General features: G+C 64.2%; 57 protein-coding genes, 1 tRNA gene, 1 pseudogene and 1 riboswitch (2 of these 60 cut by a window edge). Of the genes and pseudogenes, 28 read left to right on the top strand and 31 right to left on the bottom strand.

Going from position 1 to position 53,422, the window contains the following annotated elements; all coding sequences use genetic code 11:
- Positions 1-259: the final stretch of a dipeptidase gene (locus tag Q1A36_RS04260; RefSeq protein ID WP_299840221.1), read on the top strand. The gene continues 1,127 nt to the left of window position 1, outside the view; the window shows 259 of its 1,386 coding nt (coding positions 1,128-1,386); the start codon falls outside the window, past its left edge; it ends in the stop codon at positions 257-259.
- Between the two features lie 21 nt (positions 260-280).
- Here the strand turns inward: Q1A36_RS04260 and queF are convergent, their stop codons facing one another.
- Positions 281-742: a preQ(1) synthase gene (queF, locus tag Q1A36_RS04265; protein WP_299840223.1), complete on the bottom strand. Its 462-nt coding sequence runs from the start codon at positions 740-742 to the stop codon at positions 281-283.
- A gap of 125 nt (positions 743-867) precedes the next feature.
- Positions 868-1,611, bottom strand: a complete 744-nt coding sequence (locus tag Q1A36_RS04270) for a YebC/PmpR family DNA-binding transcriptional regulator (RefSeq protein ID WP_299840225.1) — start codon at positions 1,609-1,611, stop codon at positions 868-870.
- A 150-nt stretch (positions 1,612-1,761) separates the two neighbouring features.
- On the opposite strand from Q1A36_RS04270, the gene Q1A36_RS04275 reads away from it, so the two are divergent.
- Positions 1,762-3,546, top strand: a complete 1,785-nt coding sequence (locus Q1A36_RS04275; RefSeq protein WP_299840227.1) for an SLC13 family permease — start codon at positions 1,762-1,764, stop codon at positions 3,544-3,546.
- A 75-nt stretch (positions 3,547-3,621) separates the two neighbouring features.
- Here Q1A36_RS04275 and Q1A36_RS04280 read toward each other — a convergent pair whose 3' ends face one another.
- From Q1A36_RS04280 to Q1A36_RS04290, 3 genes are all read right to left on the bottom strand, one after another.
- Complete coding sequence (locus Q1A36_RS04280; RefSeq protein WP_299840229.1) at positions 3,622-3,858, bottom strand: DUF1127 domain-containing protein; 237 nt, start codon at positions 3,856-3,858, stop codon at positions 3,622-3,624.
- Positions 3,859-4,011: 153 nt separating this feature from the next.
- Complete coding sequence (locus Q1A36_RS04285; protein ID WP_299840231.1) at positions 4,012-5,793, bottom strand: SLC13 family permease; 1,782 nt, start codon at positions 5,791-5,793, stop codon at positions 4,012-4,014.
- Between the two features lie 93 nt (positions 5,794-5,886).
- Entirely contained in the window at positions 5,887-6,708 is an 822-nt protein-coding gene (locus tag Q1A36_RS04290) for a TIGR00282 family metallophosphoesterase (protein WP_101752019.1), read from the bottom strand.
- 171 nt (positions 6,709-6,879) lie between these two features.
- Here Q1A36_RS04290 and Q1A36_RS04295 point away from each other — a divergent pair, with 171 nt between their 5' ends.
- Positions 6,880-7,374 carry a CAP domain-containing protein gene (locus tag Q1A36_RS04295; protein WP_299840497.1) on the top strand — a complete coding sequence of 165 codons (495 nt, stop codon included), beginning with the start codon at positions 6,880-6,882 and terminating at the stop codon, positions 7,372-7,374.
- Positions 7,375-7,383: 9 nt separating this feature from the next.
- Here Q1A36_RS04295 and Q1A36_RS04300 read toward each other — a convergent pair whose 3' ends face one another.
- From Q1A36_RS04300 to Q1A36_RS04320, 5 genes are all read right to left on the bottom strand, one after another.
- Positions 7,384-8,472 carry a DUF1513 domain-containing protein gene (locus tag Q1A36_RS04300; protein WP_299840236.1) on the bottom strand — a complete coding sequence of 363 codons (1,089 nt, stop codon included), beginning with the start codon at positions 8,470-8,472 and terminating at the stop codon, positions 7,384-7,386.
- Positions 8,462-9,454: an imelysin family protein gene (locus Q1A36_RS04305; protein ID WP_299840238.1), complete on the bottom strand. Its 993-nt coding sequence runs from the start codon at positions 9,452-9,454 to the stop codon at positions 8,462-8,464. Before Q1A36_RS04305 ends, Q1A36_RS04300 begins: the two co-directional genes overlap by 11 nt.
- On the bottom strand, positions 9,454-11,016 hold the full coding sequence (locus Q1A36_RS04310; RefSeq protein WP_299840241.1) for a di-heme oxidoredictase family protein: 1,563 nt from the start codon (positions 11,014-11,016) through the stop codon (positions 9,454-9,456). Before Q1A36_RS04310 ends, Q1A36_RS04305 begins: the two co-directional genes overlap by 1 nt.
- 10 nt (positions 11,017-11,026) lie before the next feature.
- Positions 11,027-12,304: an imelysin family protein gene (locus tag Q1A36_RS04315; RefSeq protein WP_299840244.1), complete on the bottom strand. Its 1,278-nt coding sequence runs from the start codon at positions 12,302-12,304 to the stop codon at positions 11,027-11,029.
- Positions 12,305-12,421: 117 nt separating this feature from the next.
- Positions 12,422-12,667, bottom strand: a complete 246-nt coding sequence (locus tag Q1A36_RS04320; protein ID WP_101752025.1) for a DUF2312 domain-containing protein — start codon at positions 12,665-12,667, stop codon at positions 12,422-12,424.
- Positions 12,668-12,773: 106 nt separating this feature from the next.
- Between Q1A36_RS04320 and Q1A36_RS04325 the strand changes: the two genes are divergently transcribed.
- Genes Q1A36_RS04325 through dtd form a run of 4 tightly spaced genes read left to right on the top strand, consistent with a single transcriptional unit; the run spans position 12,774 to position 14,340 of the window.
- On the top strand, positions 12,774-13,001 hold the full coding sequence (locus tag Q1A36_RS04325; protein WP_299840249.1) for a hypothetical protein: 228 nt from the start codon (positions 12,774-12,776) through the stop codon (positions 12,999-13,001).
- Between the two features lie 54 nt (positions 13,002-13,055).
- Complete coding sequence (locus Q1A36_RS04330) at positions 13,056-13,481, top strand: YeeE/YedE thiosulfate transporter family protein (RefSeq protein WP_299840252.1); 426 nt, start codon at positions 13,056-13,058, stop codon at positions 13,479-13,481.
- Complete coding sequence (locus tag Q1A36_RS04335; protein WP_299840500.1) at positions 13,478-13,894, top strand: DUF6691 family protein; 417 nt, start codon at positions 13,478-13,480, stop codon at positions 13,892-13,894. The genes Q1A36_RS04330 and Q1A36_RS04335 overlap by 4 nt, the downstream gene beginning before the upstream one ends.
- Complete coding sequence (dtd, locus tag Q1A36_RS04340) at positions 13,891-14,340, top strand: D-aminoacyl-tRNA deacylase (RefSeq protein ID WP_299840255.1); 450 nt, start codon at positions 13,891-13,893, stop codon at positions 14,338-14,340. Before Q1A36_RS04335 ends, dtd begins: the two co-directional genes overlap by 4 nt.
- Before the next feature lie 3 nt (positions 14,341-14,343).
- Here dtd and Q1A36_RS04345 read toward each other — a convergent pair whose 3' ends face one another.
- Entirely contained in the window at positions 14,344-15,216 is an 873-nt protein-coding gene (locus Q1A36_RS04345; protein ID WP_299840257.1) for a LysR family transcriptional regulator, read from the bottom strand.
- A 141-nt stretch (positions 15,217-15,357) separates the two neighbouring features.
- Here Q1A36_RS04345 and Q1A36_RS04350 point away from each other — a divergent pair, with 141 nt between their 5' ends.
- Together Q1A36_RS04350 and Q1A36_RS04355 are read left to right on the top strand one after the other, a co-directional pair.
- Positions 15,358-15,591, top strand: coding sequence for a DUF1127 domain-containing protein (locus Q1A36_RS04350; RefSeq protein WP_299840260.1), 234 nt, complete (start codon positions 15,358-15,360; stop codon positions 15,589-15,591).
- A 55-nt stretch (positions 15,592-15,646) separates the two neighbouring features.
- A riboswitch (FMN riboswitch) is annotated at positions 15,647-15,797 on the top strand.
- A 74-nt stretch (positions 15,798-15,871) separates the two neighbouring features.
- Complete coding sequence (locus Q1A36_RS04355; RefSeq protein ID WP_299840263.1) at positions 15,872-16,765, top strand: DMT family transporter; 894 nt, start codon at positions 15,872-15,874, stop codon at positions 16,763-16,765.
- Between the two features lie 188 nt (positions 16,766-16,953).
- Here the strand turns inward: Q1A36_RS04355 and Q1A36_RS04360 are convergent, their stop codons facing one another.
- The 3 genes from Q1A36_RS04360 to hisD are packed head-to-tail and all read right to left on the bottom strand — an operon-like array spanning position 16,954 to position 19,209.
- A complete protein-coding gene (locus Q1A36_RS04360) occupies positions 16,954-17,412 on the bottom strand; it encodes a low molecular weight phosphatase family protein (protein ID WP_101752032.1) in 459 nt (152 codons plus the stop codon).
- Positions 17,413-17,416: 4 nt separating this feature from the next.
- Positions 17,417-17,899 carry a UPF0262 family protein gene (locus Q1A36_RS04365; RefSeq protein WP_101752033.1) on the bottom strand — a complete coding sequence of 161 codons (483 nt, stop codon included), beginning with the start codon at positions 17,897-17,899 and terminating at the stop codon, positions 17,417-17,419.
- On the bottom strand, positions 17,896-19,209 hold the full coding sequence (gene hisD / locus Q1A36_RS04370; protein ID WP_299840268.1) for a histidinol dehydrogenase: 1,314 nt from the start codon (positions 19,207-19,209) through the stop codon (positions 17,896-17,898). Before hisD ends, Q1A36_RS04365 begins: the two co-directional genes overlap by 4 nt.
- Before the next feature lie 640 nt (positions 19,210-19,849).
- On the opposite strand from hisD, the gene Q1A36_RS04375 reads away from it, so the two are divergent.
- Together Q1A36_RS04375 and Q1A36_RS04380 are read left to right on the top strand one after the other, a co-directional pair.
- Positions 19,850-21,205, top strand: a complete 1,356-nt coding sequence (locus tag Q1A36_RS04375) for an IS1380-like element ISPme1 family transposase (protein ID WP_171380759.1) — start codon at positions 19,850-19,852, stop codon at positions 21,203-21,205.
- 121 nt (positions 21,206-21,326) lie between these two features.
- Positions 21,327-22,406 carry a sulfotransferase domain-containing protein gene (locus Q1A36_RS04380; protein WP_299840277.1) on the top strand — a complete coding sequence of 360 codons (1,080 nt, stop codon included), beginning with the start codon at positions 21,327-21,329 and terminating at the stop codon, positions 22,404-22,406.
- A 39-nt stretch (positions 22,407-22,445) separates the two neighbouring features.
- Here Q1A36_RS04380 and Q1A36_RS21445 read toward each other — a convergent pair.
- Both Q1A36_RS21445 and Q1A36_RS04385 read right to left on the bottom strand, forming a co-directional pair.
- Positions 22,446-22,967 (bottom strand): annotated as a pseudogene (locus tag Q1A36_RS21445) (hypothetical protein); the annotation flags it as partial.
- On the bottom strand, positions 22,967-24,781 hold the full coding sequence (locus Q1A36_RS04385) for an RNA-directed DNA polymerase (RefSeq protein ID WP_299840280.1): 1,815 nt from the start codon (positions 24,779-24,781) through the stop codon (positions 22,967-22,969). The pseudogene Q1A36_RS21445 and the gene Q1A36_RS04385, both read right to left, overlap by 1 nt.
- Before the next feature lie 146 nt (positions 24,782-24,927).
- Between Q1A36_RS04385 and Q1A36_RS04390 the strand changes: the two genes are divergently transcribed.
- From Q1A36_RS04390 to Q1A36_RS04400, 3 genes are all read left to right on the top strand, one after another.
- Positions 24,928-25,245 carry a hypothetical protein gene (locus Q1A36_RS04390; protein ID WP_299840283.1) on the top strand — a complete coding sequence of 106 codons (318 nt, stop codon included), beginning with the start codon at positions 24,928-24,930 and terminating at the stop codon, positions 25,243-25,245.
- 167 nt (positions 25,246-25,412) lie between these two features.
- The gene (locus Q1A36_RS04395) at positions 25,413-25,958 is read left to right on the top strand and encodes a ribonuclease H (protein ID WP_299840286.1); all 546 of its coding nucleotides are present in this window, start codon (positions 25,413-25,415) and stop codon (positions 25,956-25,958) included.
- Positions 25,959-27,217: 1,259 nt separating this feature from the next.
- Entirely contained in the window at positions 27,218-27,853 is a 636-nt protein-coding gene (locus Q1A36_RS04400) for a recombinase family protein (protein ID WP_299840288.1), read from the top strand.
- 38 nt (positions 27,854-27,891) lie between these two features.
- Here the strand turns inward: Q1A36_RS04400 and Q1A36_RS04405 are convergent, their stop codons facing one another.
- Both Q1A36_RS04405 and Q1A36_RS04410 read right to left on the bottom strand, forming a co-directional pair.
- On the bottom strand, positions 27,892-29,403 hold the full coding sequence (locus Q1A36_RS04405) for a DUF6538 domain-containing protein (protein ID WP_299840291.1): 1,512 nt from the start codon (positions 29,401-29,403) through the stop codon (positions 27,892-27,894).
- Between the two features lie 92 nt (positions 29,404-29,495).
- Positions 29,496-29,570: transfer RNA gene (locus Q1A36_RS04410), tRNA-Thr, on the bottom strand.
- 162 nt (positions 29,571-29,732) lie between these two features.
- Here Q1A36_RS04410 and Q1A36_RS04415 point away from each other — a divergent pair.
- The 5 genes from Q1A36_RS04415 to Q1A36_RS04435 are packed head-to-tail and all read left to right on the top strand — an operon-like array spanning position 29,733 to position 32,794.
- Positions 29,733-29,933, top strand: a complete 201-nt coding sequence (locus tag Q1A36_RS04415; RefSeq protein ID WP_299840293.1) for a hypothetical protein — start codon at positions 29,733-29,735, stop codon at positions 29,931-29,933.
- A complete protein-coding gene (gene murA / locus Q1A36_RS04420) occupies positions 29,934-31,220 on the top strand; it encodes a UDP-N-acetylglucosamine 1-carboxyvinyltransferase (RefSeq protein WP_299840296.1) in 1,287 nt (428 codons plus the stop codon).
- The gene (locus tag Q1A36_RS04425) at positions 31,213-31,689 is read left to right on the top strand and encodes a DUF2948 family protein (RefSeq protein WP_299840299.1); all 477 of its coding nucleotides are present in this window, start codon (positions 31,213-31,215) and stop codon (positions 31,687-31,689) included. Before murA ends, Q1A36_RS04425 begins: the two co-directional genes overlap by 8 nt.
- Positions 31,686-32,171, top strand: a complete 486-nt coding sequence (locus tag Q1A36_RS04430; RefSeq protein WP_299840302.1) for a GNAT family N-acetyltransferase — start codon at positions 31,686-31,688, stop codon at positions 32,169-32,171. The genes Q1A36_RS04425 and Q1A36_RS04430 overlap by 4 nt, the downstream gene beginning before the upstream one ends.
- Complete coding sequence (locus tag Q1A36_RS04435) at positions 32,168-32,794, top strand: HAD-IA family hydrolase (RefSeq protein ID WP_299840305.1); 627 nt, start codon at positions 32,168-32,170, stop codon at positions 32,792-32,794. Before Q1A36_RS04430 ends, Q1A36_RS04435 begins: the two co-directional genes overlap by 4 nt.
- Here Q1A36_RS04435 and Q1A36_RS04440 read toward each other — a convergent pair.
- The 4 genes from Q1A36_RS04440 to hppD all read right to left on the bottom strand — a co-directional run bounded on the left by Q1A36_RS04440 (position 32,791) and on the right by hppD (position 35,466).
- Positions 32,791-33,075: a putative quinol monooxygenase gene (locus tag Q1A36_RS04440; RefSeq protein WP_299840309.1), complete on the bottom strand. Its 285-nt coding sequence runs from the start codon at positions 33,073-33,075 to the stop codon at positions 32,791-32,793. The two genes, Q1A36_RS04435 and Q1A36_RS04440, sit on opposite strands and share 4 nt — an antisense overlap.
- Entirely contained in the window at positions 33,072-33,845 is a 774-nt protein-coding gene (locus tag Q1A36_RS04445; RefSeq protein WP_299840312.1) for an SDR family oxidoreductase, read from the bottom strand. Before Q1A36_RS04445 ends, Q1A36_RS04440 begins: the two co-directional genes overlap by 4 nt.
- A 76-nt stretch (positions 33,846-33,921) precedes the next feature.
- Entirely contained in the window at positions 33,922-34,284 is a 363-nt protein-coding gene (locus Q1A36_RS04450; protein ID WP_299840315.1) for a Rieske 2Fe-2S domain-containing protein, read from the bottom strand.
- A gap of 69 nt (positions 34,285-34,353) precedes the next feature.
- Positions 34,354-35,466: a 4-hydroxyphenylpyruvate dioxygenase gene (gene hppD / locus Q1A36_RS04455; RefSeq protein ID WP_299840318.1), complete on the bottom strand. Its 1,113-nt coding sequence runs from the start codon at positions 35,464-35,466 to the stop codon at positions 34,354-34,356.
- Between the two features lie 116 nt (positions 35,467-35,582).
- On the opposite strand from hppD, the gene Q1A36_RS04460 reads away from it, so the two are divergent.
- Positions 35,583-36,059 (top strand): Lrp/AsnC family transcriptional regulator, encoded by a 477-nt coding sequence (locus tag Q1A36_RS04460; protein ID WP_299840321.1) that lies wholly within the window; start codon positions 35,583-35,585, stop codon positions 36,057-36,059.
- Here the strand turns inward: Q1A36_RS04460 and Q1A36_RS04465 are convergent.
- Positions 36,050-36,709 carry a helix-turn-helix domain-containing protein gene (locus Q1A36_RS04465; protein ID WP_299840324.1) on the bottom strand — a complete coding sequence of 220 codons (660 nt, stop codon included), beginning with the start codon at positions 36,707-36,709 and terminating at the stop codon, positions 36,050-36,052. The two genes, Q1A36_RS04460 and Q1A36_RS04465, sit on opposite strands and share 10 nt — an antisense overlap.
- A gap of 88 nt (positions 36,710-36,797) precedes the next feature.
- Between Q1A36_RS04465 and Q1A36_RS04470 the strand changes: the two genes are divergently transcribed.
- From Q1A36_RS04470 to Q1A36_RS04495, 6 genes are read left to right on the top strand one after another with little or no spacing between them, the layout of a single operon-like run.
- On the top strand, positions 36,798-37,520 hold the full coding sequence (locus tag Q1A36_RS04470) for a DUF1428 domain-containing protein (RefSeq protein WP_299840327.1): 723 nt from the start codon (positions 36,798-36,800) through the stop codon (positions 37,518-37,520).
- A 46-nt stretch (positions 37,521-37,566) separates the two neighbouring features.
- Positions 37,567-38,361 carry a VOC family protein gene (locus Q1A36_RS04475; RefSeq protein WP_299840330.1) on the top strand — a complete coding sequence of 265 codons (795 nt, stop codon included), beginning with the start codon at positions 37,567-37,569 and terminating at the stop codon, positions 38,359-38,361.
- Entirely contained in the window at positions 38,358-39,020 is a 663-nt protein-coding gene (locus Q1A36_RS04480; protein ID WP_299840333.1) for a glutathione S-transferase family protein, read from the top strand. Before Q1A36_RS04475 ends, Q1A36_RS04480 begins: the two co-directional genes overlap by 4 nt.
- Positions 39,017-39,484 carry a VOC family protein gene (locus Q1A36_RS04485; RefSeq protein WP_299840336.1) on the top strand — a complete coding sequence of 156 codons (468 nt, stop codon included), beginning with the start codon at positions 39,017-39,019 and terminating at the stop codon, positions 39,482-39,484. The genes Q1A36_RS04480 and Q1A36_RS04485 overlap by 4 nt, the downstream gene beginning before the upstream one ends.
- A gap of 11 nt (positions 39,485-39,495) precedes the next feature.
- Positions 39,496-40,179 (top strand): YceI family protein, encoded by a 684-nt coding sequence (locus Q1A36_RS04490; RefSeq protein WP_299840339.1) that lies wholly within the window; start codon positions 39,496-39,498, stop codon positions 40,177-40,179.
- The gene (locus Q1A36_RS04495; RefSeq protein ID WP_299840342.1) at positions 40,176-40,844 is read left to right on the top strand and encodes a glutathione S-transferase family protein; all 669 of its coding nucleotides are present in this window, start codon (positions 40,176-40,178) and stop codon (positions 40,842-40,844) included. The genes Q1A36_RS04490 and Q1A36_RS04495 overlap by 4 nt, the downstream gene beginning before the upstream one ends.
- A gap of 182 nt (positions 40,845-41,026) precedes the next feature.
- Here the strand turns inward: Q1A36_RS04495 and Q1A36_RS04500 are convergent, their stop codons facing one another.
- From Q1A36_RS04500 to Q1A36_RS04515, 4 genes are all read right to left on the bottom strand, one after another.
- Positions 41,027-41,512 (bottom strand): DUF2087 domain-containing protein, encoded by a 486-nt coding sequence (locus tag Q1A36_RS04500; RefSeq protein WP_299840345.1) that lies wholly within the window; start codon positions 41,510-41,512, stop codon positions 41,027-41,029.
- Positions 41,513-41,700: 188 nt separating this feature from the next.
- On the bottom strand, positions 41,701-43,089 hold the full coding sequence (locus Q1A36_RS04505) for a TRAP transporter large permease subunit (RefSeq protein WP_299840348.1): 1,389 nt from the start codon (positions 43,087-43,089) through the stop codon (positions 41,701-41,703).
- 3 nt (positions 43,090-43,092) lie between these two features.
- A complete protein-coding gene (locus tag Q1A36_RS04510; RefSeq protein ID WP_299840351.1) occupies positions 43,093-43,773 on the bottom strand; it encodes a TRAP transporter small permease in 681 nt (226 codons plus the stop codon).
- 72 nt (positions 43,774-43,845) lie between these two features.
- Positions 43,846-44,850: a DctP family TRAP transporter solute-binding subunit gene (locus tag Q1A36_RS04515; RefSeq protein ID WP_299840354.1), complete on the bottom strand. Its 1,005-nt coding sequence runs from the start codon at positions 44,848-44,850 to the stop codon at positions 43,846-43,848.
- Positions 44,851-45,047: 197 nt separating this feature from the next.
- Here Q1A36_RS04515 and Q1A36_RS04520 point away from each other — a divergent pair, with 197 nt between their 5' ends.
- Entirely contained in the window at positions 45,048-48,137 is a 3,090-nt protein-coding gene (locus tag Q1A36_RS04520) for a valine--tRNA ligase (RefSeq protein ID WP_299840357.1), read from the top strand.
- Between the two features lie 76 nt (positions 48,138-48,213).
- On the opposite strand, the gene Q1A36_RS04525 is transcribed toward Q1A36_RS04520, so the two are convergent.
- On the bottom strand, positions 48,214-49,314 hold the full coding sequence (locus tag Q1A36_RS04525; RefSeq protein WP_299840360.1) for a pyridoxal phosphate-dependent aminotransferase: 1,101 nt from the start codon (positions 49,312-49,314) through the stop codon (positions 48,214-48,216).
- A gap of 247 nt (positions 49,315-49,561) precedes the next feature.
- On the opposite strand from Q1A36_RS04525, the gene Q1A36_RS04530 reads away from it, so the two are divergent.
- Complete coding sequence (locus tag Q1A36_RS04530; protein WP_299840363.1) at positions 49,562-50,680, top strand: porin; 1,119 nt, start codon at positions 49,562-49,564, stop codon at positions 50,678-50,680.
- A gap of 48 nt (positions 50,681-50,728) precedes the next feature.
- On the opposite strand, the gene cydX is transcribed toward Q1A36_RS04530, so the two are convergent.
- The 3 genes in view from cydX to Q1A36_RS04545 are tightly spaced (at most 15 nt apart) and all read right to left on the bottom strand, a layout consistent with a single transcriptional unit that may run on beyond the window.
- The gene (cydX, locus tag Q1A36_RS04535; RefSeq protein WP_299840366.1) at positions 50,729-50,866 is read right to left on the bottom strand and encodes a cytochrome bd-I oxidase subunit CydX; all 138 of its coding nucleotides are present in this window, start codon (positions 50,864-50,866) and stop codon (positions 50,729-50,731) included.
- Between the two features lie 15 nt (positions 50,867-50,881).
- Positions 50,882-52,048: a cytochrome d ubiquinol oxidase subunit II gene (cydB, locus tag Q1A36_RS04540; RefSeq protein ID WP_299840369.1), complete on the bottom strand. Its 1,167-nt coding sequence runs from the start codon at positions 52,046-52,048 to the stop codon at positions 50,882-50,884.
- A 5-nt stretch (positions 52,049-52,053) separates the two neighbouring features.
- A protein-coding gene (locus tag Q1A36_RS04545; protein ID WP_299840372.1) for a cytochrome ubiquinol oxidase subunit I crosses the window boundary here: on the bottom strand, positions 52,054-53,422 show its 3' portion. 212 nt of this gene lie beyond the right edge of the window; the window shows 1,369 of its 1,581 coding nt (coding positions 213-1,581); the start codon falls outside the window, past its right edge; its stop codon occupies positions 52,054-52,056.

The raw sequence follows: 53,422 nt of genomic DNA on the forward strand, positions 1-53,422 counted from the left end.
CATGGACACCTCGGACCCGGCCTTCGCGGCGGCGAAGGCGGCGCTTTCCGAGGAATGGGGGCGCGAAGCGGCCTATATCGGCGCCGGCGGATCGATTCCCATTGCCGGCGATTTCCAGCAGATCCTCGGCATGGATTCGATGCTGATCGGCTTTGGCCGCGACGATGACCGCATCCATTCGCCGAACGAGAAATATGACGTCGAGAGCTTCAGCAAGGGCGCGCGCTCTTGGGCGCGGATTCTGGCGACGCTGCAATAGCGTGCGGCACGGGCGCGGCGGTCAGCCGCGTCCGCGATAGCCGGGCACGCCCTGGTCGGGGATCCAGATCCCCTCGGGCGCGCTTCCGGTCTGCCAGAACACATCGATGGGCATGCCGCCACGCGGATACCAGTAGCCGCCGATCCGCAGCCAGCGCGGGGACAGAAGATCGACCAGCCGCCGCCCGATCGAGACGGTGCAATCCTCGTGGAAGGCGCCGTGATTGCGGAAGCTGCCAAGGAACAGCTTCAGCGATTTCGACTCGACCAGCCAGTCGCCCGGCACATAGTCGATCACCAGATGGGCGAAATCGGGCTGGCCGGTCAGCGGGCAGAGGCTGGTGAATTCGGGCTGGGTAAAGCGCACCACGTAGCCCGTATCGGCCTGCGGATTGGGCACCCGTTCCATTACCGCCTCCTCCGGGCTTTGCGGCAGGCGGGTCGGCTGGCCCAGCTGGGTCAGCGCGTCGGTGTAATGGCTCATGCAAGGCTCCTGTTTTGACCGGGTGGGCTGCGACCGGATCGGCGCGGATCAAGAACCCGTGCCGCATTCATCTTGGATCAAATATCCTCGGGGGGTCCGGGGGGCGAAGCGCCCCCAGCTTCCCGTCAAAGCTGCGCCGCGACCTCTTCCGACAGGTCGAAATTGCCGGTGACGGTCTGCACGTCGTCATCGTCTTCCAGCGTGTCGATCAGCTTCATCAGCTTCTGCGCGGTTTCCAGATCGGTGATCTCGGTCGGCGCCTGCGCCTTCCAGATCAGCTTCGCCGTTTCCGATTCGCCCAGAGCCGCTTCCAGCGCCGCCGTCACGTCGTTGAGATCGGTATCGGCGCAATAGATCCAGTGACCCTCGTCATCGGTATCGACATCACTGGCGCCGGCCTCGATCGCGGCCATCATCACCGTGTCGGCATCGCCCACGCTGAGCGGATACATGATCTCGCCCACGCGGTCGAACATGAAGGCAACCGAGCCGGTCTGGCCCATGTCGCCGCCCGACTTGGTGAAATAGCTGCGCACGTTCGAGGCGGTGCGGTTGCGGTTGTCGGTCATCGCCTCGACCATGATGGCGATGCCGTTCGGGCCGTAACCCTCGTAGCGGATCTCGTCATAATTCTCGGCATCGCCGCCGATGGCCTTCTTGATGGCCCGGTCGATCACGTCCTTGGGAACCGAGTTCGACTTGGCCTCTTTCACCGCCAGACGCAGGCGCGGGTTCTTGTCGGGATCAGGGTCGCCCATCTTGGCGGCGACGGTGATCTCCTTCGACAGTTTCGAGAACAGCTTTGCGCGGATCCCGTCCTGCCGGCCCTTGCGGTGCTGGATATTCGCCCATTTGGAATGGCCTGCCATGATCTCTGGTCCTATGCGGTCATCGGAAGTGTTCAATCGTGGCGCTTTTAGTCCAGCCTGCACCCGGATCGCAAGACCGGCAGCGCCGGCAGATTGCGCATTCGCGCGGCGTCGCTATCCTTCGACCGTGACGAGTGCGAGGCTGCGGACATGACATATAGCCAGATCACCCTCTTCGCGATCTTCGCCGCCGTCATGGTGCTGATGTTCACCGGCCGCTGGCGGCATGACCTGGTAGCCTTTGCCGGGCTGATGGCGGCGGTTCTGCTGGGCGTGGTGCCCTCGGCCGAGGCCTTCGCCGGCTTCGGGCACCCGGCGACCATGGTGGTGGCGCTGATCCTTGTCGTCACCGCCGGGCTGCGCCGCTCGGGGGCCGAGGCGATGCTCACGCGGATCATCGAGGCGCGCGAACGCTCGGTCAGCCTGCATATCGCGGTGATGGGCGGGATCGGCGGGCTGATGTCGGGCTTCATGAACAATATCGCGGCGCTGGCGATCCTGATGCCGATCGACATGCAGGTGGCGCGCAAGGCCGGGCGGGCCGCAGGGCTGACGCTGATGCCGCTGGCCTTTGCCACCATCCTTGGCGGGATGCTGACGCTGATCGGCACGCCGCCGAACCTGATCGTCTCGGGCTTCCGGCAGGAGGTGCTGGGCGAGCCCTATCGCATGTTCGATTTCCTGCCCGTCGGCGGCGCGGTGGCGCTGGCGGGCATCGCCTTCATCGCCCTGGTCGGCTGGCGGCTGATCCCGATCCACGGCAATGGCGCCTCGGAAGAGACCGGCCATGCCGCGCTGCGCGACTATCGCACGCAACTGGTCGTGACCGAGGACAGCAACATTCTGGGCAGCGCCATCGGCGATCTGCAGGACGAGGCCGAGAAGGCCGAGATCCGCATCCTCTCGGTCAGCCGCCACGGCCACCCGGTCGAGGCGGATCTGCACGAGATCGTGCTGGAAGCCGGCGATGTCCTCGCGCTGCGCAGCACCCCCGATGCGCTGGATGATTTCCGCTCGGCCCGGAAACTCGCCTTTCCCGATGGCAGGCTGGAACCCCGCGCCCGCCGCCGCGAGGAGAACCAGCGACTGATCGAATGCCTGGTGCCGGTCGGCTCTCCGATTGTCGGGCGCACGGCGCAGTCGATCGGGATGGTGAACCGCTATGACACCGTGCTCTTGGGCCTGCGCCGGAGGGGCCGGATCATCGCCCGCGGCCTGTCGCGCCAGACCATCGAGCCGGGCGACCTGATGCTGCTCCTGATCCCGGAAAGCCGGGTGGACGAGGTGCCGGCGGCGTTGGGCGGGCTTCGGCTCGACGGTGCCTCGCGCCCGGTCATGCGCGAAGCGCAGATGTGGCAGACCATCGGGCTTTTCGCGCTGGCGGTGGGCCTGACCAGCCTCGGCCTTGTCACCATGCCCATCGCGCTTGGCTGCGTGCTGGTGGCCTATGTGCTCTTCGGGGTGCTGTCGATCAGCGAGGTCTATGACCATATCGACTGGCCGGTGGTGGTGCTTCTGGGCTCGATGATCCCGCTTGGCGTGGCGCTGGACGCGACCGGCGGCACCGCGCTGATCGCCAGCGGCATCGTCGCGGCCACGCAGGGCGCGCCGGCCTGGGTGGCGCTGGTGCTGTTGATGGCAACGACGATGTTCCTGTCGGATGTGCTGAACAACAATGCCACCACCATCGTCGCCGCCCCGGTCGGCATCAGGCTGGCCGAGCAGCTTGGCGTCGATGCCGATGCCTTCCTGATGGGCGTGGCGGTCTCGGCGGCCTGCGCCTTCCTGACGCCGATCGGGCATCAGAACAACACCCTGATCCTCGGCCCGGGCGATTACCATTTCAGCGATTACTGGCGCATGGGCCTGCCGCTCGAGGTGATCGTGATGCTGGTTTCGGTGCCGATGCTGCTGATCGTCTGGCCTCTGGGGTGAGGCTCTGTGCCTAACGAAAAAGCCGCGCGGACCCGTCAGGTCCGGCGCGGCGCACTCGTCACGATGTTCAGAAAATCAGATGTAGAGACCCGGACCGAAGATGCGGCGGACCTCGTCGGCGCGGGTGGTGCCGCGCGCGGCCAGCTGGGCGTCGGTCTGCTGGCTCAGGCGGCGCAGCGCGGCGGCGCGGGGGCCGGCCTCGGCCAGCGCGATCAAGCCGCGACCGATGGCGCGGAAGGGCGCGGTCAGGGTGTTGGCGATACTGGCAACGGGATTGGCGGTTTTCGGGGCGGCGCTGGTGATGTCAGCCATGATGGCCTCCTTGTCGTCTCAATTGCGTCTTCCTCCCGCCGGAACATGTGGGACAGGGGACAGCCCGAGACAAGGACCGATGCCGCAAAGCTGCGTTGCATCAGGGACATGGCAGGGAATACTTGACGTCGCGTCACGAACCGGCGGACCGGATCAGAGGTCCCAGAAGATCGGGATGACCAGCGAGGCGACGATCGCCATCAGGATGTTCAGCGGCAGACCGACCCGGATGAAGTCGGCAAAGCGATAGCCGCCGGGACCATAGACCAGCGTGTTGGTCTGGTAGCCGATCGGCGTGGCGAAACTGGCCGAGGCCCCCATCATCACCGCCACGACCAGCGGGCGCGGATCGACGCCCAACTGCCCGGCCAGCGAGATCGCCACCGGCGTCACGATCACCGCGACCGCATTGTTCGTCACCGTTTCGGTCAGGAACATGGCGACCAGGTAGACCGCCAGCACCAGCCCCCAGCTGGGCACCTCGGCCAGCCAGGGCGCGATGCGCGTCACCACCAGTTCCACCGCGCCCGAGCTTTCCAGCCCCGCGCCCACCGCCAGCATGGCAAAGATCAGCGCCATCAGCTGGCCGTCGACAAAGCTCAGCGCCTCGTCGGCATCGATGCAGCGGGTGATCAGCACCACGCAGACGCCGATGAAGGCCAGAACCAGAATGGGTGCGATGTTGAGGGCCGAGAGCGCGACCACGGCGACCAGCACGGCCACCACGATCGGCGCCTTCTTGCGGCGATAGGCGCGGTCCGAGGGGGCGTTGACCTCGACCATCTCCATGTCGCTCGACAGCCGCTGGATATCCCCCGGCGCCCCTTCCAAGAGCAGCGTATCGCCCACGCGCACCACCAGGTCGTCCAGCTGGCGGCCGATATTCTGGTTCTTGCGATGGGCCGCCAGCACATAGACGCCGTAACGGCGGCGCAGTCGCATCGAGCCGAGCGAGCGTCCGACCATGTGGCAGCCCGGCGTGATCAGCACCTCGACGGTCGAGGTCTGCACCGAGGAAAGCTTGTCGGCCAGCCGCAGGTTCTTGTTGTTCTGCAGGCCAAGCACCTCGGACATGGGCGTTCGCAGCACCACCCGGTCGCCGGCTTCCAGCCGCACCGCCGCCAGATCGCGGCGCAGCGAATCGTCGCCGCGCAGCACGTCGATCACCCGGGCGGTGTCGCGGGTGAAGATATCCACCTCGTCCAGCGCCTTGCCGATCAGCGCCGAATCCTCGGGGATCGCGACCTCGGTGAAGAATTTCATCTTCGAGCGGCCACTGCCCATCAGCTGCGACATGGAATCGCGCTCGGGCAGCAACTTCGGTGCCACCAAGAGCAGGTAGAGAATGCCCACCACCGCCATCGGCAGGCCGACCGGGGTGATCTCGAAGATCGAGAAGGGTTCCAGCCCGGCGCTGCGCGCCACGCCATCGACCAGAAGGTTGGTCGAGGTGCCGATCATCGTGACCGTGCCGCCGAGAATCGACAGGTAGGACAGCGGGATCAGCAGCTTCGAGGGCGACATCTGCATCTCTTTCGCCAGCTGCATGAAAATCGGCATCATCACCACGACCAGCGGCGTGTTGTTGACGAAGGCCGACATGGCGCAGACCACGCAGGAGATCAGCCCCAGCGTCATCATCGGATGGTCGCCCGCATGGCGCGCGGCCTTCTGGCCGATCCAGTCCAGCGCCCCGGTTCGGACCAGCCCGCCGACGATGATGAACATGAAGGCGATGGTCCAGGGCGCCGGGTTGGACAGCACCCCGGCGATGTGATCGACCTTGAGGATGCCGAGGAACAGAAGCACCGTCGCGCCGAGGATGGCAGTCACCTCGGGCGGATAGACCTCGCGGACGAACAGAGTCAGCATCCCGGCAATGATGACAATCGTGGCGATTGCCGATGCCGTCCCGGTCAGCTCAAGTCCGAACATTCAAACCTCATGGCTGCGATCTGCCGTGATCTGCCGGCATGTTTCCCCGATTCCCGCAGGCGCTGCAAGGACCGTGCTGCTCAGGGTCCGCGATCAAGCGCCGGTCCCGGGCGAGGGCTGCAGCCGCGGCCCCTGCCGGATCGGCAGGATCGAGGTGGCAAGCCCGGTGCGGTCATCGGTCTCGACGAAGACACCGCAGAGCGTCGCCTCTTCATTGGCGGGGGTAAAGCGGTCGCGGGCCATGCCGGTCAGGAAACGGCGCAGCGGCTCGGCCTTCTCCATGCCGATGATGCTGTCATAGTCGCCGCACATGCCGGCATCGCTGAGATAGGCGGTGCCGCGATTGAGGATCTGCGCATCCGCCGTCGGCACATGGGTATGGGTGCCCACGACCAGACTGGCGCGGCCGTCGCAGAAATGCCCGGCCGCCATCTTCTCGCTGGTGGCCTCGGCATGGAAATCGATCAGCGCCGCCTGCACCATCCCGCCCGGCGGATGGGCGCGCAAAACCGCATCGAGGGCCGAGAAGGGATCGTCGAAGGGCCGTTTCATGAACACCTGCCCCAGCGCCTGCGCCACCAGGATCTTGCGGCCGCGCTGGTCCTGGAACACCCGTGCGCCCCGGCCCGGCGCCTCGCGGGCGAAATTCAGAGGCCGGATGATCCGCGGCTCGCTGTCGATGAAGCCCAGCATGTCCTTCTGGTCAAAGGCATGGTCGCCAAGGGTCAGGCAATCAGCCCCGGCCTCCAGCAGCGTCTTGGCATGGGCGGCGGTCAGCCCCATGCCGCCACTGGCATTCTCGCCGTTCACCACGACGAAATCGGCACGCAATTGCTGCCGCAGGGGGGCCAGACGCTCGGTGATGGCGCGGCGGCCCGCCTTGCCCATCACATCGCCGAGAAACAGGATCCGCATGATATCTGCCTAAGCCAAGCGCCGGGGCGCGGCAAGGGATCGCGACCGGCGGATTATTGCTATACTTTGAGTTGTTAGTTTTTCATTCATACCACTGCCGGTAGAACCACCCTGAAACGAACGGTTCAGGGTCGGTCTATGCGGCATATCGCGATATCTCTTCTGTTGGCAATGCTTGCTGCCCCTGCCCTCGCGTCAGAGGGCGGTTGCAGCGGCAGCAGCGGGCTGGCTCCGGCGGTCTCGGCGCTGGCCCAGCAGACCAATGCCACGCGGGCCGCGCGCGGACAGGCGCAGTTGCGGGTCGATGCAAAGCTGAGCCAGGTGGCGCAGCGCCATGCCTGCGATCTGGCCCGCCGTCAGGTGGTCAGCCATCGCGACAGCAAAGGCCGCAAGCCGATGGCACGGGTGAAAGGCGCAGGCTTCCGGGCCTGTTTCTCGGCCGAGAACGTCGCGCAGGGCACCAAATCGGCAGGCGGCACGGTGAAGGCCTGGCAGGGTTCCTCCGGCCATGCCCGGAACCAGCAGGACCCGCGGGCGAAATCCATGGGCTTCGGCGTGGCGCAGGGTGCGGATGGGCGGCTTTACTGGGTCGGGCTCTATGCCGCGCGTTGCGCGGTGCAGGAGGCCAGGGCCGCCGCCGGCAAGGTCAGGCCCTTCCGCTGGTAATCCAGACCCTCAGGCGCTCAACGCGATGACGTGATTGTCCCAGTTGCGCGGGCTGCGCGCCAGTGGCCTGACGGCCTCGCCCTCGCTCCTCAGCACGCCGCCGCTGCCATCGGTCATCAGGAAGCCTTGCGCCAGCCCGGCCAGACCGCAGACATCGGCCCGCGTGACCGCGCCAAGGAAATTGCCCGCCGCATCGAAGCGATGCAACCGACCGCCGCGCGGCGAGGTGATCGCCACCTCGGCCCCCGCCCGGTCAAAGGCGATGCTGCCCGCATAGCCCTGCAAGACGCGCTGCTCGGCCTCGGGCGCCGAGGCCAGCACCGGCGCCGCATCCCGGCGATGCAGCCCCAAAAGCGGGACGAGCATCTCGGGATCGCCTTCCCATTGCATCGCAAAGCCCACCACCCCGCCGGGCCCCACGGCCAGATGCCGGATCGAGTTGAACTGCAGATCATCCGCCAGTTCGACCATCTCCAGCAGATCGCCCTCGGGCGAGAGATAGGCGAGGTTCGGCCGCATGGTCGGGATGTTCAGCTTGGTCCGGTCGGTCGGGTCGGTGGCAATGCCGCCATTGCCGACGACCAGCGTGTCATCCGCCAACCGCACCACCTCATGCGGGCCGATGCCGCCGGTGGGCCGCTCGCCGATCCGGCGATAGTTGTCCGTCACCGACCAGAGGCCCAGATAGCCCGCGCTGTCACTGGCCCGCTGCTCGGTCGTGACCAGCAGATCGCCACCCTCGATGAACACACCGTGACCGTTGAACTGTCGGCCCTCGGGCGGGGTCAGGCGGTGCCGCACCTCGCCTCCGGCGCAGTCGATGACCAGCGCATAGGCACCGGGCCGGCGGGCAAAGACCACCGCTTCGGGCCGGGTCGGATGGCCGGCCCCGGCATGGCCGCGCGCCGGCAGCGGCACCCGGAAGGTATCCACGCCGCCCTCGGTCAGCCCGTAAAGCGCGTAGCTCTCATCCGCCTCGCGCGCGCAGGCGAGGAAGGCCGGGCTGCCAGCATCGGCCCAGCTGAGCCGGGGCACCGCCGAGGCAGCCAGCAGGGCGGCAAGGAAGCTGCGCCGGTTGGTCCGCATCTCAGTCACCATCCGCCGAGTTGAAGCCGGCGGCAACGCCCAGCTGCGCGCCCAGTTCCGTCTCGACCGCCTGCCGGATCGCCTGCACCCGCTGGCGCAGCACATCGGCGCGGAACCAGGCCTGCGCATCGGCAATGTCCTGAAAACCCGGATCGACCACGACACTGGCCGCGGCATCTGCCGCGTCGAATGCGGCCTCGGTGAGCGGGATCGGGCCATCGGCCAGCGCCAGTGCCAGCGCCCGCTGCGCCTTCAGCGAGGCGCGGATATTCGGCAGCGACCGGGCCGAGCGCCAGGCTTCGGCCCGCTTGGGATGGGGCTTGTCGAAACTGTCCAGGGGCCGGGCAAGGCGCTGATCCTCGGTAAACTCGAGCCCGGCGAGAAGCTGGGTATAAAGCGCCTGCACCGCCTCCTCAGGGGCCAGATAGGTGCTGTTCCCCGGCTCGCCCGCCGTGGTCAGAGTGGCTGCAAAGCCCTCGCGCCAGCCCTGATCCAGCGCCTTCGCCTGCGCCGCCAGATCGGCGGCAACGGTCGCCGTCAGGGCGCAGCGATAGGCGGGATCGCCGGCGGGCTCCGGGTCAAAGACCAGCGTATCGAGCGCAAAGAACCCCCGCGCCGCCGCCGAGACCTGCGCGTAACCCGCCGGATCGGTGCCAAGCGGGTCCTGATCGGCTATCATCCGGTTCAACGCGCGCGGTGTCGCAGACCGGCTGTCGGGCCAGAAGGCAATGGTGATCGCCGCCAGTTCGCCCGGACCAAGGCGCAGATGACCGACCTGCATCCAGGCATCGAAAGCCGCGTCATAGGCGGGCCGGATCGCCGCCGGATCGCAGCTTGCCGCCGTCGCCTCGGCCAGCGCCTCAGTGGTCGTGGCAAGCGCCGCATAGCCGGGCAGTATCTGCGTGTCGACCGCACGGGCCAGATCGGCATGAACGGGCGCGGCAAGTGCAAGGGCCAGACCCGCCGCGAGAACGAGGAACTTGGTGTCAGGCATCAGAGACTTCCCAGAAAACGGATCAGCGCGGCGCGATCCTTGGCCGACAGGGTGACGAAACGCTCGCGTGCCGCCTCGGCCTCGCCGCCATGCCACAGCACCGCCTCGGTCAGATTACGCGCGCGGCCGTCGTGAAGAAAGCGGGTATGACCGCTGACCTGCTTGGTCAGCCCGACACCCCAGAGCGGCGGTGTGCGCCATTCCTGCCCGGTCGCCCGGCCCTCGGGGCGGTTGTCGGCCAGACCCTCGCCCATGTCATGCAGCAGGAAGTCGGAATAGGGCCAGATCAGCTGAAAGCTCTGCTCGGGCCGGTCGCTCATCCGGCTGGTGACGAATTTAGGCCGGTGGCAGGCGATGCAGCCCGTGTCATAGAACAGCTTCTTGCCGGCCAGAACCTCGGGATCGTCGACATCGCGGCGGGCGGGCACGGCGAGGTTGCGGGCATAGAAGGCAACGAGGTCCAGCCCCTCCTCGTCGATCTCGGTGCCGCGCGCGTCCTTGTCGCCATGCGGTCCCGCGCGGCATTCGGCCTCGGCCACGCTGCATTCGCCCCAAGGGTCGGGGAAAAGCGGCGTCGAGATGCCGACATCGCCGGAAAAGGCGGCGGCGGATTGTTCGCGGATGGTGGCGGCCCCGGCCTTCAGGCCAAAGCGGCCCAGCATCAGCCGGTCATATTCGGGGCTTTTCACCACCGCCGCCCGACCCGAAACGCCATCGCCATCGGCATCCTCGGGGTCCTCGTTCGCAAGGATGTCCGCCGCCGGGATCGCCTCGACCAACCCCAGCCCGATCATCTGCGGCGCGATCCGGGGGCTGATCATCACCCCCTCGCCAAGCGGACCGTATTGCGGGTCTTCGATACGCCAGTCGGGGCGCAGGAGGCTGGCGGTCTCGCCATCGGGAAAGGTGAAGGGTTCCTCGGTCCAGGACACCGCCACCTGCCCCTCGGGGGCCTTGCCCGGCGTCGCCAGGGGCTGCAACTGGTTGCCATAGGCCGGATGCGGAGCGGCGGGTTCCGGCGGCGTGCCATCGCGGCTGGCGAGGTAATCGGCCACGTCGCCAATGGCGGCCTCGGCGGGAACGGACAGGCGCAGCAACATCGAATGCGCCCCCGCTTCGTCGGGCAAGGGCGGCTGGCCGCGCCCGTCCTTCAGGTGGCAGGATTGGCAGCCGCGCGAATTGTAAAGCGGCCCCAGCCCGTCCGAGGCCAGCGTTGACGAGGGCGAGGACACCCAGAGCTTGCGGAAAAGCCCGTTGCCCAGCTTGAAGCGCAGCTCGTCCTCGAAGCTGAGATTGGCCGAGAATTGCGAGAAGGCATCAGCGGTGGGCAGCACCCGAACCGTGCCGCCGCCGCCGGGATTGGATTCGAATTTCTCGGGGGCCGAGAAATCCGTGGTCGGCGCGGTCACGCGGGCGATGCGCTCGGCCTCGGCTGCCGTGCGCGGCAGCGCCTGCAGGTGCGGATCGGCGGCCAGCAGGTCGACGCCCGCCACCGACTCCGCGCCAAGCGGCAGGCTCAGCGCGGCGAGACAGGCAAAGGCTAATCCAGAGGTCAGACGCATGATGCGCGGTTTACTGGAACACGGCCTCGGGATTGTCGAGGCTGTCCGAGCCTTCCAGCGACAGATCGGCCAGACCCAGCGCCGTCACCGCGCGCTCGATCGAGCGGGTCTGGGTGATCAGGCTGTCCACCGCCGCCATGATCAGCTTCTCGCCCTCGGCATTGCCGGGCGCCAGCATCTGGTCATAGGCCATGCCGCCCTTGGCGGCCTCGCGCAGCCCGTCCAGCGCCGCAACGCTGGCATCAAGCTCGGTCTTCAGCTGCGTGTCCACGGCCGGATCGGCGGCGGCGACCAGTTCCGACAGCGAGGGGCCGCTGACCGTGCTGCCATCGACGCGCTGATACTGGCCCAGATAGACGTTCCGGATGCCCAGCCCGTCATAGTAATGGCTGTTCACGGTGTTGTCCGAGAAGCAGTCATGCTCTTCCTCGGGGTCGTTCAGCATCAGGCCAAGCCGGATGCGCTCGCCGGCCAGCTCGCCATAGGAGAGGCTGCCCATGCCGGTGAGGATGGTGGCCAGACCGGCCTGCGGATCGGCGGTGACGGCCGTCCGCGCCGCGCCCCCTTCCGCCCATTGCTTTGCCATCCAGTCGAGATCCGAGATCAGAAGATCGGTCGCGGCAACCAGATATTGCCCGCGCCGGTCGCAATGGCCGTTGGTGCAGGCCTCGCCCGCAGCGTAATCGGTGAAGGGGCGGTTGCCCGCACCCGGGCCGGTGCCGTTCAGATCCTGCCCCCAGAGCAGGAATTCGATGGCGTGATAGCCAGTGGCGACATTGGCCTCGACCGAGGCCGCCTCGTGCAGCTTGTCCTGCAGCAGCTCGGGCGTGATGGTGGTGGCGTCGATCTCTTCGCCCGACAGTTCGAACGTGGGCGAGGCGATGACGTTCAGCACCGCATAGTCGTTTTCATCCGTCGCCCCGCCATAGGCGGCATCGACATAGTCGATCAGCCCCTCGTCCAGCGGCCAGGCATTCACCTTGCCCTCCCAGTCATCGACGATCGGGTTGCCAAAGCGGAAGGCCTCGGTCTGCTGGTAGGGCACGCGGGCGGCAAGCCAGGCCTCGCGCGCCGCCGCCAGCGTCTCCTCGGACGGGGCTTCGACCAGCGCTCCCACCGCACCGCGCAGCGCCTGCGCCGTGGTCAGACTGTCGCCATAGCCAGCCTCGGCGATGTCGGCATAGGTCGCCAGAACGTCGGCAGGTTCTGCGGACCAGGCAGCCCCGCCCAGCATCAGCGCGGGGGCAATGGCCAGCAGCAGCGGGCGGGAGAAACGGGTGCGGGACATGAGCTTTCCTTCCGAAGGACTCGGGCCAATCGGCGAAAACCTGAGCGAAGGCCTCAGATTTGTCAATCGGATAGACCGAGAGAAACAATCGGAAACTGTCGCACCTCCCGCGCCGGGTCAGACCATGCCAAGCGCCTGCTTGTAAAGCTCGAGGATCGCATCCTCTTCCTGCCGCTCGTCGGCCGATTTCTTCCGCAGCGTCACCAGCTTGCGGATCGCCTTGCTGTCATAGCCGCGGCCCTTCAGCTCGGCATAGACTTCCTTGACCTGCTCGCCGATGTCCTTCTTTTCCGCTTCCAGATGCTCGATGCGTTCGATGAACTGGCGCAGCTCGTCGGCGGTCACGTTATAGGGGTCGGTCATGTTTTTCTGCACTCCGGTTCAGTTGCTGCCTCATCGCGGGGCAGGCATAGGCGGTCTTGCCGCGCCGTGCAATCGGGGCTAGGGCCAAGGCGCAAGGGGGCGCGGAATGACGATATTCGATTGGCTGATCTGGGGCGGTGCGGCGCTGACCATGCTGGGCGTGGTGCTGCTGATGTGGTGCATCGCGACAGTGGCGCGGGCGCGCAAGGCGGGGCTGGACGATGCCGCGCTGAAGGACAAGATGCGCCGCGTGCTGATGGTCAACATGGCCGCGCTTGGCGCCTCGACCATCGGGCTGATGTCGGTGGTGCTGGGGATTTTTCTCGGCAGTTGAAATCCCGGTGAATTCCAGTGACGCTGTCACCCGAACGCTTTGCGCGAGGTGCAGATGGACCCTGACTGGATTGCCGGGCTGATCGGCGGGCTGATGATCGGCCTTGCGGCGGCCATGTTCCTGTTGCTGAACGGCCGGATAATGGGAGCGAGCGGGCTGCTGGGCGGGCTGATCGATGGATCGGGCCGGGCGAATGCGCCCGAGCGCGCGGTCTTCATCGCCGCGCTGATCGGTGTTCCCGCCCTTTTGTCACGCGCCGGCATCGGCGGTCCGGCCCTGCCGGTGGCCGGGCTGGGCGTGATGGTGCTGGCGGGACTGCTGGTCGGCTTTGGCACGCGGATGGCCAATGGCTGCACCTCGGGCCACGGGGTCTGCGGCATCTCGCGCCTGTCGCTGCGGGGCATCGTCGCCACGCTGATCTATCTCGTCACCGGGGGCCTCGCGGTGCTGATCGCCCGCGCGCTCGGGTGGGCACCGTGATGCGGCTGGTCTTTGCCGCGCTGGCGGGCGGGCTGTTCGGGGCGGGCCTTCTGGTCTCGGGCATGACCGAGCCGGAAAAGGTGCGGGGCTGGCTGGATGTCTTTGGCGCTTGGGACCCGACACTTGGCTTCGTGTTGACGGGCGCGATCATCCCCATGGCAATCGCCTGGCGAATCGCGGCGCGCCGAAGCCTCTCGGTCAGTGGTCAGCCGTTCCCCGAAGCCCCTGCCCCGCGCATCGACAGAAAGCTGGTCCTCGGCTCGGCGCTGTTCGGGCTGGGCTGGGGGCTTTCGGGCCTCTGCCCCGGTCCATCGATGGCCACGCTTGGCATTGGCGGGTTGCCCTTCTGGGCCTTCTTCGCCGCCATGGCCGCGGCCATGATGATCTATGGATATGGGAGAGGCCGCGCATGAGAGCCTTGTTGCAACGGGTCAGCCGCGCCTCGGTCACGGTGGACGACACGATCATCGGCCAGACCGGACCGGGGCTGATGATCCTCGCCTGCGCCATGCGCGGCGATGACGAGGCAACGGCGGAAAAGCTGGCGGCGCGGATCGCGAAGCTGCGCATCTTCCGCGACGACGCGGGCAAGATGAATCGCTCGGTGTCGGATGTGGGCGGCGGCTGCCTGGTGGTCAGCCAGTTCACGCTGGCCGCCGACAATTCCAGCGGCAACCGCCCCGGCTTTTCCGCAGCCGCCGCGCCCGAAGACGGCAAGCGGCTTTACGAGCATTTCGCACAGGCGCTGCGCGACCTGGGCCTGCCGGTCGAGACCGGCGAGTTCGGCGCCGACATGGCGGTCGAGCTGGTCAATGACGGGCCGGTGACGATCTGGCTGGATACCGAAGCGCCGCGATAGGGCTTACGCCGCCTCCTGCTCCAGCTTTTCCTCCTGCACGGCGCGGCGCAGATAGCGGCCAAATTCGCTGGCCAGCGCCGAGACCGGGCCGCAGGTCAGATACATGTTCAGGCTGCTGCGCGGCAAGGGCGGCAGGGCGCCGCCATGGTCGATCGGCTCCAGCCCCTCGCGCGGGATCTGGCGCAGGAAGGTGTTCACCCCCTGATCGGCCGCCGACAGCATCAGGTTCCGCTCGCAGCTGCCGACGCCCGAGGCATGTTCCCAGGCAATCCCCGCCGCCTCGAGCCGGGCGATCGCGCCCTTGAGGAAGGCACAGTTCAGCGAATTTGTCAGCTTCAGTGGCCGTTCCCGCCAGGCCTTGCCGCCCACCGCGCCCATCCAGACCAGATCGATCTCGTAAAGCTGGATGCCGCCTGCACCGCAATCGAGCTCGGTGGTCAGGATCACGTCCAGCTCGTCGCGCTCGAACTGCTTGCGCAATTCGATGCTGACGCCGTCCGACAGCACCACCTCGACCTCGGGATGGGCCTTGCGAAACTCGCGCACGGCCTGGGTGAAATGCAGCATCGGCCAGTCGGTGGTCAGCCCGACCCTGAGCCGGCATTCCGGCTTGACCCCGGTAAAGCGGGCGATGATGCCATCGTTCAGCGCCACCAGCTTGCGGCTTTCGGTCAGAAGCAGCCGGGCGAAATCGGTCAGCACCACGCCCCGTCCCTGCTTTTCCAGCAAGGGCCGCTCGAACACCTCTTCCAGCCGCTTGATCTGCATCGACATGGCGCTTTGCGTCATGTTCAGCGACTCGGCGGCGCGGGTCACCGCCCCATGTTCCGCCACCGCCTGCAGAGAGCGGAGGGTGGCGATATCCAGATTGCGCATTGCTCAACCTCTTTGATCGATGAAATCAAAATCATTCATTTTACGAATGACTCTTCCGATGTCATCTTATCAGCAATGAAGATGAATTCAAAGAAACCATTCATCTTTGTTGATGATGTCAGGTATCAGGAGGATTGAACGATGGCACAGAAATCAGCCGCCATGCTGCGCGTCGTGACGGGACAGGGGATCATCCCCCGACCGGACTGGCTGGAGCGCATCCTGACTGCCTTTGACCTCCGCAAGACCCGAATCGACCTGTCGAAGCTGACTGATGAGCAGTTGCGGGACGTCGGCCTGACCCGCGAGCAGGTAGACGAGGAGGTGAACCGCAGCATGTGGGACGCCCCGGAATATTTCTACGCCCGGCGCTGAGCCTTGCCAGCCGCCCTGCCCGGCCCTATCTGGAAGGCGCGGCCATGGTTGGCCGCGTCACTCTTGGGGCGGGGCGAAATTCCCCACCGGCGGTAAGCGGCCTGGCCGCAAAGCCCGCGAGCGCCCCGACCGGTTTCGGTCGGGGGTCAGCAGATCTGGTGTAACTCCAGGGCCGACGGTCATAGTCCGGATGAGAAAGAGCGGCATTCCCCTGCGCCAGCGGCGCGGGGTTCGTGCCTTTTGCCCCCCGCGTGACGGACATGACGAAGGGGGCCAATTGATGCGACTTTCTGCAAGCGGACAGCCGGCGATGACAGGCGCGGCGCTGATGATCGGGGCAGGTGCGAGCTTTGCCTGCGTGAACACGCTGCTGCAATACGTCACCATGATGCTGGGCGTCTCGGCCCCCACGGCGACCTTCTGGCAGTATTTCATCGCGCTCTTGGTCATGCTGCCCTGGCAAGGGCTCGGGCTGAAGGGCTTTGCCACGGATCGGCCCGGCGCGCATCTGTTGCGCGTGGCTTTCGCGGTTGGCGGGGTGCAGCTCTGGACGCTGGGGCTGGCGCATGTGCCGATCTGGCAGGCCATCGCGCTGATCATGCTGTCGCCCTTCTTCGTCACCGCCGGTGCCGGGCTTCTGCTGCGCGAAGAGGTGACGCCTGCCCGCTGGATCGCGGTGCTGACCGGATTCGTCGGCGGCGCGGTGATCCTGTCGCCCTGGTCGGATCGATTCACCCTCTGGGCCTTCGCCCCGATCGGTGCGGCGGCCCTGTGGGCAGCCGCCTCGCTGATGACCAAGCGCATGACCGCGACCGAATCGCCCGAGACGCTGACGCTCTATCTTCTGGCGCTGCTGACGCCGCTCAATCTGGGGCTGGCGCTGATGCCCGAGGCGGGTGGGCTTGGCCTTGCTTCATGGCAGGCGGCGGCGGCGCTGGTCATCGCCGGGCTGTTGACGGCGCTGGCGCAATACGCATTGGCCCGCGCCTATGCCACGGCGGATGCGGCCTTCCTGCAGCCCTTCGACCATGTGAAGCTGGCCTTCAACGTCGGCCTTGGCGCGCTGGTCTTTGGCTTCGTGCCGCCGGGCAGCATGTGGCTGGGATCGGCGCTGATCGTGGGCGCGTCGCTGTGGTTGCTGGCGCGGGAGAGGCGTGGCCTGGCCACCGCCTGACGCGAGAGAGGGCCGGCGGCCGACCGCGGGTGGACGCTGAGGCGATTGCTCGGGGCAGTTTATGGTGCCGCCACATCAATCAACTGTTCGGCGCGGAAGGGCGAAAAAAGCGTCCGCCCAGGGGGCGGTCGGACTCTGGCCCGGGCGGGCTTCGCCCTTGTCCCCGGGCCGGGTCCTGCCTCGTGAGGTCACAGCGCCGTCGGTTCCCCGAATCGCTGGATCATCATCCGGCGGATCTGGTCGCGCACCTGCCGATACATGTTCAGCTTGGCGTCGCGCCCCTCGGCCATGCCGGTCGGGTCCATGATCGGCCAGTATTCAACGTCCAGATGGAACACCCGAGTCAGTTCCAGCGCCAGCCGCTGGCTGGCCGGCGACAGCGCCACCACCAGGTCAAATCCGCCCAGATCGTCGCCCCAGGCCTTCATTTCCTCGAAGCTGCGGGTGCGGTGGTTGTTCAGCGTCACGCCGATCTCGTTGCAGACCGCCACGGCGAAGCCGTCGATCTCCAGATCGTTCTTCACCCCCGCCGATTGCACATAGGCGGCGCGACCATAGAACTTCTTCATCATCCCCTCGGCCATGGGCGAGCGGATGGCGTTATGGTCGCAGCAGAACAGCACCGAGCCGGGGATGTCTGCCGCCATGTCCTCAGACCTTCTGCGGGATCAGGGCGCAGATCAGCGTGAACAGCCGCCGCGCCGTGTCGATATCCAGCGTCGCCTTGCCCTCCAGCCGCTCCTGCAGCGTGCGCGCGCCCTCGTTGTGGATGCCGCGCCGGGCCATGTCGATGGCCTCGATCTGGGCCGGCTGCAGCCGCTTCACCGCGTCGAAATAGCTTTCGCAGATCTGGAAATAATCCTTCACCACCTGCCGGAACGGCCCCAGCGACAGGTGGAACTCGGCCACCTTCTCGGCCCCCTCATTGGTCAGGTCAAAGACCAGCCTCCCCTCGCGGATGGCGAGATCCAGCAGATAGGGCCCGGCGGGGACCGGCTGGCCGTCGCGGCCCGGCACCTCGAAGCTGTTATCCTCGAGCAGATCGAAGACCGCGACCTTGCGCTCCTGTTCCATCTCGGGGGTCGCGGGCGGGACGCCGCTGTCGTCGATCTCGATCTTGCAGAGACGGCTCATCCCCCGCTCCTTTCGTTCAGCAGCTCCAGCCGGGCCTTAACCGAGGCGCCATGCGCCTGCAGCCCCTCGGCCCCCGCCAGCCGCACGGCAGCCGGGCCGATGGCGGCCAGCGCGCCGGGGGTCAGCCGGGCGATGGTGGTGCGTTTCAGGAAATCCAGCACCGACAGGCCCGAGGAGAACCGGGCCGAGCGGGCGGTGGGCAGGACATGGTTCGGGCCGCTGACGTAATCGCCCACGGCCTCGGGCGTATGCGCGCCAAGGAACATTGCCCCGGCATGGACGCATTTCAGGGCCAGCGCCTCGGGATCGTCGACCACCAGTTCCAGATGCTCGGGCGCGATGCGGTTCGACAGGCGCGCCGCCTCGTCCAGATCGCGGGCGATGATGATCGTGCCGTAATCGCGCCAGCTGGCCCCGGCGATCTCGGCGCGGGGCAGCGTCGGCAGGATGCGATCCACCGCGCCCGCAACCGCACGGGCCAGTGCCGGATCGGTGGTGATCAGGATCGATTGCGCATCGGCGTCATGTTCGGCCTGCGCCAGCAAATCGAGCGCGATCCAGTCGGGGTTCTGCTGACCCTCGGCGATGATCAGCACCTCCGACGGGCCGGCGATCATGTCGATGCCGACCTTGCCGAAGACCTGCCGCTTGGCCGCCGCGACATAGGCATTGCCCGGCCCGGTGATCTTGTCGACCGGCGCGATCGTCCCGGTGCCATGGGCCAGCGCGGCAATCGCCTGCGCCCCGCCGATGCGATAGATCTCCTCGACCCCGGCCAGCTTTGCCGCCAGCAACACCAGCGGATTGACCGCACCATCCGGTGTCGGCACGCAGATGACCAGCCGCTCGACCCCGGCCACCCGCGCCGGGATGGCATTCATCAGCACCGACGAGGGATAGGAAGCCAGCCCGCCCGGCACGTAAAGCCCGGCCGCCGAAACCGGCGTCCAGCGCCAGCCGAGCGTCGCGCCCTCGGGATCGGTCCAGCTGGCATCCTCGGGCATCTGCCTTGCGTGATAGGCGCGGATGCGCTCGGCCGCCAGCGACAGCGCGGCGCGATCCCCGTCGCTGACGCGAAGGGTCTCTGCCTCGATCTCTTCGGGCGTGAAGCGCAGCGTTTCGGGCGTCAGCTCCAGCCGGTCAAACCGCGCGGTCAGATCGCAGAGCGCCAGATCGCCACGGGCGCGGACATCGTCGATGATGGCAGTGACGGTCGCATTCACATCGACCGAATCCTCGCGCTTCATCGACAGCATCCGGGTGAAACCCGCGTCGAAATCCGCATCCGAGGTGTTCAGTGTGATCGGCATCGTCCGCTCCTGCGCTTCGGCCTTGTTAGCGCCATGCGCGAGGGGCCTCAAGCGGGCGCGTGCAGACGAGGCGTTGCGGAGGGTGTGGGTAAGACTGGTGCTGTGAGAGAGGATTGAACTCGGCTGTTTCAGTAGTTGTGTATTGATTTTATGGCATAATTTTTCCTCAACCGGAAGGGCGGTGTAGGAATGGTGTGTAGGAACGGCCAGCCTGTGCCAGCCAAATGGCAGGCGCACTTAGCATGCCCTAAAATTGTTAGCTTGCCGGATAAAAATGTTCCCTTTATGTTCCTATCTATGCCCGCAGGACACCCTTCAGCCAATGGCTACAAGAACCGCCGAATGTTTCAGGCGGCGGCAAGCGGTCAGTTGACATGTGTACGGTGCGGGCTGTGCGGCAAGCGCGTCAACTATTGGGCCGCGGATTTGGTAGCGGTGCTTGGACCTGACCATGAGGTCGACGTCGCTCGGCCATTTTCTGCCTGTCGATGTCTATCCGGTGCTGTGGCGCAGTTGGCTCTATGTCGTGGACGGCGTGGATTCAGACCCACATTCTCCAAGTAAGTCGCTGATTTCGCTGTCGTAATCGTGATATTTCGCATATAAATCATGGCGTTGACGGCTGCGAGGGGCGCGTTTCATGGATCACCTGGAGGGTGCGGGCTTGGCGCGGGGAGATCGGGTTGATTTCGACCGCCGTGTGCGTCTGGAGTTCCGTGGTGCGCAGATCAGTTCAGACGGTGGCCTGCTGGTGATGCGCGAGCTTGATGACGTGCTCGGCCTGTCCAATCTGGCGTCGGAGGCGCTGCGAGACAGCCGCACCGGGAAGAACACGCTCCATCGGCTTGACGGATTGTTCCGGCAATCGGTGTTCGGACGACTGGCCGGATACGAGGATGTGAACGATGCCGACCGCTTGGCCCTCGATCCCGTGATGCGTCAGGTCGTTGGCGGCAGGGCCGTCGAGGCGCAAGCTGCTTCGGCATCGCAGATGGGACGGTTCGAGACCGAGACGCTGGCTCTGGCCGCGAACCGGGCGGCGCTGGCCGATCTGAACGGCCAATGGATCGACCGGTTTCATGACCGCAACGGGTTGCAATACATCGTGCTGGACATGGACAGCTCGGTCAGCCCCACCCACGGCGATCAGGAAGGTGCTGCCTGGAACGGGCATTTCGACTGCACCTGCTATCACCCCATCTTCTTGTTCAACCAGTTTGGCATGCTGGAGCGCTGCGCCCTGCGTAACGGCAATGTCCACAGCGCCGATGGCTGGCGGGATGTCCTTGATCCCGTCATTGCCCGATATGCTGGCCGCGACCTTGGTGGACGCTTCTTCCGGGCCGACGCTGCCTACGCGATCCCCGCGATCTATATGCGGCTGGAAGAAGCCAGGTTCTTCTACGCCATCCGTCTGCCCGCCAACGCCGTCTTGCGCGAGAAGATCGCGCATCGGCTGACACGGCCCGTGGGACGGCCTTCGCTGACCAAGGTCAAACGGTTCTTCGAGGACTTCGAGTATCAGGCGGCGTCCTGGGACAAGCCGCGCCGCGTCATCGCCAAGATCGAATGGCATCCGGGCGAGCTGTTCCCCAAAGTCGGCTTCATCGTCACCAACCTGCCGATGGAGCCAGACTGGGTGGTGAGGTTCTACAACCAGCGCGGCACCGCAGAGCAGCACATCAAGGAAGGCAAATATGCCTTTCGCTGGACGCGGCTGTCATGCCGGAAGTTCCGGCACAACGAGGTGCGGCTGCAACTGCACGCGCTGGCCTACAACCTGGCAACCTTCCTGCGCTGCATCGAACTGCCCGAGGCCATGGCGGACTGGTCGTTGACCAGCCTGCAACTCAAGCTGATCAAGATCGGCGCCCGCGTCGTCCGCCACGCCCGCGCCATTACCTTCCAGTTGGCCGAGGTCGCCGTCACCGGCCCGATGGTGCGGGCCGTCCTTGCCGCCATCCGCCGTCTTCGAACGCCTCCGTCATGCGCATGACCACGATCCATGCCCAAGCTGAACGAAAGCGGCAAGACAGGTCCGTCTGCCGCGCGGAAAAGCGGCTCTGCCGGGCCAGAATGCTGCGGGTTCGAGGCTTGATCCACCCGACTTCGGCCGTTTGCGCGACGACAGACACCGCTCGGGGCGAAAAACGCTTGCCCAGCGAGCAAAATCAGGCGATCTTGAAGTCAAGCGGCAGGCCACTTGGGGAATGTCGGTTCATACATGCACTTATTTCCTGTCGGAGTATTTTATGGATCAGATTATCGAAAGGACTCGACGCTTCTTGGACCACCTCGACTTGCCGGCTGCAATAAATACCATCGCGGCCGTTGAAGACTCTGGAATCAAGGAAGAACTTCAAAATCGATTTGATTGCCTGAGCGATCGCGTGTGTGACGTGGATACGTTGCGGCTCCACACGCTGATGAAAAGCGGCACGAACTACTTCCGCATTTACCTGGCCAACTACCTTGCGCTGCTCGAGGATGCGAGTTGCAATGCGGTTACCTATGATGATCTTGACGTCATATTGCCGCGCAATTCATACATGGTGTTCCCGCAAGGAAACCCCTATCTGCGGAGCACCAAGTTCAAGCATTTCGTATATTTTCACGGCGCCTTCCGGATCGGTGACGGATCTCCCCACGTGATTACGCTGCACAGGAATGCGCTCGATTTCGTCGTGTCATATTATTACTACAGGTTCAAAAGCAGGGGCGATGCCCGCTTTGCAACCATCGGAGAGTCGGTCCGCAGCAGTGCCGGGGCCTTTGCCAACACGCTTCGCGGCTGGATGACATGCGAGACGCGCTCCAGACATCTTGCCCTGCAATACGAGGACCTGGTCACCAATCCGATTGATGTCATGCGCTCGGTCGTCGACTATGTCGGTCTGATCCGCAACGAATACTATCTTGCCCTTGCAGCGGAGCGATCGTCATTCAAAACGGTTCGCGCCTTTGAAGAGCTGAACGGAAGCATTCATGGGGCCACCGGGCAATTTTTCACGCGCAGCGGAAAGATTGGTCAATGGGAGGCTGAGCTGACCCCGGCGGATGTCGATCTGGTGGCGCGAACGATCCAGCGGTTCGGCGTGAAATTCGTGGACGATAGCTATATGAATGTGGAACTCGTCAAGGTCGACGAGGGTGAGAAGCCTGGAGAGGTAATTCCCTCCCAGAACGGCGCTTACTGAACTGGTGAGGTTCGGGTCGTCTTGACCTGCCGTCGTGTCGACGGGTTGCACGACGGCAGGGACGGGAACCTCCGGCACCTGCCCCTCGCCCGAGATCAGGCAGGCCACGCCGCCGCGTTTCAGGACGATTGTCGGCACACCCGCAGCGTGATGGCGTCGCAGGCCATCGCCGGGGTCGGCGTCCTGCCACAGCATGGCCTCGTCTTCCCATGTCAGCAGCGCCAGATCGGCGAGTTCCAGGATCGTCTGATGCGCTGCACGGGCAGCAAGGGTATTTCTGCACCAGAGCCGCGGCGCGAAATTGCCGTCGGAGACAATTCTTCCGCCTTGATTGCGGATCTCGCGCACCAGCCAATAGCTCGGGCAATCCGTCACGCAGAACCACAGGCTGATGCCGGTCAGAAGCAGGGTAAAGCCACGTCTCACGAAGATAGTGGATGGCCACGACACAAGCGGCATTACTGAAGCGGTTAAGTGGAAAGGTGGCGGTGGTTTCCGTTTCTGTCGGCTCGCGCCATCACTTCTCCAGAAGGATGTCTGGGGCAACTGGGTCATCAGCATCAGAAGCCCATTTGAGAATAGTATGGGTCCCTTTTGAGAGCCGGATGATCGATATGGAGGTTAGGCGCCAATGAAGCGCTAATCTTGTTCTTTGCGACCGCCAGTAGGATTAAGACTTTGGGAAAGAAAAGTGCCTGAGGGAAGGTGTGATTAGGAGCTTTGATGTAGGCTTTGAGAGATTGATTGAAGGCTGTAGAGCTACTTACTGACAGCAGATAGTTACATACATCGTCAGCGTCTGACGAATTCAGATCACGAAGGAAGTTGTGGTACTGCCCCCATTCGACTTCGCCAATGAACAAAGACGTTAGCCCTGCCGCTGCTCGGCTGAGCCAGAAGTCGTCTGAAATTCTTTCAGTATTCTCGATCAGAAGGCTGTGTATCTGCGAGCGTGCGAGAAAGCGTGCCGATACGAATATTGCACTATGCAAGCCAATATCGCTCGCCGAAGCGGCATACTTACAAAACTCAGTCGCAAGCAATGTGCATGCGCTGGTTTTGCGAAATCTGGCGTGAAGCATAAAGCCTGCCAAATCTACATACGCAGAATCGTCAACGAATACGCCATTTTTCAACATTCCGATCAATTTCTTGAGGACTGTGTTTCCTCTACTCGTTCTGGAAAGGTATCGCAATGCTGTCGGTCGCATGGATGGGTTGTGTTCGATCTGCCAGAGAAGATCTTCTTCGCTGACCGTACCTCCTGCCTCGTAGATCAGACTCAATACATACTTATGGATTTTCGGTCCATTACCTCTAATGAGCCGCGAGTTTTTACCAGGCCCACCGGTAGAGGATCGATCAAGCCAAGTCTCATATTTAGAGGCTAAGATCATTTTCGAGAACTTAATAAATCGTCCCTTTTCTAGAAGGGTTTCAATCCGCGAAAGTATATTATTCTCCGAGATGCAAAAATGCGAAAATGCTTCCTTCTGTGACAGTATTTGAGTTTTTGAAGAGTTGAGCCTGAGTTGACGTGATTGAAGAGTCAAATCCATATCTCGCACAATGACCTTTGCTTTCGCAACGGAATCCACACCTACATCCATGTCATCCATAAATCTGGCGTAGTTTGACACCGCCGAATGCTCGCAAAGCTTGTCGACCTCATAAAGCATAGCGTTTGCCAAAACACGTGTGGCGGATGTCTCAATCTGAGGCATGCCTACTTGTGTCAAAGGCATGAAATCGGGCGTCCATGTCAGGCGGTTCAATACATGAATTAGCAAATCTAGAATTGACTCCCTAATATCAGCCAACGATGAGACAATGTTCCTCAGGTGCTGAAAGTTGATGAAGTCATAGAAGTTTGCAACATCGGTGATGACTATGTAATCATTTTCATTAGCGAAGCCAAAAATTGTCTTCTGAAACTTTTTCCAACTTGCAAATGAACCATACTCAAAGTCGATTTGTTTAAATCCCTTTGCAAACTTGCCATCGTCCGGCTCAAAGAATGCAGTCTTGCTCGGGGCCTTACGCTTCAACTCGAAATACACTGATCTCGAAAGTCTTTCTAGAACGAGCAAATCCCTTGGATGTATTAAAGTCATCTGACGGCAGAGCCCGCGAGATTTCTCGGTCAGATACCTTTTGGGTGCCTGCACGACATAATTACCTTCCGTGACCTCTCGGCGAACGCTTTGAAGTAGGCGATTTATATCCTGATCAATGTCTCTATATTCAATTGCGTCAAATACGAGTTGCTTACGTATTTGCGGTTTGGTCCGCTTCTTCCACTCCTCTTTTAAGAGACTGATATCGAAAACATCCTTGATATCATCTTGTAGGAACTGAAACTTCGGAGATTGCAAAACCGGCCTCACACGTTGTCAACTTAGTTATCGGGGTGAGAGTACTGGCTGGCAAGGGGTGGCGTTGCGATCATTTGGACTTTGCTGCAGGGCCGCGCGTTGAGACCGCAAATGCGAGGGTACGAGAGCGTAGACAAGGACACCATATGGCCAACTATGCGTGTTGCTGCCGTCTATGCCGGGCGCAGCGAACAGCCACTTCCCGCCCGTCCTGTGGTTTCAACCCGGTTGGCCGCTGCTGTCTGTATGAACGTCGGCTTTTCCGGCGTCGCCGCAGCTACATTGCTGCACCGCCCGATCTGCGGGACAAGTCGGTGGAACCGCGCCACGGGGAAATGATGTCAAACGGGGAACAGTCGGAAGGCAAGTTCATCTTGAAGGCCGTCAGGATTCTGGAAGCCAAGATTCTCCCGCTGACCAAGGAACGGGACGAGGCACCGGAAATAAGTTCCCCCATCGCATAGGGGAAAACGTTTGGGTGGCCCAATGGGCGTGATGACCAGTGATTGAGCACCTCCGCGGTCAGTACCTGAAGGCCCACCCCCAATTGCAACAACCTTAAGACAGCCCTGCGCACCCGGTCCCTCTGATCGGGGCATTCGGCTGCACTTCAAAGCAGAAAGAAACCACAGTGAAAAACCAGACAGAAACCAGCAACAGCGATGGCCAGCATCATGAGTGCCAGACTCGCATTGAGATTTTCACCGATGGCTCATGCATCGGCAACCCCGGCCACGGGGGCTATGGCATCGTGACGCTTCGGAGGGACCCCGAAGGCCAAATCACCAAGTGCCGCGAGCGATTCGGCTTTGCGCTGGAAATCACCACCAACGTACGCATGGAAATGACAGCGGTGTGTGTTGCCCTTGAACGCCTTGGCTCCCCATCTGGTGAACCGATCAGCGTCTACTGCGACGCGAACCTGATACCGAATGCCATGAACGAATGGCTTGATGCGTGGAAGGCCAACGGCTGGAAGAAGGGCAACGGCAAAGCACCCGACAATCGGGACCTTTGGCAGCGCCTTGAACGCGCCGCTGAAGGCCGGAATGTTAGGTTTCTCTGGATACGCGGCCACAATGGCGATGAGCACAACGAACGGGCCGACAAGCTGGCCTATGCGGCGGCACGGAAGGCCGAGCAACGTGCGCGATACTACGCTGGGGCGTGGTCGTGACCAGTTCCTCCATCGCCATTGGAACAAGGGTCGCCGTGACCGAACGTGCTTGCCTCCGATGCTCGACGCAATTTGCGCCAAGGCGCAAGGATCAAGTGTATTGTTCAAATCCCTGCGCCAAGGCAGCGACACGCAATAAATCCAGAGGCTCGCGGCAGTTCGAGAACAGGAAGCGCACATCGTCCCACTATGACCGCGCCGCTTGGTTGGCTTTTGACCTGCGCCGCATGCCTGCAGACGAGTGCCGCGCGATGATATTGGCGCTCCTTGAGTCGGCTTCAGGTGCAGACGGGCTGTTGCGAAACATCCTGTTGGACCCTGCACTACTGAAGGCGAATCGTGCATCCAGCATCGGCAAGCTGTACCCGGATAGCAAATATCCAGGATCGCTGAACGTCGCGCAAATGGTGAACAGGTTTTGTCGGGCGGAATGGGGTTGTGATCTACGAGATGCGATCTTGGATGACGGGAAGCCTGCGGGCAGGTTGTTTATAGAACCAACTGCGGCCTAAAAGTCCCTCCGCACTTATATAGGGAAACCACAGGGGTTCACCGTACGGTGGTAAGCTGTAGGGATACTGCCAAGGAGACGACCACCCCGACCGCCCCAATCAAACACTCTTCGGCAACATGCTTCAAGGGTGGCAACCGTACGGTGGTGCATCTTGAGGGACACCAAAGGATGCATTGATAATGACGGGGTGGTGCAGTCCCTACAGGTATCCCAATAGGCGCTTTGATACATGGTCTTCTCTTTCATGCCTGTAGGAACAGACTCGCCGGTCTGTGGGTCATGTCCTGCGGTTTTGGCCTGATAGTCAGCAGATGGGACCCAAGCGATTTTTGCCGCAAACTTCTGAGCGCCTTACCGATGTAGGGCGGTGGCCGACCGTCCCCGTATGGGGTGTCGGGGATGGGTCCAATGGGCCGGGACAGGGGGTAGGGGGCGGGCATGGTCCCGCGCCCCTGTGTTGGCCGCGTCAGATGGCGTCAGCGCTGGCGAGTTGGGCGGTGAGGCACAAGGCTTCGTTCTTTGCTTCCATGAACACAAGGGCGGCGATGTCTGCCCGCAGGTTCAAGCGGGCGCGGTCGGCTAATGTCAATCTGATTGACAATAGGGTGTCCGTAAGGGCGAGTGTCCGTATCGGTATACCGCAGCGGACATGTGGCGCTGAGCGCAAAAGGGTGTCCGTAGGGGTTGCATTCCATCAACGGACATGTGTAACAACGGACATGACCCTAATGGATAGGCTTTAACCATGTCACAGACGATCCTCTATGCCCGCGTCAGCACGACAGAACAGACCCTTGAACATCAGCGAACCCAAGCCGAGGCAGCAGGCTTCAAGATTGATGAAGTGATCGCTGATCACGGCGTGTCGGGCGTGTCCACAAAGCTTGCGGATCGCCCCGAAGGGAAACGACTAGGGGACAAGCTGCGGGCCGGTGACGTGCTGGTGGTGCGCTGGGTTGATCGGCTGGGCCGGGACTATCGCGACGTAACCGATACGATCCGAGAGTTCATGCGGCGGGGCGTGGTCATCCGCACCGTCATCAACAAAATGACCTTTGATGGCACGGCGACAGACCCTGTGCAGCAGGCCGTCAGAGACGCGCTGATAGCCTTCATGGCTGCGACGGCACAGGCACAGGCCGAGGCGACCAAAGAGGCCCAGCGGGCGGGCATAGCGGCGCAGAAGGGCAATGCCCGAAAGTATCGCGGCAGAAAACCCGCGTATAACAACGACAAGCTGGCCATGGTCTTGGGCATGGATGCGGAGGGGGCGGGAACCAGCGCCATCGCCAGAGCAACCGGGCTTTCACGGCAAGCGGTCCTGCGGATCAAGGACGATCCGGCGGCGGCTGCGGAGGCATTGGCGAGGTGGGAGGATTGACGCTTGTTCGTCTTTGTATTTGTGCTGCCTCGACAGAATCAGACCCGGATATAGGGCAGCTTCTGGATTTCCCGCCATAGCGCCTTGACGGTCGTTTCTCCGTAGTCGCTCGCGGCGCGTCCGTCTTCGTGGCCCTGCATCACGTCCAGATATTCCTGCCCGATGGCAACGTCACGCCCAACGGTCTTGAACCTGTGTCGCCAGCCATGGTTCGGTTGCACGTCATCGGTGATCCCCACGACTGCTCGGACCCATTGCCCTACCTTCCCGCCAGCCGCCTGCGCACGTTCGACAGGATCGGCAGCTTTGCCGCGATGGGGTGCGGACGAATAGAAGACTGGGCCGGGGGGCAAGGAGTGAATGAGGTCTACCAGACCCATTTCGATCAACTGGGGATGGACGGGAACGACGCGATAAGCGCCCGACTTTACCGACCCCGCCTCGGGCGTGATCCGCAGGCAAGGGATACCACCCACGACGATCAGGTCTTCGGATCGCATTTGCATCACTTCGGTGATCCTCGCGCCCGTGAAGGCGCATATCCACGGACCCCAGCGGATCGCCCGCTTATTCAGCGCAGAGCGGCGGCCAAGTTCTGCCGGATCGACCAGAGCGGCGTTAAGGATCGCCACAGCCTCCGCATCGGTGAACCCCTTGGAACGCGTGCGCCGTGCCTTGCTGTAGCGTTCAGTGACTGATGCGGCAGGATTGCTGGACAGCCGCTGCTTCTCGACGGCGACACGGAACATGACCTTGACCGCCGCAAGATATTTCTGGCTGACGGTCCTGCCCGATATGCCCTGTTCGTGGCGCAGGAAAGAACACCAGTCAGCGATGTTGATGGGTTCGACAGCGTGTGCATTATCGTGCCCAAGGTATTCAATCAGCGATGCAACCTTGTGGCGGAAGTCTGTCACGGTGCGGGGGGATTTACCGTCCGCAAGGTGGTCTCGTTCCCACAGCGCGAACAGATCGGACAGGCTCACAGAGGGTGTATCACGCTTGATCGGGTCCTGCCATGCCGGAAACCTATCGGCCTGCGGATCGGGGCTGTAGTCGCCCTCAGAACGCTTGTGCTGCTGTTCCGCCCATTGGATCGCTGCGCGGTGCAATTCGTCAATGAGGCGGTCATAGCTGGCGGCATCCGCGTTCAGACCTTTGGAGCGCAGTATCTGATCCGCCGTCGCCCCATACCACTGCCGTAGATTCTCCTTAGATGACCCCACACGATCATTCAGACCATGAAAAGCCTGCCACACACCCACCGTGCCCGGCTCATCATCAAGCATCGCCATAGCGTCACGATAGGACTCACCAGCGAGTGCCACGAGTTGCTTATGGGGGATCGCCTCAGGTCCCGTGCGGATAGCCTGCCATTCGCGTTGATAGGCCAGATATGCTTCTGCCCAGCGCCTGCGGGCTTCGTCAGGGTCCCGTGTGCGTAACGACTTTCCCGTCTCAATTTTGCCGACTTGCTCGCGAATATCTGCGGGGACTTTAAGGCGGATCAGAAAGATTCCCGACTTCTTGTCCTTGGTCGGACGGGCCATTTGAAGGGCCATGGTGTAGGACTCCGGTGTAGGACCGAGTTCCCCTAGCCTACTGTTCTTCATGCAATTTATTGACATTACTGGAAGAATCATGGTGCTGTGAGAGAGGATTGAACTCTCGACCTCTCCCTTACCAAGGGAGTGCTCTACCACTGAGCTACCACAGCATCGTGGAGGGGCGTTTAGACAAAGCGGCGGCGCGGCGCAAGGGCCTCGCGCGCAAATTTTCGCCGAAAGCTGCCGAACGCGCGCCGTTGACCTTGGGTTACGCCGGGTCTGTGCTGCGTTCGAAACTGGACTGTGGGCGGCGTGATCGTTAACAGGGGCGGATGAACGGGAAGCGCGAGACAGGCCAGAGCAAGAACAGCCGCGAGGACCGCCTGCGGGCGGCGCTGAGGGCCAACCTGGCCAAGCGCAAGGCGCAGGCGCGGGCGCGGACCGATCAGCGGGCCGATGCGCCGACCGATATGGAACACAGTCAGGCCGAGCCGGACGACCAGATAACCGGCAAGCCGGAAGGGGACGAGTAGATGGATCAGATCATCGTGACGGGCAACGGGGCGCTGAATGGCGAGATCCCGATTGCCGGGGCCAAGAATGCCTGCCTGACGCTGATGCCGGCGACGCTGTTGACGGATCAGCCGCTGACGCTGACCAATGCCCCGCGGCTGTCGGATATCCGCACCATGACGGAACTGCTGCGCAGTCTCGGCGCCGAGGTGGCCAGCCTCCAGGACGGCACGGTGCTGGCGCTGTCGAGCCATGACCTGACGAGCCAGCGGGCCGAATATGACATCGTGCGCAAGATGCGCGCCTCGATCCTGGTGCTTGGCCCACTTCTGGCGCGCTATGGTCATGCCGAGGTCTCGCTGCCCGGTGGCTGCGCCATCGGCGCGCGGCCTGTGGACCTGCATCTGCGGGCGCTGGAGGCGATGGGCGCGGAACTGGACCTGCGCGAAGGCTACGTGAACGCCAAGGCGCCCTCGGGTGGCTTGCGCGGTGCGGTGATCGACTTCCCGATCGTCTCGGTCGGCGCCACCGAGAACGCGCTGCTGGCTGCCACGCTGGCGCGGGGCACCACGGTGCTGAAGAATGCCGCCCGCGAACCCGAGATCGTCGACCTGGCCGAATGCCTGCGCCGCATGGGCGCACGGATCGAGGGCGAGACCACCGGCACCATCACCATCGAGGGCGTCGATGCACTGCATGGCGCAACGCACCCGGTCGTCACCGACCGGATCGAGCTGGGCACCTATATGCTGGCGCCGGCGATCTGCGGTGGCGAGGTCGAATGCCTCGGTGGCCGGATCGATCTGCTGGGCGCCTTCTGCGAGAAGCTGGACGAGGCCGGGGTCTCGGTCGAGCAGACCAATCGCGGCATCAAGGTTTCGCGCAAGAACGGCCGCATCAAGGCCGTGGACGTGAAGACCGAACCCTTCCCCGGCTTCCCGACCGATCTGCAGGCGCAGATGATGGCGCTGATGTGCACCGCCGAGGGCACCAGCGTGCTGGAGGAAACCATCTTCGAGAACCGCTTCATGCACGCGCCGGAACTGGCGCGTATGGGCGCAAAGATCGAGGTTCATGGCGGCCATGCGACCGTCACCGGGGTCAGTAAGCTGAAGGGCGCGCCGGTCATGGCGACCGACCTGCGCGCCAGCGTCAGCCTGATTCTCGCCGGTCTGGCGGCAGAGGGCGAAACCATCGTCAGCCGCGTCTATCACCTCGATCGCGGTTACGAGCATGTCGTGCGCAAGCTGCGCGGCGTAGGCGCCAAGATCGAGCGGGTGAAGGAAGGCGAGGCCGCCCATGGCTGATGCAGGCTTCTTTGATGCCGGGCCGGACAGCCCGCTGGCGCTGAAGGCCGAGGGCGAGGCCGATCTGAGGGTGATCTCGGCGCTGGTGCAGGATGCGATCCTGCCGGCGAACGAACTCAGCTATGACAGCAAGGCCCGGCGCCTGGCGCTGCTGATCAACCGCTTCCGTTGGGAAGATGCCGAGGCCGCGCGGCGCGAGAAGCGCGAGTTCGAGCGGGTCCGGGCGCTGCTGGTCGTCAATGACGTGCTCAAGGTGCAAAGCGACGGGCTCAGCCGCGATGCCGATACGGTGCTGGAACTCTTGACCATCGACTGGCAGCCGGGCGCCGATGGCACCGGGCGGCTGCTGCTGGAGTTTGCCGGCGACGGCACGCTGTCCGCCGATGTCGAATGCATCAACCTCGACCTGCGCGACGTGACCCGGCCCTATGTCGCGCCCTCGGGCAAGGCACCGCATCACCCGGAATGAGAGTCTGGCGGCTTGATCCCGCGCGCGCCGCGGAATGGCGCGCCATCCGGCTTGCGGCGCTGATCGATGCGCCCGAGGCCTTCGGCTCGACGCTGGACGACTGGCAGGACCGGCCGCTCGCGGATTTCGCCGAACGGCTGGCGGCGGTGCCGACCTTCGCGGCGGGCCGGACCGAGGGCGAACCGCTGGCGGTCGCCGCCTGGCAGGCGGGGCTGGACCCGAGCGATGACCAGCGGGGCTGGCTTCTGGCGGTCTATGCCCGGCCCGAGGCGCGTGGCCGGGGCTTTGCCGAAACCGCCATCCGCGCCGCCATCGCCGATGCGGCGGCGCAGGGCATGACCTCGATCGGCCTCAATGTCCGGGACCGGGCGGCCCATGCGCAGGCGCTTTATCGCCGGCTCGGGTTCCGCCCCTCGGACCGGCACGAGCCGAGCAACAGCCCGGACAACCCCGAGATCGAGATGCTGAGGAGCCTGCCATGATCCTCTCCGCCGAGGCGCTGGCCTTTGACATGGATGGCACGCTGGTCAATTCCGGCCCGGTCATCGCCGCCTCCTGGACCGAATGGGCGGAACGCCGGGGACTGGACCCTGTGGCGGTCATCCATTTCTGCCATGGCCGTCCGCTGCACCGGATCATCGCCCATTTCGCCCCCGATGCCGATCTGATGACCGAGGGGCAATGGGTGCTGGACCGGCTGCCCGCGCTGGAACACCTGTTGCGCCCGATGGCCGGTGCGCCGGAATTGCTGGCGAGCCTAGCGGGTGACGAATGGGCGCTGGTCACTTCGGCCCCGTCCGATCTGGCGCGGCGCTGGATGGGTATCTGCCAGTTGCCCCTGCCCGGCATCATCATCACCGCCGATGACGTGACCCATCCGAAACCCGATCCCGAACCCTTTGCCCGGGCAGCGAAGGCCTTCGGGCTCGCGCCAGAACGGATGCTGGCCTTCGAGGACTCGACCGCCGGCCTCACCTCGGCCAAGGATGCCGGGATGCCGAGCGTCGGGCTTGGCGGCGCCACCGGCAGCGCGGTCAGCATCGCCGATTACAGCGGCGTGACCCGCCTGCCCGGCCCCGGCATCCGGTTGGATTTCGGCACCTAGATCCGCTGCCAGCGGATCACCTCGGGCTTGCCATCGAGCAGCGGCAGGATCTTCACCAGCTGCGCGTCAAGGAATTCCGTCTGGTTATGGGCGCGTTCGGCCTCGGGCGTGGCCCAGATCTCGACCGAGGTGAAGAGATCGCCGCTCTGCAGATAGTCATAGCTTAGGCAGCCCGGCTCGTCCCGGCTGTGTTCGGCAAGTGCACGAAGCAGCGGGATCAGCGCGCCTGCCTGACCGGCACGGGCGCGGAAACGGGCGGTGACATGAACAGGACCGCTCACAACCGCCGCTCCCATTCCTCCTGCTGCTCGCGCCGGGCCATGTCATGGGCGGCTTTCGGCAGCACGGTGCGATAGGGCGGATTGGCCTCGGTCAGCACCCGGATCATCGCCTCGACCATCTCGGCCGGGTCGGCCTGCCGGGTCAGTTCGCGCACGGGCCAGTGATCCATCACCCGCTCGCCCTGCCCCCACCACTGGTCCTGCGCCTCCATCCCGGTATCGTTGAAGCCGGTGCGATAGGCGCCGGGATTGATGGTGCAGACCTCGACGCCATAGGGGGCCAGCTCTTCGCGCAGCGCGAGGCAGAAGCCCTCGACGGCGAATTTGCTGGCGGAATAAGCCCCGTCCCAGGGCACTTTCACCAGACCCGCCACCGACGAGGTCCAGACGATGCGCCCGCCCCCCGCGCGGATGAATTTCCTGGCCGCGCCCTGCGCCATCTCGAGGGCCGCGAAAACATTGGTGTCGAAGATACGCCGGACGATCTCGGGCGGAAGTTCCGCCACCGGGCCGGATTCCATGATGCCCGCATTGTTGAACAGCGTGTCGAACTCCAGCGCCAGCGCATGGTCGCGGTCGATCGCGGAGAGCACGTCCAGCTTGATGACCTGCATGGTGAGGCCCCGCCGCGCCGCCTCGGCCCGAAGCTCTGTCACCTGCGGCCATATCTGGCAGGACGCGATGACCTTGTGCCCCGCCTCGGCCAGCCCCAGGGCCACGCCCTTGCCGAAACCCGAGCCCGCGCCGGTGATGAGGATGGTTCTGGTCATGCTGCCTCCCGTGTCTCACGGGGCCAGATGAGCATGGCGGCGCGGGATTGTCGACCAAGGCGGCTGGTCTAAATCCTCAGCCCGCGTCTTGACCGATCAGGATCACGCCCCCTTCGACCACCAGCGGCACCCGGTCCAGCGCGCAATCGGCGCCCGACAGCGGCTCGCCCGTTGCGGCATCGAACATGGCGCCATGTCCCGTGCACATCAGCTTGGCCCCGTCGGCTGACAGGATCTGCGGCCCGCGATAGTCGAGCGGCAGATATTGGTGCGGGCAGGCATTCACATAGGCATGGACGGCCTCGCCCGCGCGAACGAGCAGCAGCGGGAATTCGCCCTGCGGACCGTTCAGCATCAGCGTCATCGCCCCGCTGACCTCGGCCAGCGCGGCGACCGGGGTGCCAAGTGCCGGCGCGGTGCTGTAATCGGTCCAGGCCATGGGTCGCTCCTGTCATGAAAATGCGCCCGAAGCAGAGGCCGGGCGCAGAAACCGTTTACCACATGCGGATCAGACGGTGGGTTCGGCCTTCAGCACGCCGCGGCGGACCTGATCTTCCTCGATCGATTCGAAGAGGGCGCGGAAATTGCCCTCGCCAAAGCCGTCATCGCCCTTGCGCTGGATGAACTCGAAGAAGATCGGCCCGATCACGGTTTTCGAGAAGATCTGCAGAAGGATGCGGGTCTCGCCACCCCCGACGACGCCCTCGCCATCGATCAGGATGCCGTGCTTCTTCATCCGCTCCAGCGGTTCCTCATGGCCGGTCACGCGCTTTTTCGACATGTCGTAATAGACGGCGGGCGGCCCGGGCATGAATTCCATCCCGGCGGCGGAAATCGCATCGGTGCCGGCATAGATGTCATTGCTGGCAATCGCGATGTGCTGGATGCCCTCGCCCTTGTATTCCTTCAGATACTCCTCGATCTGGCTGTTCTCGTCGGCGCTTTCGTTGATCGGGATGCGGATCTTGCCATCGGGGCTGGTCAGGGCGCGGCTGGTCAGGCCGGTCTGCTTGCCCTTGATGTCGAAGAAGCGGATTTCGCGGAAGTTGAACACGTCGTGGTAGAACTTGTACCAGGTATCCATGTTCCCGCGGATCACATTGTGGGTCAGGTGGTCGAGGTAGAAGAAGCCGAAGCCCGTGGGGCGCGGATTGACCTCGCCCAGCCAGTCGAAGTCGCGCGCATAGGCGCTGCCAGTGTCGCCATAGGTGTCGACGAAGTAGAGCAGCGAGCCGCCGATGCCGATCACCGCAGGCACGTCCAGCGATTTGCCCGGGCCGGTATATTCCACCGCGCCCAGCTCCACCGCGCGCTTCAGCGCGTGCTGCGCATCGACCACGCGCCAGGCCATGGCCGGGGCGCAGGGGCCGTGATCCTTGACGAACTGGGCGGCATGGCCATCCGCATCGGCGTTCAGCAGATAGTTGATGTCGCCCTGACGATAGAGAACGATGTCCTTGGTCTTGTGCTTGGCCACCGGGACAAAGCCCATCTGGCGGAAGATGCGGTCCAGGATCTCGGGCTGGGGATGGGCGAATTCGACGAACTCGAACCCGTCGGTGCCGGCCGGGTTGGCGGCGGTGATGGTGGCTTTCGGGGCGTTGTGCGGGAAGGGACCCATGGCGCTACTCCTCAATCTGCGGCTTGGCGACAGTATGTCACAGGGGCCGCGCATGGGGCTTGCATCTTTCGCCGGTTTTCGGGTCATATTGCACGAAATTCGCACCATCATACGGATTGGCGCACGAAATGGCGATAGACAGCTTTGACCTTGCGATTCTGACCGCATTGCAGCGCGACGGGGCGATGACCAACGCGGCACTGGCCGAGGTGGTGAACCTCTCGGCCTCGCAATGCTCGCGCCGGAGGGCGGCGCTGGAAGAGGCCGGGCTGATCCTCGGTTATGCGGCGCGACTGAATGCCGCCGGCTTGGGCTTTGGCCTCCGCGCGATCACGCGGGTGAACCTGCAAAGCCACGGACAGGGCACCGATGACAGCTTTGCCCGTTTCATCCAGACGCAGCCGAATATCCGCGCCGCCTTCTCGGTCGCGGGCGATGCCGATTACGTGCTGGACGTGCGCGCCCGTGATCTGGAAGATTTCGCCGCCTTCCTGCACCAGCATCTGCTGCCACATCCGCAGGTGGCGCATGTGCGCTCGGAAATCGTCTTGAAGACACTGAAGGAAGAGGAAGGTCTGGCGCTTCAGCCTTGATTGTTCAGGCTGAAGAGATCCACGAAACCCTGCGCCCGGGCGGCATCGCCGATCAGCCCGATCACCCCGGCCTCGGCCAGACGGGCCACCGGCTCGGGCCCATAGACCGCGCGGGCCAGCGTGTTGCCATTGCCGCGCAAGAGGAAATCGCCCTCAGGCTTGCGGGTGGCAGTGACCGCCAGCGACCCGTCCGGCGCGATCCGCAACTCGAACGCCTCGCGCTCCATGTCGAAACCGGCGATAACCCCCTGCCCTGCGGCCGCAGCGCGGTCGATCTTGGCGCACATGGACAGCATCAGCGCCGTCGGGCTGATGAAGCGGCGCGGGTCATGGCCCTGATGCTGGCTGCCCCAATGGCAGAGCGCCATCAAGACCGGATGCAGCGCCTGACCTGATGGCGTCAACCCATAGACCCCAAGGTCAGGATCATGGCTGACCACGCCCGACTCGATCATCTGCGTCAGCCGCTGGGTCAGCACCCCGGCGGTGATCCCCGGCATCCCGGCGCGAAGCGCCTGAAACCGCTTCGGCACCACCATCAGTTCGCGCGCCACCAGCAGCGCCCATCGATCGCCGATGACGTTCAGGGCGTGGGCCTCTAGGCAGCCCTCGTCATAGCGGATGCGCGATGTTTCGCCGTTCTTGGTCATATTTTCATACTATCAGTTGCTTTTTCATACTGCAAGCGACAGGATGCGAGTCGGATCGGGGATTTCGCCCCGGCAACAGGAGGTTCAGATGAGCTATTATTTTGGCACCATCGCGGCTGTCCCCACCGCAAATAAGCAAGACTACATTGACCATGTGAAAATGGCCTGGGGCCTGTTCTCGAAATATGGCGCGACCCGGATGATCGAGACCTGGGGCGCCGATGTACCCAAGGGCAAGGTCAACGATCTGCAGGGCGCGGTCGCGGCCAAGGATGATGAGACCGTCGTGTTTTCCTGGATCGAATGGCCCGACAAGGCCGCCGCCGATGCGGCCTGGGAGAAGATGCAGAGCGATCCCGAGATGGCGGCGATGGGCAATATGCCCTTCGATGGCAGCCGGATGATCTATGGCGGCTTCCACCCGGTCTGGGAGGCCGGAGAACCGAATGGCGGGGCCTATGTTCAAGGCTTCGCGCTGGCCGCGCCCGAGAAGAACAAGGACGCCTATACCAAGATGGCGGGCGAGGCCTGGTCGATGTTCGAGGGCTATGGCGCGCTTGGCACCATCGAGGGCTGGGGCGTGGACGTGCCGCACGGCAAGAAGACCGATTTCTACCGCGCCACCCTGGCCGAAGAGGGCGAGGCGCCGATCTTCAGCTGGATCGCCTGGCCCGACCGCGCCACCTGCGACGCGGCCGCCAAATCGATGGAGGCCGACATGGAAGGGCAGGAATTCCCCGAGATGCCCTTTGACGGCAAGCGGATGATGTGGGGGGGATTTGACACGATCTTCGATTCCGCGAAATCCTGACATCCGGTCTCGGGACCGATCAACCGCCGATCACGAGGAGGCGATCATGACGAGCTTTCAAGGCAATCCCTGCTGGTATGAACTGACATCCGGCGATTCCCCTGCGGCAGCCGATTTCTATGGCAAGGTGCTGGGCTGGACCGCGCAGGATGCGGGCGTGCCCGGTTTCGACTATCTTCTGGCGAAATCGGGCGAGGACATGGTCGCCGGCCTCGCCAATGCCGATGGCAACCAGCCGCCGCACTGGCTGATCTATTTCGCCGTCGATGATTGCGACGCGGCGGTGCAGGCGATCCTCAAGGCCGGCGGCAAGGATTTCGTCGGCCCCGAAGACATTCCCGGCACCGGCCGCTTTGCCATCGTCGGCGACCCGCAGGGCGGGCGCTTCGGCATCCTGCAGCCCGATCTCGGCGATATGACGCCCGAGCAGATCGCCAAGGCCAACGAGACCGGCGCCTTCGACCAGAAGAAGGCCGGGCATGGCAACTGGAACGAGCTGATGTCGAGCGACCCGGAAGCGGGCTTTGCCTTCTATTCCGGTCTCTTCGGCTGGCAGAAATCGACGCCCGTCGACATGGGCGAGATGGGCACCTACCAGCTCTTCTCGCATAAGGGCGCCGATATCGGCGGGATGATGGGCCTCGGCAACGCGCCCTTCACCTGCTGGCTGCCCTATTTCGGCGCGAATGGCGTGACGGCTGCCATGGACCGGATCAGCGCCAATGGCGGCCAGATCATCCACGGCCCGCAAGAGGTTCCGGGCGGCGCCTTCATCGCCATCGCACAGGACCCGCAGGGCGCGCATTTTGCCGTGGTCGGCCCGAAGGAGATCAGCGCATGACCCGCGAACCCGTTACCATCGTCACCTATGACTGGGTGCCGCCCTTTGCCCAGGGCTATGTCCGCGAGATCCGCGCGCGTTGGGCCGCCGAAGAGGCCGGCATCCCCTATCGCATCGAAACCGTGCCGGTTTCACCCAAATCTGCCGCCCATCGGGAGATGCAGCCCTTCGAGCAGGTGCCGGTGCTGAAGGATGGCGACCTGACCCTGTTCGAGAGCGGCGCCATCGCGCTTTATCTGGCAGAGGGCACGGCGCTTCTGCCAGAGGCGCGCAGGGCCGAGGTGACGCAATGGCTGATCGCCGCGCTGAACAGCGTCGAGCCGCAGGTGATGGTCTGGGTCACGGCCGGGCTGTTCGACAAGGACGAGGCCGCCGCCGAGCGCGCAATGAAGCGCCTTCAGCCCCGCCTTGCGCAACTGGCCGCCGCGCTCGAGGGGCGCGACTGGCTTCTGGGCGACACCTTCTCGATTGCCGATCTGATGTTGGTCGAGGTGCTGCGCGGTGCCGGCGACGATGGCGCGCTGGATGATCATCCGGTGCTGTCCGCCTATGTCGCCCGCGCCACTGCGCGTCCGGCCTTCCAGAAGGCGATGGCCGATCACATGGCCCATTGGGCCGAGGCCGACCGCGCCAAGGCCCAAAAGGAGGGCGCGGCATGACCTCGCCCGTCCGCACCTGCCTCTGGATGGAGAAGGACGGCTCGGCTGCCGCCGCCTTCTATACCGCGCTGATCCCCGGCAGCGCCGTCGAGGGGGCCGTGGGCTTTCAGGGCGGCGACACCCCGGCGCTGGTGGTGAATTTTCACCTCGCCGGCACGCCCTACATGATCCTGAACGGCGGGCCGCATTTCACCCTCTCCCCCGCCGCCTCGATCTCGGTCCTGACTGAGGATCAGGCCGAAACAGACCTGCTCTGGAACGCGCTGACCGCCGATGGCGGACAGGAAAGCCAGTGCGGCTGGCTGATCGACCGCTGGGGCCTGTCCTGGCAGATCACTCCCCGCGCGGTGATGGAGATGACCTTTGCCGACGACCCCGAAGCCTCGGAACGGGCGCGGCAGGCCATGTACAAGATGACCAAGCTCGACATCGCCACGATGCGCGCGGCCTTTGACGGCCAGTGAAAGGATAGCTGATGAAGACCCCCATCGCGCCCTTGCTGGCGCTGACCCTTGCGCTGGTCCCTGCCCTTGCACGGGCCGAGGCGACCACCACCGTTGACCCCGCCGCCATCACCCCCGCCGACGTGCCGCGCGGCCAGCCCGATTATCACGCGGCGGGTGCCGGCGCCTATGTGCTCGACCCGGCGCATACGGCGGTGATCGCCCGGGTGCCGCATATGAACTTCTCGGTCAGCGTCTTCCGCTTTGATACTGTCTCGGGCAGCCTTCAGTGGAACCCCGAGAATTCCGCTGCCAGCACCCTGACCGCGACGGTTCAGGCCGGTTCGATCAGCAACCCCTATCCGGGTTTTGCCGAAACGCTGACCGGCGCGGATTACCTGAACGTGGCGGCCCATCCCGAGGCGAGTTTCACCGCCACCGGATTTGACGCAGTCAGCAATACCGCCGGCACCGTCACCGGCGATCTGACCATCATGGGCCAGACCCACCCGGCGACCTTCGACGTGACCCTGATCGGCGCGGGTGAGGGCTATACCGGGGATGAAAACGACCTGCCGATCCTTGCCCATCTGATCGGGATGCATGCCGAGACCACGATCGACCCGCAGGCCTATGGGCTGAACGCCTTCTTCACCGACCCGATCGAGATCCAGATCGACGCCGAATTCGCCCGCAAGCCCGCGCCGAAATCATGAGCCTGACGCTCTACTATCACCCGCTGGCCTCGTTCTGCTGGAAAGTGCTGATAGCGCTCTACGAGAACGACACCGCCTTCACCCCGCGGCTGATCGATCTGGGCGACCCGGCGGACCAGGCGCTGATGGCCGGGGTCTGGCCGGTGGCCAAGATGCCGGCGCTGATCGATCAGGGGCGCGGCGAGACGGTGGCCGAGACCTCGATCATCATCGATTACCTCGACCAGCACCATCCCGGCCCGCGCCGGATGATCCCTGCGGACCCGGATGCCGCGCGGCAGGTGCGGCTGTGGGACCGGTTCTTCGATCTCTATGTCCATGACCCGATGCAGCGCATCGTCGTGTCGCATCTCTTCATGCCAGCCGAGGCACAGCCTGCCATCGCCGCCGCATCCCGCGCCACGCTCGACACCGCTTACAAGACAGCCGAGGCGCATCTGCAGGGCCGGGACTGGGCGGCGGGCGATTTCGGCATGGCCGATTGCGCCGCCATGCCGGCGCTGTTCTATGCCGGCATCCTGCATCCGTTCGAGGGTTTTCCGGCGCTGACGGGCTATGCCGAACGCCTGTTCGAACGGCCATCCTGCGCGCGGGTGCTGGCCGAGGCAAAGCCCTATTTCGACATGTTCCCCTTTGTCGAGCGGATGCCCGAACGGTTTCGCTGAGCGCGGCAGAGGGCAAGCGTCGGACCGTGGGTAGGCGCCCGAACGGCCCGACTGCGTGCTTTATGGCGCCAAGTCCCTCTCCTGCCGGAACTCGGGACCAGCCGCACCAAAGCGCCTACCCGCCCGGACGGGCAGGCGCTGGCCCGGCGCGCTTCGCGCTTGCTCCGGGCCGGGCGCGCCGCTCATCCCCGGATCATCGCCAGCGCCTCGGGCGGCGGGGCTTGCTCGATGCGGCGATACCAGCTGCCATCGGTGGCGCGCTCGACCAGCCGGTGATCGATCAGCGAGCGGCGCAGCAACACGTGATCGCCGAAGAGGTGCCAGTCCTTCAGCACCGCGTTCAGATCCGCCTCGCGGTAATCGCGCCCCGGCGCCAGCCCGGCCCAGAAACGCCAGAGGCATAGGCCCTGCAGCTTCGTCGGCGCCGGCCATGCGATCATCCGTCCCTGCGCATCGAAATTCCGCAATGCCCGCTCGACCGATTTCGAGACGGCGGGCCGGGGCGCCTCGGCCCGAAGCTGCTGGTAGTTCCTGAATCCGGCGGCGCGGGCGATCAGGCCCAGCATGGCCTGATGGCCGGGGACTTCCTGCCTCGACAGATCGCGGGCCAGCGTGCGGGCAAAGCCCGACAGGTCGGTGATGAAGACGGCGTTCAGATCACGCGTCATGGCGGCATCCTTCCAGCCACGCGAATACCCCGGTTCGGGGTGCCGATGGTCGCCCTTGTCAGCGCGCGGCAAAAGATGCGGCTGCCCAATCTCTCGCACAGGTTCAGCTTGGCCAGATGGCCGGCGACGCCTCGGTGAACTGCGGACCGTGGCGGCAGGCTAGCCCCGCCACGACCCCGCTGCAAGCCTCACCTCACGATGGTTTCCGGCCCCATCATCAGCGTCGGCAGCCACGTGGACAGGATCGGCACATAGGTGATGAGGATCAGGAAGACGAAGAGCACGCCCAGGAAGGGCAGCGCCGCCTTGACCACCCGCATCATCGACATGCCGGCCACGCCCGAGGTGACGAAGAGGTTCAGCCCCACCGGCGGGGTGATCATGCCGATCTCCATGTTCACCACCATGATGATGCCGAGATGGATCGGATCGACCCCCAGCTCGATGGCGATGGGAAAGACCAGCGGCGCGACGATCAGGATCAGGCCCGAGGGTTCCATGAACTGTCCGCCGATCAACAGGATCACGTTGACGATGATCAGGAACATGATCTTGCCGAAACCGGCATCCAGCATTGCGCCCGCGATATGCTGCGGGATCTGCTCGTCGGTCAGCACGTATTTCAGGATCAGCGCGTTGGCGATGATGAACATCAGCGTGATGGTCAGCTTGCCGGCCTCCAGCAGCACATCGCGCGTGCCCTTGTGGAAGAAGGCCGTGACCAGCGCCTGCGGCTTCTGCCACAGGGGGATGCGGCGCTCGCCCTCGCGCAGCGGCCCCATGTCGCGGTAGATGAAGATCGCCACGATGAAGGCCCAGACCGCCGCCACCGCCGCCGCCTCGGTCGGCGTGAAGATCGCCTTGGTCACGCCCGGAATGCCGTAAAGCCCGACCATGATGATGACGATCAGCATCAGCCCCCAGAAGGCCTCGCGGAAACTGGCCCAGATCTCGCCCCAGCCCTGCCACTGACCGCGCGGCATGTTCTTCCAGATGGCGATGATGAGGATGGTGGCCATCAGCATGAACCCGGCCAAGAGGCCCGGGATGACGCCGGCCAAGAACATCCGCCCGACCGAGACATCGGTGGCGCTGGCATAGACGACCATGACAATCGAGGGCGGGATGAGGATGCCAAGCGTGCCGGCATTGCAGATCACACCGGCGGCGAAATCCTTGGAATAGCCGACCTGCCGCATCGCCGCGATGACGATCGAGCCGATGGCGACCACGGTGGCGGGCGAGCTGCCCGACAGCGCCGCGAACATCATGCAGGCGAACACCCCGGCAATCGCCAGCCCACCCGGCAGATGGCCGACGCAGGCGATGGAAAACCGGATGATCCGCCGCGCCACGCCGCCCGTCGACATGAAGCTTGAGGCGAGGATGAAGAAGGGGATGGCCAGAAGCGTCGCATGGCCCTCCATCGCGTTATAGAGCGTCTGTGCGATCGAGGCGAGCGAGGTGTCCGAGAACCACAACAGGAACAGGGTCGAGGACAGCCCCAGCGCGATGGCAATGGGCAGGCCCAGCAGCATCAGCCCGACGATCAGGACGAACAGCAGAAGGACATCCATGCCCTAGTCTCCGCGATTGAGATGGCGGACTTCCTCGACGGCGTCCTCGGCTTCGTGGCTGACGATCAGGCTCTGCCGCTCGCCGGTCCAGACCTGCCACGTGGCTTGCAGCAGGCGGAACAGCAGCAGCGCGATGCCGAAGGGCAGGACGAAATAGGGGATCAGGCGGGGCAGCTTCTCATAGGGCTCGCCCATGTTGAACACATCGCCCATCCAGGCCAGGAAACCAGGCATCGGGATCTGCTCGGTCACGTAGAAGGCGCGGTCGCGGGTCGGGATGAAGCCCGTCGGGAACCAGCGCCCGCCGGTCTGCTGATAGCCGGCAAAGGGCGCCCAGTAATCCCAGGCCCCCTTCAGCAGCAACAGCGCATAGAAGATGCACAGCGCCCCGGCCAGCAGCGCCAGCGCCTTGCGCGCGCCGGCGGGCAGAATGTTGATCAGCGCATCCACCCCCAGATGGGCGTTGATCTTGACCGTGTAGGAGATCCCCAGCAGCACCAGCCAGGCGAACAGCGCCAGCGTAAGCTCCAGCCCCCAGATCAGCGAGGACTGGAACACATAGCGCAGGATGACGTTGACGAAGGTCAGGATGGTCATCAGCCCCAGAAGGATGGCGATGGTGTTTTCTTCAAGGCTGTTGACGAAGCGCCCGACCGGACCCTTCGGCTCGTAACGATAGCTCATTGCCCCCTCCCCGAGTGGCGCGGGAAACGGCCCGCCCCGCGACCTGCGCGGGACGGGTCCTGATGTTCAGGCTCAGTGCTTCTCGTTGATCGCCTGCGCGGCGTCGATGTTCTCCTGCCCGACGCCCTCGGCGAATTGCGCCCAGACCGGCTTCATCGCGTCGACCCAGGCCTGACGCTGCGCGTCGTCCAGTTCGACGATCTTGCCGCCAGCATCGAGGATCGATTGCCGTGCCGCCATGTCGACATCGTTCACCGCGCCGTTCCGCTCGACCGTGACCTCGTTCAGGATGGTCAGCATCTGGTCCTTCACCGCCGGGTCTAGGCTGTCGAGCCAGTCGACCGAGGCCACGACCAGATAGTCCAGCACGCCGTGGTTCGTCTCGGTGGTGCCGTCCTGCACCTCGTAGAATTTCTGGCCATAGATGTTCGACCAGGCATTCTCCTGCCCGTCGACAACCCCGGTCTGCAGCGCGCCATAGACCTCGGCAAAGGCCATGGGTTGCGCGGATGCGCCAAGCGCCTCGAATTGCGCGATGATCACGTCCGAGGGCTGCACGCGGAATTTCAGCCCCTTGGCATCCTCGGGCGTGATCAGCGGCTTGTTCGCCGACAGCTGCTTCATGCCATTGTGCCAGAACTCGAGGCCAAGGATGCCGCGCCGCTCCATGCTGGCCTTCATCGCCGCCCCGGCTTCCGAGGCCTGGAATTCATCCACCGCCGCGATGTTCTTGAAGACGAAAGGCAGGTCATAGATCTGGAAGACCTTGGTGAAGGCCTCGAATTTCGACAGCGAGGGCGCGCCCAGCTGCACATCGCCCTGCAGCATGGCTTCCAGCAGCGCATCGTCATCGTAGAGCGTCGAGTTCGGATAGACCTCGACGCACATCTTGCCATCCATCTCGGCATTCACCCGGTCCGCGAACAGCTGCGCCGCGATGCCCTTGGGGTGTTTGTCGGAATTGGTCACATGGCTGAATTTCACCACGGTTTCGCCGTCATCGCATTTCGCCGGATCGGCCAGCGCGGCAGTGGACATAAGCGCCAGCCCGCAGGCGGCGGTGAGAATCGATTTCATGAAGCAGTCCTCCCAAACGTTCGCAGCCGGATTATGCGGCCCGGCTTGCTAGACCTTCACTTTCCGCAACCGGCCCGCATATGGCAACCCTAAACTCCTGCCCCGCCCCCGCCTTGCTGCACAGAAGCGCATGGCAAGCCTTGGCCTTTTCGCGCGGTTTCGCTAAGCCCCGTTCCAGAGAAAACGGGACCAGAACCATGACCATGGACAAAAGCTTCGACGCGACGACCGCCGAGGCCCGCATCGCGGCCGAATGGGAAGCAGCCAATGCCTTTGCCGCCGGGGCCAATGCCTCGCGCAAGGAAACCTTCACGGTGATGATCCCGCCGCCGAACGTCACCGGCAGCCTGCATATCGGCCACGCCTTCAACAATACGCTGCAGGACATCCTGGTCCGCTGGCACCGGATGCGCGGCTTCGACACGCTGTGGCAGCCGGGACAGGACCATGCCGGCATCGCCACGCAGATGGTGGTCGAGCGCCGCATGGCCGAGCGGCAGGAGCCGAACCGGCGCGAGATCGGCCGCGAGGCCTTCGTCGAGAAGATCTGGGCCTGGAAGCAGGAATCCGGCGACACGATCATCAACCAGCTGAAGCGCCTCGGCGCCAGCTGCGACTGGTCGCGCAATGCCTTCACCATGTCCGGCGCGCCGGGTGCGCCCAAGGGCGAAGAAGGCAATTTCCACGATGCGGTGATCCGGGTCTTTGTCGATCTTTACGACAAGGGCATCATCTATCGCGGCAAGCGGCTGGTGAACTGGGATCCGCATTTCGAGACGGCGATCTCGGATCTCGAGGTCGAGAACCGCGAAGTGCCGGGCCATATGTGGCATTTCAAATACCCGCTGGCCGGCGGCGAGACCTATGAATACGTGGAGCGCGACGAGGACGGCAACGTCACCCTGCGCGAGACCCGCAACTATATCTCCATCGCCACCACCCGCCCCGAAACCATGCTGGGCGACGGCGCGGTCGCAGTACACCCGTCGGATGAACGTTACGCCGCAATCGTCGGGAAACTCTGCGAAATTCCTGTCGGGCCAAAGAAACACCGCCGCCTGATCCCGATCATCACCGACGAATACCCCGATCCCACATTCGGCTCGGGCGCGGTGAAGATCACCGGGGCGCATGACTTCAACGACTATGCCGTGGCCATGCGCAACGGCATCCCGCTTTACGCGCTGATGGACAGCAAGGGCGCCATGCGCGAGGACGGACTGTCCTATGAGGACAGCGCCGAGATCGCCACCCGCGCCGCGCAGGGCGAGGATGTGGGCGATGTCTCGAACGTCAACCTCGTCCCCGAGCATCTGCGCGGCCTTGACCGCTATGAGGCGCGCGAGCGGGTGATCGCGGAGATCACGGCGGAGGGTCTTGCCGTGACCTATCTGCACAAGGAAATCGACAAGGAAACCAACGCCGAGCATCTGGAGCGCCGGGCACTGGTCGATGCCAAGCCGATCATGCAGCCCTTCGGCGACCGCTCGAATGTGGTGATCGAGCCTATGCTGACCGATCAGTGGTTCGTCGATACCCAGAAGATCGTCGGCCCCGCGCTCGAGGCCGTGCGCGATGGCCGCACCCAGATCCTGCCCGAGCAGCACAAGAAGGTCTATTTCAACTGGCTCGAGAATATCGAACCCTGGACCATCTCGCGCCAGCTGTGGTGGGGTCATCAGATCCCGGTCTGGTACGGGCTTGACCTGTCGCTGGAAGGCCAGGTCGATGACGATCATGACGGCGCGCTGGACGAGGTGGAAATCTTCGCCCTGCTAGAAGAAGGACTGGTCCATCGTGACGAGATCCATCACGCCGCGCCACATTTCGCCGAGGTGGTCGAACAGTTCCGCGACAGTATCGCCGGCCTGCCGCAGCCGCTGGAGATCGCCCGGGTGATCGAGGTTGCCGACCGCGCATCTGCCATCGACGCCTTCGCGCAGGGGCTGGCTGACTACAACCTCAGCCAGGACCCGACGAAACTGGTCTACCCGGTCTGGCGCGACCCGGATGTTCTCGACACCTGGTTCTCCTCGGGTCTCTGGCCCATCGGCACGCTCGGCTGGCCCGAGACGACGCCGGAGATGCAGAAATACTTCCCGACGGATGTGCTGGTCACCGGCTTCGACATCATCTTCTTCTGGGTTGCCCGGATGATGATGATGCAGATGGAGGTGGTAAAGAACGTCCCCTTCCACACCGTCTATGTCCACGGGCTGGTGCGCGACGAGAAGGGCGCGAAGATGTCGAAGTCGAAAGGCAACGTCATCGACCCCCTGCTCTTGATCGACGAATTCGGCGCCGACGCGCTGCGCATGACCCTGACCAGCATGGCCGCCATGGGCCGCGACCCGAAGCTGGGGCCGCGCCATGTCGAGGGCTTCCGCAATTTCGTCACCAAGATCTGGAACGCCACCCGCTTTGCCGAGATGAACGGCGTCCGCGGCGGCGGCGCGCGGCCCGAGCCGAACCATACCGTGAACCGCTGGATCATCGGCGAGGTCGCCCGCATCCGCCTTGCGACCGACGAGGCGCTGGACAGCTATCGCTTCAACGATGCGGCGACCGGGCTATACGCCTTTGTCTGGGGCAAGGTCTGCGACTGGTATGTCGAGTTCGCCAAGCCGCTTTTCGATGGCGAACATGCCGAGGAAACCCGCGCCACGATGGGCTGGGTGCTGGACCAGTGCTATCTGATGCTGCACCCGGTCATGCCCTTCGTCACCGAGGAGCTGTGGGCGCTGACCGGCGACCGCAGCAAGATGCTGGTCCATGGCGACTGGCCGACCTACGGCGACGAACTGATCGACGCCGAGGCCGACCGGCAGATGAACTGGGTGATCGCGCTCATTGAAAGCATCCGCTCGGCCCGCGCCCAGATTGGCGTGCCGGCTGGCGCCAAGCTCGACCTGATCGTGACCGAGGCCGATGCCAGCGCCCGCGCGGCGCTGGCCGCCAATGCGCCGTTGATCGAGCGTCTGGCCCGGGTGAACGCGCCGCAGGACGGTGCCATGGCCAAGGGCATGATCGCGGTGGCGGCGCAGGGGGCAAGCTTCGCCTTGCCCATCGGTGACGTGATCGACGCGGCGGCGGAAAGCGCGCGGCTGGACAAGGCCAAGGGCAAGGCGCTGAAGGATGCCGATGGTTTGCGCAAGCGCCTCGGCAACCCGAAATTCGTCGAAAATGCCGAAGCCGAGGTGATCGAGGAAACCCGCGAGAAGCTGGCGGCGCTGGATGAGGATATTTCCCGGCTCGACGCCGCACTGGCGCAGCTGGCAGCGATGTAGCCTGCCTCCGGCGGGGATATTTGGACGAGCGAGAAGCTGGCTTCTTTCTCGTTCAAATATCCATCTCAGGCCGGGGTCAGAGCCGCGCCAGAACCTTGGGCAAAGCCTCGGCGAAGAGATCCAGCTCGGCCTCAGGCCCGCAGGACACGCGGATGCAGCGGTCCAGCGGCGCGACGCCGGGCATGCGGATGAACACCCCGTCCTCGGCCAGCCCCGCCACCAGCGCGCGGGCATAGGCCCCGTCTCGCCCGGCATCGAGGGCGACGAAATTCGTCGCCGAGGGCAGCGCGGTCAAGCCGTTCTGCTGGCCGATCCGGGCAATGCGATAGCGGGCGGTGACAACCTGCGCCTTCACCGCCTCGAGCCAGTCCTGATCGGCAAGCGCCGCCAGCGCGCCGGCCTGCGCCATGCGGTTCACCCCGAAATGGTTACGGATGCGGTTGAAGCCGGCGATGACCTCGGGGTTGCCGAAAGCATAGGCGATGCGCGCCCCGGCCATGCCGTAAGCCTTGGAGAAGGTGCGGAAGCGGATCACGCGCGGGTCATCGACGTCGATCGCCGGGATGGCCGACGCGGGCGCGAATTCCACATAGGCCTCGTCCAGCAGCAGGACGCCCCCTTCCGGCAACTGGTCCAGCATCGCCTCGATCGCCCTGCCCTCGGACCATGTGCCCATCGGGTTGTCGGGATTGGCGAGATAGGTCAGCCGGGCGCCGGTCTCGCGCGCCTTCGCTGCCAGCGCCGCCGGGTCCTCGGCGTCATCGCGATAGGGCACCTTGTTCAGCACCCCGCCAAAGCCCGCGACGTGGTAGTTGAAGGTCGGATAGGCGCCGTCCGACGTCACCACCTGGTCCCCCGGCGCGATCATCAGCCGGACGGCAAGTCCCAGCAGTCCGTCGATCCCTTCGCCCACCACCAGGTGATCCGGCGTCACCCCCAGATGCGCGGCCAGCGCCGCCATCAGCTCGTGATTGGTGCTGTCGCCATATTTCCAGATCTCGCCCGCCGCCTCGGCCATGGCCGCCACCGCGCGCGGAGAAGGGCCGAAGCCGTTCTCGTTCGCGCCAAGCCGGGCGGCAAAGGGCGCGCCGCGCTGACGCTCCAGCGTCTCGGGTCCGACAAAGGGCACGGTGGCGGGCAGACTGGCGGGGATCGGGGCGAAGCGGACATTTGTCATGATGCCGAGGCTTCCGCGATTTGGCGCTGCCACGCAAGCCCCGCAGCGAGGTGATACGGACCAAAAACTTCACCGCCAGAGGTTGACTAGTCCGGTACTTGGGCGCTTTCTGGCGGCGCAGTCAGGCTGATCTGCCGACTGTTTTCAATCACGAAGCCCCGCCACCCATTCCGGCGGCTTTCTATTCGCACTGCCCGTTTTCCGGGCGGGCAGCTTGTCACGGCTACTGCCTGAAGAAAGGATCATCATGTCCAAGTCTTTCCCGCTTTCCCTGCTGGGCCTGTCCAGCATCGCCCTGATGGCCGCCGGGACCGCCCGGGCCGAGGTCATCTATGAAAACCAGTCCGGTGGCAGCGCCACCTTTTACGGCCAGTTCGATCCATCCTGGACCCAGTTCGACGATGGCGCCGACAGCCATGACAAGATCGTCGACAACTCGAAGTCAAATTCGCGCGTCGGCTTCACGCTGAAACAGCCCTTTTCCGCCTTCGAGCTGGGCTTCAAATTCGAGACCGCCCTTGGCTTCCGCCAGAGCGCCTCGGTCAGCCAACTTGGCGAACCCGATGCGCTGGAATGGGACCGCACCAAGCTGCGCCATGTCGATCTGTCGCTGAAATCGGCCCAATACGGGACCTTCTTCATCGGTCAGGGCAGCATGGGCTCGGACAGCATCGGGGATCGCAGCCTCAGCCCGACCACGCTGGTCAATGACGTATCGATCAGCGACACCTCGGGCAGCTATCTGCTGCGTCAGGATGACGGGGCGCTGAGCGAGATCGCCGTGGGCGATGCCTTCAACAATTTCGGCGGCAATCGGCGCGGGCGCATCCGCTATGATTCGCCCGATTTCGGCGGCTTCGTCTTCCGCACCTCTTACGGCCGCAACATTCTGGTGCACGAGGATGATGACGATTACTGGGATGTGGCCCTGTCCTATGACCGCGAGATGGCAAACGGCAACCAAGTCTCGGCGGGGATCGGCTATTATGTCCGCGACCGGGGTGACGGGCAGGAGGACATCAAGGACAGCTTCGCCTCGGCCGCGGTGAAAATGGCTTCGGGCGTCAATGTCGCGATGGCTCTCGGCAGCCGCGACAATGGTGGCAGCTATTCCTATGCCCAGCTTGGCTATATCGGCCAGTGGGTGGCCTGGGGCGACACCAGCCTTGCCGTCGACTACTACAAGGGCGAGGACATGGTCAGCGAGGGCGATGATGCCGAATCCTGGAGCCTCTCGGTGGTCCAGAATGTCGCCAGCCTGAACACCGACATCTATGCCGGTTATCGCAGCTATGACTATGACGATGACGCGACCAGCTATCAGAAGGCCGAGTCCGTCACCATCGGCGCGCGCTGGAAGTTCTGATCGGTTCCGCCGGCCCGCCGCAATCGCGCGTTGGGCCGGCAGCCATGTCTACAGCTCGTCGCGCGAGCGTGGCGGACGGGGCTGATTCAGCAATCGGCGATCCTCCTGCAATTCAAGCCACATGGCGTTGACCACGGCGAACAGTGCCGCCAGCGGCAGGCCGAGGATCCAGGCGAAATACCACATGCGAGCCTCCTTTCCTCAATAGCTGTGGGTGTCGGGATCGGTGACATCGGCCTCGGTCACCTTACCCCAGAGCGTGCGATAGACCCAGGCCGTGTAAAGCAGGATCAGCGGCAGGAAGATCACCGTGCAGATCAGCATGACGAACAGCGTCAGATGCGAGGACGAGGCATCCCAGACCGTCAGCGAGCTGTTCGGGTTGGTGTTCGAGGGCAGGATGAAGGGGAACATCACCAGCCCCACCGAGGAGATCATGCCGACGATCGCCATCTTCGACCACATGAGCGGCGACAGTTCATCCCGGGTGTTGCGCAGCGCACGCATTGCCATGCCCGTGCCGACGAAGCCCATGATCGGGGCAATGATGATCCAGGGGCGGGTGGCATAGGCGGCAAACCAGCTGCCCTGGTGCACCACCTCCGAGACCAGTGGATTCGACGGCCCGTCATGCGGCGGTTCGGTGACGAAGGCGAAGCCGTCGATGCCAAAGGCCATCCACAGCCCGGCCAGCGCATAGCCGGCCAGCACCACGACCGCCGCCTTGGCGCCATAATCCCGAGCCCGCGCCTGGATCGCTCCCTCGGTCTTCAGCACCAGCCAGCCCGCGCCATGCATCACCATCATCGCCACCGACACCACCCCGCAAAGGATCGCGAAGGGCCGCAACATGCCGAAGAGCTTCATGAACGGCCCCGCCTCGTAGACCGCGTGCAGGTCGTCGGTCAGGTGGAAGGGTACGCCCAGAAGCACGTTGCCGACCGCCACGCCGAACAGAAGTGGCGGCACCGTGCCCGACAGGAACAGCGCCCGGTCCCACATCGCCCGCCAGCGCGGATCGTCGCGCTTGCTGCGATACTTGAACGCCACGGGGCGAAAGATCAGCGCCGCGAGGATGAGGAACATGGCGAGGTAGAAGCCCGAGAAGCTGATCGCGTAAAGCGGTGGCCATGCGGCAAAGATCGAGCCGCCGCCAAGCACGAACCAGACCTGGTTGCCCTCCCAGACCGGGCCGACGGTGTTGATGACGATGCGGCGTTCTACATCATCCTTGGCGACGAAGGGCAACAGCGCCCCCACCCCCATGTCAAAGCCGTCGGTCAGGGCAAAGGCGATCAGCATCAGCCCGATCAGCAGCCACCAGATGACGCGCAGGATCTCGAAGGAAATCAGTTCATGCATGATCATCGGGGTTACTCCGCCGGGCTCAGGCGCGCGCGATGCGCGTCCATCCAGGTTTCGGTCAGTTCCACATCCTCATGCGGACCCTTGCGGATGTATTTCAGCATCAATCCCATCTCGACCACGGCCAGCACCGAATAGAAGACGGCGAAGGCGATCAGCGTCATCAGCACCTCGGTCACCGACAGATTGCTGACCGACATGGCCGTGGGCAGGATGCCGTCCACCGTCCAGGGCTGGCGGCCGACCTCGGCCACGATCCAGCCCATCTCGACCGCGATCCAGGGCAGCGGGATCGCCAGCACCGCCAGGCGCAGCGCCCATCGCGGGTGCCGGCCGCCACTGAAGGACGAGCGGTAGAAGAAGAAGCCCATGATCGCGATCAGCGCCATGCCGCAGCCGACCATGATGCGGAAGGCCCAGAACAGCGGGAAGACCGGCGGGATGGTATCCTCTGCCGCCTGCGCGATCTGCTCGTCGGTGGCCTGCAGGGGATCGTCGAGATAGCGGCGTAGAAGGAAGGCATAGCCCAGGTTCTCGGAATGCTGCTCGAAGCGCTGGATCACCGCCGGGTCAGTCGCCTCGCGGTCCTCGCGAATGGTCATCAGCGTCTCGTAGGCAATGAGGCCCGAGCGCACCCGCTGGCGCGCCTCAGATTCCAGATCCTCGATGCCGGGGATGACCTCGTTGAAGGACCGGGTGCCGATCAGCCCCATGACATAGGGGATGTGGATCGCCCATTTCGTCTCGCGCGCTTCCTTGTCGGGAATGCCGAAGAGGGTGAACGAGGCCGGGGCCGGCTCGGTCTCCCACATGGCCTCGATCGCGGCCATCTTCATCTTCTGGTTCAGCCCGGTGTCATAGCCTGATTCGTCGCCCAGAACGACCACCGACAGCGCCGAGGCGAGGCCAAAGCTGGCCGCCACAGCGATGGAGCGCCGCGCCAGGTCGACATGCCGGCCCTTCAGCAGGTACCAGGCCGAGACGCCGAGGACGAACATCGAGGCGGTGACATAGCCGGCGCTGACGGTATGGACGAATTTCGCCTGCGCCACGCTGTTGAACATGACCTCGTAGAAGCTGGTCAGCTCCATCCGCATGGTCATCGGGTTGAACTCGGCGCCGACCGGGTTCTGCATCCAGCCATTGGCGATCAGGATCCACAGCGCCGAGAAATTGGTGGCGATGGCGACCAGCCAGCCGACCAGCAAATGCGCCTGTTTCGACAGCTTGTCCCAGCCAAAGAACCACAGGCCGACGAAGGTCGCCTCCATGAAGAAGGCCATCAGCCCCTCGATGGCCAGCGGCGCGCCGAACACGTCGCCGACGTAATGCGAGTAATAGGACCAGTTCATCCCGAACTGGAATTCCATGGTGATG

Source organism: uncultured Paracoccus sp. (assembly GCF_947487305.1).
In the GTDB taxonomy this organism is placed as follows: Bacteria; Pseudomonadota; Alphaproteobacteria; order Rhodobacterales; family Rhodobacteraceae; genus Paracoccus.

What these genes read in the sequence shown, in the direction of transcription:
- queF (WP_299840223.1), bottom strand. Translation starts at nt 742, where the DNA reads ATGAGCCATTACACCGACGCGCTGACCCAGCTGGGCCAGCCGACCCGC.
- Q1A36_RS04270 (WP_299840225.1), bottom strand. Translation starts at nt 1,611, where the DNA reads ATGGCAGGCCATTCCAAATGGGCGAATATCCAGCACCGCAAGGGCCGG.
- Q1A36_RS04275 (WP_299840227.1), top strand. Translation starts at nt 1,762, where the DNA reads ATGACATATAGCCAGATCACCCTCTTCGCGATCTTCGCCGCCGTCATG.
- Q1A36_RS04280 (WP_299840229.1), bottom strand. Translation starts at nt 3,858, where the DNA reads ATGGCTGACATCACCAGCGCCGCCCCGAAAACCGCCAATCCCGTTGCC.
- Q1A36_RS04285 (WP_299840231.1), bottom strand. Translation starts at nt 5,793, where the DNA reads ATGTTCGGACTTGAGCTGACCGGGACGGCATCGGCAATCGCCACGATT.
- Q1A36_RS04290 (WP_101752019.1), bottom strand. Translation starts at nt 6,708, where the DNA reads ATGCGGATCCTGTTTCTCGGCGATGTGATGGGCAAGGCGGGCCGCCGC.
- Q1A36_RS04295 (WP_299840497.1), top strand. Translation starts at nt 6,880, where the DNA reads ATGCTTGCTGCCCCTGCCCTCGCGTCAGAGGGCGGTTGCAGCGGCAGC.
- Q1A36_RS04300 (WP_299840236.1), bottom strand. Translation starts at nt 8,472, where the DNA reads ATGGTGACTGAGATGCGGACCAACCGGCGCAGCTTCCTTGCCGCCCTG.
- Q1A36_RS04305 (WP_299840238.1), bottom strand. Translation starts at nt 9,454, where the DNA reads ATGCCTGACACCAAGTTCCTCGTTCTCGCGGCGGGTCTGGCCCTTGCA.
- Q1A36_RS04310 (WP_299840241.1), bottom strand. Translation starts at nt 11,016, where the DNA reads ATGCGTCTGACCTCTGGATTAGCCTTTGCCTGTCTCGCCGCGCTGAGC.
- Q1A36_RS04315 (WP_299840244.1), bottom strand. Translation starts at nt 12,304, where the DNA reads ATGTCCCGCACCCGTTTCTCCCGCCCGCTGCTGCTGGCCATTGCCCCC.
- Q1A36_RS04320 (WP_101752025.1), bottom strand. Translation starts at nt 12,667, where the DNA reads ATGACCGACCCCTATAACGTGACCGCCGACGAGCTGCGCCAGTTCATC.
- Q1A36_RS04325 (WP_299840249.1), top strand. Translation starts at nt 12,774, where the DNA reads ATGACGATATTCGATTGGCTGATCTGGGGCGGTGCGGCGCTGACCATG.
- Q1A36_RS04330 (WP_299840252.1), top strand. Translation starts at nt 13,056, where the DNA reads ATGGACCCTGACTGGATTGCCGGGCTGATCGGCGGGCTGATGATCGGC.
- dtd (WP_299840255.1), top strand. Translation starts at nt 13,891, where the DNA reads ATGAGAGCCTTGTTGCAACGGGTCAGCCGCGCCTCGGTCACGGTGGAC.
- Q1A36_RS04345 (WP_299840257.1), bottom strand. Translation starts at nt 15,216, where the DNA reads ATGCGCAATCTGGATATCGCCACCCTCCGCTCTCTGCAGGCGGTGGCG.
- Q1A36_RS04350 (WP_299840260.1), top strand. Translation starts at nt 15,358, where the DNA reads ATGGCACAGAAATCAGCCGCCATGCTGCGCGTCGTGACGGGACAGGGG.
- Q1A36_RS04355 (WP_299840263.1), top strand. Translation starts at nt 15,872, where the DNA reads ATGCGACTTTCTGCAAGCGGACAGCCGGCGATGACAGGCGCGGCGCTG.
- Q1A36_RS04360 (WP_101752032.1), bottom strand. Translation starts at nt 17,412, where the DNA reads ATGGCGGCAGACATCCCCGGCTCGGTGCTGTTCTGCTGCGACCATAAC.
- Q1A36_RS04365 (WP_101752033.1), bottom strand. Translation starts at nt 17,899, where the DNA reads ATGAGCCGTCTCTGCAAGATCGAGATCGACGACAGCGGCGTCCCGCCC.
- hisD (WP_299840268.1), bottom strand. Translation starts at nt 19,209, where the DNA reads ATGCCGATCACACTGAACACCTCGGATGCGGATTTCGACGCGGGTTTC.
- Q1A36_RS04375 (WP_171380759.1), top strand. Translation starts at nt 19,850, where the DNA reads ATGGATCACCTGGAGGGTGCGGGCTTGGCGCGGGGAGATCGGGTTGAT.
- Q1A36_RS04390 (WP_299840283.1), top strand. Translation starts at nt 24,928, where the DNA reads ATGGCCAACTATGCGTGTTGCTGCCGTCTATGCCGGGCGCAGCGAACA.
- Q1A36_RS04400 (WP_299840288.1), top strand. Translation starts at nt 27,218, where the DNA reads ATGTCACAGACGATCCTCTATGCCCGCGTCAGCACGACAGAACAGACC.
- Q1A36_RS04405 (WP_299840291.1), bottom strand. Translation starts at nt 29,403, where the DNA reads ATGGCCCGTCCGACCAAGGACAAGAAGTCGGGAATCTTTCTGATCCGC.
- Q1A36_RS04415 (WP_299840293.1), top strand. Translation starts at nt 29,733, where the DNA reads ATGAACGGGAAGCGCGAGACAGGCCAGAGCAAGAACAGCCGCGAGGAC.
- murA (WP_299840296.1), top strand. Translation starts at nt 29,934, where the DNA reads ATGGATCAGATCATCGTGACGGGCAACGGGGCGCTGAATGGCGAGATC.
- Q1A36_RS04425 (WP_299840299.1), top strand. Translation starts at nt 31,213, where the DNA reads ATGGCTGATGCAGGCTTCTTTGATGCCGGGCCGGACAGCCCGCTGGCG.
- Q1A36_RS04430 (WP_299840302.1), top strand. Translation starts at nt 31,686, where the DNA reads ATGAGAGTCTGGCGGCTTGATCCCGCGCGCGCCGCGGAATGGCGCGCC.
- Q1A36_RS04435 (WP_299840305.1), top strand. Translation starts at nt 32,168, where the DNA reads ATGATCCTCTCCGCCGAGGCGCTGGCCTTTGACATGGATGGCACGCTG.
- Q1A36_RS04445 (WP_299840312.1), bottom strand. Translation starts at nt 33,845, where the DNA reads ATGACCAGAACCATCCTCATCACCGGCGCGGGCTCGGGTTTCGGCAAG.
- Q1A36_RS04450 (WP_299840315.1), bottom strand. Translation starts at nt 34,284, where the DNA reads ATGGCCTGGACCGATTACAGCACCGCGCCGGCACTTGGCACCCCGGTC.
- hppD (WP_299840318.1), bottom strand. Translation starts at nt 35,466, where the DNA reads ATGGGTCCCTTCCCGCACAACGCCCCGAAAGCCACCATCACCGCCGCC.
- Q1A36_RS04465 (WP_299840324.1), bottom strand. Translation starts at nt 36,709, where the DNA reads ATGACCAAGAACGGCGAAACATCGCGCATCCGCTATGACGAGGGCTGC.
- Q1A36_RS04470 (WP_299840327.1), top strand. Translation starts at nt 36,798, where the DNA reads ATGAGCTATTATTTTGGCACCATCGCGGCTGTCCCCACCGCAAATAAG.
- Q1A36_RS04475 (WP_299840330.1), top strand. Translation starts at nt 37,567, where the DNA reads ATGACGAGCTTTCAAGGCAATCCCTGCTGGTATGAACTGACATCCGGC.
- Q1A36_RS04480 (WP_299840333.1), top strand. Translation starts at nt 38,358, where the DNA reads ATGACCCGCGAACCCGTTACCATCGTCACCTATGACTGGGTGCCGCCC.
- Q1A36_RS04485 (WP_299840336.1), top strand. Translation starts at nt 39,017, where the DNA reads ATGACCTCGCCCGTCCGCACCTGCCTCTGGATGGAGAAGGACGGCTCG.
- Q1A36_RS04490 (WP_299840339.1), top strand. Translation starts at nt 39,496, where the DNA reads ATGAAGACCCCCATCGCGCCCTTGCTGGCGCTGACCCTTGCGCTGGTC.
- Q1A36_RS04495 (WP_299840342.1), top strand. Translation starts at nt 40,176, where the DNA reads ATGAGCCTGACGCTCTACTATCACCCGCTGGCCTCGTTCTGCTGGAAA.
- Q1A36_RS04500 (WP_299840345.1), bottom strand. Translation starts at nt 41,512, where the DNA reads ATGACGCGTGATCTGAACGCCGTCTTCATCACCGACCTGTCGGGCTTT.
- Q1A36_RS04505 (WP_299840348.1), bottom strand. Translation starts at nt 43,089, where the DNA reads ATGGATGTCCTTCTGCTGTTCGTCCTGATCGTCGGGCTGATGCTGCTG.
- Q1A36_RS04510 (WP_299840351.1), bottom strand. Translation starts at nt 43,773, where the DNA reads ATGAGCTATCGTTACGAGCCGAAGGGTCCGGTCGGGCGCTTCGTCAAC.
- Q1A36_RS04515 (WP_299840354.1), bottom strand. Translation starts at nt 44,850, where the DNA reads ATGAAATCGATTCTCACCGCCGCCTGCGGGCTGGCGCTTATGTCCACT.
- Q1A36_RS04520 (WP_299840357.1), top strand. Translation starts at nt 45,048, where the DNA reads ATGACCATGGACAAAAGCTTCGACGCGACGACCGCCGAGGCCCGCATC.
- Q1A36_RS04525 (WP_299840360.1), bottom strand. Translation starts at nt 49,314, where the DNA reads ATGACAAATGTCCGCTTCGCCCCGATCCCCGCCAGTCTGCCCGCCACC.
- Q1A36_RS04530 (WP_299840363.1), top strand. Translation starts at nt 49,562, where the DNA reads ATGTCCAAGTCTTTCCCGCTTTCCCTGCTGGGCCTGTCCAGCATCGCC.
- cydX (WP_299840366.1), bottom strand. Translation starts at nt 50,866, where the DNA reads ATGTGGTATTTCGCCTGGATCCTCGGCCTGCCGCTGGCGGCACTGTTC.
- cydB (WP_299840369.1), bottom strand. Translation starts at nt 52,048, where the DNA reads ATGATCATGCATGAACTGATTTCCTTCGAGATCCTGCGCGTCATCTGG.